The organism is Ramlibacter sp. MAHUQ-53, from assembly GCF_052600055.1.
Genome location: NZ_JBQWTS010000001.1, coordinates 712,400 through 754,271 on the forward strand (window position 1 = coordinate 712,400; position 41,872 = coordinate 754,271).

Consider the following 41,872-nt stretch of genomic DNA (forward strand, 5'->3'; position numbering starts at 1 on the left):
ACGGCCATCACGATGCGGCCGCCGAAGCGGTCGGTCCAGATGCCCAGGGGCAGGCGGATCAGGGAGCCGGTGAGCACCGGCGTGGCGGTCAGCAGGCCGAACTCGGTGGCGTTCAGGCCCAGCATCTTCTTGATCGGGATCCCGATCACGCCGAACATCATCCACACCATGAAGCACACGGTGAAGGCCCAGGTGCTCACGATGAGCACAGACCAGGCCTTGCGCTGCTTCGACAACTCAGTCGTCATGTCCATCTCCATCAGATGGGCATGAGTCTGGCCGGCGGATGAGTTACTGGGTATTCACCGGATGGGTATGCGGCGCCCGGCAGAAGGAGGATGGCGCGGGCCGCCCCCTCGTTCCTTGGTAGTAGGTCGCTTGACCTGGATCAAGCCAGGCCGCTGCTGGCGGCGAAGACCGCGATCTGGACCCGCGACGACAGGCCCAGCTTCCTGAAGATGTGCTGGATGTGGATCTTCACCGTGGTCTCGGCGATGTCGAGGTCGCGGGCGATCTGCTTGTTGCTCAGGCTGCGCGCCACCAGCAGGAAGATCTCGCGCTCGCGCGGCGAGAGCTTGTCCAGCACCTGGACCTTCCCGGCGCCGGCGGGGGCCGCCTCGGCCGCGGACGCCGCAGCGTCCGGCGCAGCCGCGGGCTGGCGCAAGGCCGCCACCAATTTGCCCATCATGTTCGGGCTGATCACCGACTGGCCGTTGAAGACCGAGACGATGGCATCGCACAGGTGGTCGGTCTCGGCGGTCTTGAGCAGGTAACCGTCGGCGCCGTTCTGCAGGGCGCGGGCGAGATCGTGCTCGTCCTCGCTCACCGTCAGCATCATGACCCGCAGGTCGGGGAAGGTCTGCTTCAGCGAGATGATCGCGTCCACGCCGTTGACGCCGGGCAGGTGGTTGTCCAGCAGCATCACGTCGGGGCACTCGGCATTCAGCAGGCGCCAGGCCTCGCTGACGTCGCCGGCCTGGCCGACCACCTCGAAGCGGTCGTCCTGGGACAGCAGCGCGGTCAGGCCGCGCCGGAACAGGGTGTGGTCGTCCACCACCATCAGTCGGATCGGGTCGCTCATGTCGTCGGGGAAATCTCGGCCGCCGCCGGCATGGCCGCCGTCGCGCTGCCCGGCAGGGGGGTGGAGGGCACGGCCAGGCTCACGCGGGTGCCCTCGCCCGGCCGGGAGTCGATGGCGACGGTGGCGCCGATGTGGGCGGCGCGCTCCTGCATGATCTTCAGGCCCACGTGCATCTGGGTGCGCTCGGCGGCGGCGTCGAAGCCGCGGCCGTCGTCGGCGACGACGAAGCGCCAGCGGTCGCCCTTGTGGATCTCGATGGTCACGCGCCGCGCCTGGGCATGCTTGCGCACGTTGGACAGCGCCTCCTGCAGCACGTGCAGCACCTGGATCTGCACGTCCTGCGCCAGCGGCAGGCCGTCGCCGCGCACCACGCGCTGCACCTCCAGGCCGGTCTGCTGGTGGAATTTCTGCAGGGTCTCCTGCACCGCGGCCTCGATGTCGTCGCCCTGCGCCCGGGTGCGGAAATGCACCAGCAGCTCGCGCACGTCGGCCATGCTCTCCTTGATCCCCTGGTCCAGCTCGTCCAGCGCGCTCGCGGTCTTGGCGGCATCGCCCCTGGCCATGGCGCCCTTGAGCAGCCCCACCTGGATCTTCAGGAAGGCCAGCGACTGCGCGATCGAGTCGTGCAGCCCCCGCGCCAGCAGGGCGCGCTCGCCGGAAATCGTGGCCTCCCGCTCCAGCGCGGCGACGCGCATGCCCTCGACCGCGCTGGCCAGGTGGCTGGCCAGCGCATCGACCAGCTCCATCTCCTCCACGGCCAGCCGGACCTCGCGGCGGTAGAACAGGTCGATCTCGCCCAGCACCTTGCTCTGCAAGCGGACCGGCACCGACACCAGGGTCTCGAAGCCGATCCGGGTGCAGTGCTGCAGCGGGGCGGCCTCGCTGTTGCGGATCGGGATCACGCGGGTGCGGCCCTCGGTGCGGGCGTTGCCGCAGGCGCAGACGCCGGCGCGCAGGCACTTCTCGTCCTCCTTCATGTCCAGCGGGAACTGGTCGGAGCCGAGCACCAGGAACTTGGACGGGTCGTCGCCGGCCCAGCGCAGGGCGACCGCGTCGGCCTTGAGCAGCTCGCGCACCTGGGCCGCGAAGCCCTGGGTCAGCTCGTGCAGGGTGCCGGCCTGGGACAGGAAGGCGCTGACCCGGTAGAGGGCCTCCAGCCGCTCCTTCTGCGCGGCGATGCGCTGGGTCTTGGCGGCGACCTGCCCTTCCAGGTCGCCGTAGAGCGACTGCAGGGTGGCGGCCATGCGGTTGAAGCCCTGGGCCACCTGGCCGAACTCGTCGTTGGAGGCCACCTCCACCCGCGCCGAGAACTCGGCCGACTCGAGCCGGCGCAGCGCGTCGCGCAGCTGCCCCAGCGGGTGGATGACGTAGTGGTAGCCGGTGTAGAGCATGATCACCGCGCCGCCGATGGCCAGGGCCATCATGACGAACTGGAACATGTTCAGGACGGCGGTGAGCGAGGCCAGCTGCTGCTCGATCGCCAGCACGAAGCGGTCGATCACGACGAGGAAGGATTCGGCCGAGCGCACCAGCCGGTCGGGCGCGACATCGCCCCGCTCGGCCAGCAGGGCCCGGTGCCCCGCCCAGGCGGCCTCCACCTCGGCATACCGGGCCCGGACCTGGGGATCCCAGGGCACGAACAGCGGCCGGGTGGCATCGCCCTGCCGCAGCAGGCGGATGCTGCCGTCGAACTCGCGCACCAGGGCCGGCACCTCGCCCTCGCGGGCCTGCACGGCACTGACCAGGCGCCACGTCTGCATGCGCATCCGGCCGGCCTCGTTCAGGGCCGCGGCCCCGCCGCTCAGCCGCCAGGTGACCCACAGCGTCAGGCCGATCGAGACCAGCGCCACGACGAGGAGCGCGGCGCCAATGCGCATGAGCTTGGCGGAGAGGGTGGCGGTCGTCCTCATCGATCTTCGGAATACGGATGCGGGGTCAGGGCGGCCGGCGCATCCACCGCAGCGGACGACCTCCGCCGCGGCCGCTACTGTAGCGTAGCGATCGACCAGGATGAATGGAAGGGGACGGCGCCGGCACGGAGGGACTCCGTGCCGCCAGGCCCGAAGCATGCCGCACCGTGCCGCGCGCGCACCACGGCCGCAGGCGCGACGGGTCGTCAGACCTGGAAGCGCTCGACCTCTCGCCGGGTGGAGTCGGCGATCTTGGCCAGCTCCGTCATGCTGCCGGCAATCTGCTCGGACGCGGCGGCGTTGCTGCGCGCGATGCCGTCGACGCTGCCGAGGTTGGAATTGATCTCCTCGACCGCCGCGCTCTGCTCCTCGAGCGCCGCAGATATCCGCTGGAGCATCTCGTCGGTCTGCCGCGAACCGTCCTCGATGAGGCGCATGTCGTCGCTCACGTTGCGCACGGCCACCACCGCCCGCCGGGTGTCGGCCACGGCCTGCTGGACCAGCGTGGCGATCTCCTGGGAGCTCTCGGCGCTGTTGACGGCGAGCTTGCCGACCTCGTCGGCCACGACCGCGAAGCCCTTGCCCTGCTCGCCGGCCCGCGCCGCCTCGATGGCGGCGTTCAGCGACAGCAGGTTGGTCTTGTTGGCGATCTTCTCGATCACCTCGGTGATCCGGGTGATCTTCTCGGAGTTGGCAGCAATGCTGTTGACGACCTCGACCATGTGGTCGATCTTGCCCATGCCTTCGCGGACGATGGACACCGAGGCCTTGGACTGCTGGCTGGCCACCTCGGTGTTGCGTGACACATCGGCGATGGAGGCCGCGGTCTGGCGCACCGCCGCGGCGACCTGCCCGACCGCATGGGTCTGGTTCATGACGCCTTCGGAGATCTGGGTGATGGCCCGGTTCGACTCCTGCGAGGCCGCGGCGACCTGGCGGGTGTTCTGGTGGATCACCTGCATGGCCTGGGCCATGGCATCGAGCGACCGGTTGATGTCGTCCTTGAGGACCCGCAGGTCGCCCTGGCCCTGGGCCGTCACCCGCAGGCCCAGCTCGCCGCCCGCCACGCCGGCCATCACGCGGCCGATGTCGCCGATCATCCCGCGCAGGGCCTGCATCGCCGCCACGGCCTGCTGGATCGCGCGCCGGTACTCGCCGCGCGCGTCCGCCTCGACCCGGGCGGCAAACTCGCCGTTCTGCAGCGCCTGCATCGCCTGGTTGAGGCTGGCGATCGTGGCCTGGATGGTGTCGGCCGAGGTGTTGACGGCGTCCTTGAGCGTGGCCAGGTCGCCGGCCAGCGGCGCCTGCACCCGGGCGCCGAACTCGCCCGCCGCCAGCGCGGTCGAGACCTGGCTGACTTCACGCACCGCGTTCTGCAGGGAATCGAGAAGTCCGTTGAGCGAACGGGCGGCGCTGGCCACCTCGTCGCCGCCCGGGGCATCGACCCGCAGGGAGAAGTCGGCGCGGCGCTCGATCTCGCCGATGCGCTGCTGCATGCGCTTGAGCGGCCGGGAGATGGCGCGCCCGGCCACGAACGCCAGGACCAGGCTCACGACCACGGCCGCGAGCAGGGCCGCCGCCTGCACGGATTGCAGGAACACCACGCGCTCGTTCAGGCGGGACTGGCCGCTGGTGAAGGCGATGCGGCTGGCGGTGGAAACCGCCTGCAGCGACTGGACCAGCTCGTCGTAGACCTTGTCGGCGTCCTGCATCATCATCGCGCCGAGGTTGGTGTCGGACGTCGCCGAGTCATAGGCGTCGCGCACGGCCTTGTCATAGGCCTCGACCTTGGGGCCGAGGCCGCGCACCGCCGCATCCGGCGCGGCGGCCAGCGAGCGGCCGACTTCCGCCAGCTCGTTCAGCTGGCGGGCCATCAGCTCCTCGGCCGACTCGCGGGCCTTGGCGCTCTTGAGATTGAGCAGCGCCAGGCTCCGGTAGGCCGCCGAATGCGTCGCGTTGACCGCGGCTTCGGTCTCCTGGGCGCCGCGCTCGCGCGCGACGGCGCCGGACAGCAGGTCCTGCAACCCCTGCTCCATGGAAATCATGTTGAGGTGGCTGAACAGGCCGAACGCCAGCAGCAGCACCGCCACGATGGCGGGCGCCACCATCAGCTTGGAAGCGATTCCCAAGCGGCTCAGCACAGGAAGCATGCGGGATCCGCCGCGCTTACTTGTAGATGCCGCCGCAGACGACGTGGCTGCCCACCTTCTCGCAGTACATCTGCTTGGGCTGGATGGTCTTGGTCAGCGGGTCGGTGAACTTGTAGTCCTGCCAGAACTTGCCTTTGGACGACGCGAGGCTCACGCGCTCCTTGACGAACTCCTTGCCGTCCGGGTCCTTGAGGTTCAGGAGGTCCTTGCCGACCTGCTTGGCGTTCTGGCCGTGCGCCAGGCACTTGCCGTTCATGTCGTAGACGACCAGGTACAGGTCCCGGTCGGCGAAGGTCTTGCTCGGGGCGGTCATCTCGACGAAGGCGGCATCGCCCTTGGCCTTGAGGGCGGCGACGCCCTTGGCCACCATGGCCTCGGCGTCGGCCTTGGTGGCGCGTTCGCCGGCGGCCCAGGCGCCGGTGGCGGCCACGCAGGAGGCCAGGAACAGGGCACGCAGCGCGGAATTCATGATTGTCTCCAGTTGTGAAATATTGATCCTGGAGAGTGTAAATGACCAAAATTGCGTTGATCTATCCATGAATTCCCGCGCTTGTTGACCTACTGCTTCACTCCGGCTTGAAGCCCGCGCCCTTGAGCAGGTCGGCGCTTTCCGTGATGTAGGCCGCCATGTACTTGCGGAAGTCCTCCACGCTCTCGACCACCGGCTCGATGCCCAGGGGCTCGAACGCGCCGGCCTTGGCCAGCTGGCTGACCGCGTCGTTGAAGGCCTTGTTCAGGAACTGCACCCGGTCCGCCGGGGTGGCCTTGGGGGCCCACACGCCGTACCAGGACTCGGTCACGAACTTCGGGTAGCCGCTTTCCACCGCGGTGGGGACGTTGGGCATGACCGAGCTGCGCTTGGCCGAGGTCACCATGATCGGCTTGACCTTGCCCGACTTGGCCATGGACTGCAGCGCCACGATCGCGTCGATCTGGATCTGCACATGGCCCCCCGCCACGTCGGTCAGCGCGGGGGCAGTGCCCTTGTAGACGGCGGTGGTGAGGTTCGTCAGGCCGCCCTGCTTGGCGAACATCAGCGTGCCCAGGTGGCTGGCGGCGCCCAGGGCCGGGAGGGCGGCTGTCCACTTGTCGGGGTTCTGCTTGGCGGCGGTGATCACCTCGTTCAGCCGGTTCTGCGGCAGGTTGGGCGAGATCACCATCAGCAGGGGCGCGTCGCCGACACGGGCCACCGCCGCGAAGTCCGTCAGCGGGTCGTAGGGCGGCGTGGCCATGACCTGGCGGGTCAGGGCCTGGGTGGAGGCCGAGAACAGCAGGGTCTGGCCGTCGGCCGCGGCGGTCTGGACGAACTTGCCGCCCACCGTGCCGTTGGCGCCGGGCTTGTTCTCCACGATCACGGAGACGTTGAGGTTGGTGCCCAGCTGCCGCGCGATCAGGCGCGCGGCGCTGTCCACGCCGCCGCCCGGGGCGAACGGCACGACCAGCCGCAGCGGGCTCTCCGGGAACTTGCCCTGCGCCAGGGCGCCGGTGCTGGCGCCCATGGCCAAAAGGGCCACTGTCAGGGCCCTGCGTGTGATGCGATTCATCGCTTGTCTCCTTGGTTGATCAGAGTCATCAGGCACGGTAGCCCTTGCGCCACGCGTTCGAGCCGCCCAGCAGTGGCGCCTCCGGCGCAGGGCCATGCAACTTGGCGTAGGACTCGATGGTCTTGGTCAGCCTCGCCAACAGCCATTCCGCGACCGCGTCCTCGGCCTCGTCGGCCTCCAGGCGGGCCAGGATGCCGCGCACGGCCTGCACCTGTTCGGACACCGGGCCGGGCGCGAGCAGGAAGGCCACCACGGCGGCCTGCCCCAGTCGCTCGCTCTCGGCCCAGAGGTAGTCGGCGATGTCACGCTCGAAGTCCTCGAGCGTGACGCTGATGCCGCTCATGGTGCAGGAACACCCCAGCGCGATGTGCTGCGCCGACAACCGGTGCCACAGCTCGGCCAGGTAGGCCGCCTGCTGCTGGTGGGGGGTGGTCGCCACGAGCATCCCCTCAGGCCTTCGCGCGCAGGGCCGCCGTCTCGGCCGCCTTGACCTGGCCGCGCTCGTCGAGCGCCACGCCATACAGCTTCTCCGCGGCCTCGCGGCTCACGTAGCCCTCGCGCACGTCCTCGGCCACCTTGTCCGCGTCGCGCTTGAAGGGGCTGCCGAAGCCGCCGCCGCCGCCCGAGAGCATCTTGTAGGCGTCGCCGCGCTCCAGGCGGACGTTGAAGATCTTGGCGTTGGGCAGGTCTTCCTTCCACTCGCCCTTGTGGCGGATGGCGATGCCGTTGCCCGCCGCCTCGCCGCCGCCTTCCAGGCCCCAGGGCTTGCAGTGCATGCGGTCGATGCGGGTGGTCACCGAGAACGGCGACAGCGCCTGCACCACCATCTCCGCGCCCAGGCCGCCGCGGAACTCGCCCGCGCCGCCGCTGTCCTCGCGGATGCGGTAGCTCTCCACCAGCACCGGGTACTTGGCCTCCAGCTGCTCGGTGGGGCTGTTGTGGGTGTCGCCGTCGTTGATGCACACCGTGACGGACACGCCGTCCTCGCGGCTCTTGGCGCCCCAGCCGCCACCCAGCGGGCCGATGCCCACGATGAACAGGCGGCCGTCCTCCGGCGAGATGCCGTGGATGTTGGGGAACACCAGGTCGGCGTGGTGGCCGGCGATGGAGCGGTCCGGAATGGCCGGGGCCAGCGCCTTGAAGATGGTGTCGATCACCGTCATCGGGAACGTCATCCACACCCGCATCGGGTAGGGGCGCTCGGCGCTGATCACGGTGCCCATGGGCATCACCACCTTCAGGGGGCGGAAGCTGCCGTCGTTCACCGGGTAGTCGGTGGGCGTGGTCAGGCACTTGTACGCCACCTGCGCGCAGGCGATGCCGGTGGTGAAGCCGGAGTTGTAGAAGCCCTTGACCTGGCGGCTCACGTCGGAGAGGTCGATCTCCATCTCGTCGCCCTTGACGGTCACCTTGACGCGGATCGGAATGCGCTTGCCGATCTCCAGGCCGTCGTCGTCCATGAAGGATTCGGCCTCGTAGACGCCGTCGGGGATCGACAGCGTGTTCTGCCGCGCCAGCGCCTCGGAGGCGTTCATGATCTCCTGGATGGAGGCCTGCACCGCGTCGTTGCCATAGCGCTGCACCAGCTCCAGGAAGCGGCGCTCGCCGGTGGTGATCGCGGTGATCTGCGCGCGCAGGTCGCCCAGGGCGCGCTCGGGCAGGCGCACGTTCATGGCGATGATGTCCACCAGGTCCTGGTTCACCTTGCCCGCGCTCTGGTACTTCACGATCGGGATCTGGATGCCCTCGGAGAAGATGTCGGTGGTGATCTGGCCCAGGCTGCCGCCCACGTCCAGCCAGTGCGCCATGCAGCAGGTGAAGCCGATCAGCTCGCCTTCATGGAACACCGGCATGGTGAACGTGAAGTGGTTCAGGTGGCTGCCGGTGGTGTAGGCGTCGTTGGTGACCAGGATGTCCCCGGGGTGGATGTTCTCGTACCCGAAGTGGCGGATCTTGGACTTGACGGTCTCGGACATGCCGCGGATGAACATCGGCAGGCCCAGGCCGATGGAGACGGTGTCGCCTTCCTTGGTGAACAGGCCCACGGTGAAGTCCAGCGCCTCATAGATGATGAGGTTGTAGGCCGTGCGCATCAGGTTGGTCTTCATCTCCTCGGTCACCGCGAACAGGCCGTTGCGGATGATCTCGACGATGACGGGGTCCACGGCCTGCGCCTGGGCCTGGAGTTGGGGGGTGGTGACGGTGTTCACGAGCGGTCGCTCCCGATGGAGATTTGCAGGTTGCCGAACTGGTCGACGTGGACGGTGTCGCCGGGTTGGACGACGGTGGTCGAGGCATGTTCCTCCACCAGGGCCGGGCCGAGGATCACGTTGCCGCTCTTGAGGCGGTCACGCTTGAACACCGGGGTGGAGACGTAGTCGCCGGCGCTGCGGAAGTAGACCGGCTTGTGGGCGCGCAGGGCAGCGTCGTCCGGGGCGGCGTGGCCCGAGGCGACCTCGTTGCGCGGCGGCTTGGCCATGCGGCCCATCACCGTGACGCGCAGGCTGACGATGTCGGCCGGCTCCTTGGGCGCGGAGGTGCCGTAGCGCACCTTGTGCACCTCGTCGAAGTGGGTCTTGATGCCGGAGCGGTCCTTGCGGTCGAAGTGCACCTGCGGCAGGTCCACCGTCACCGCATGCTCCTGGCCCACGTAGCGCATGTCGGCGGCGCGCTCGAAGACGATCTCCTCGGGGCGGATCTGCGAGGCGCTGATGGCGGCGCGGCCTTCATCCTCCATCTCCTGGTAGATGGCCTCGATCTCGTCGAACGACAGGCCTTCCAGGCGGCGGAACACCGAGCGCACGTAGTCGTAGCGCAGGTCGGAGAACAGCATGCCGTAGGCGGAGAAGTAGCCCGGCGCGTGCGGGATCAGCACCTTGCGGATGCCGATCTCGCGGGCGATGGCCGAGGCGTGCAGCGGGCCGGCGCCGCCGTAGACCACCATGGTGAAGCTGCCGGCATCCAGGCCGCGCTCGGTGGTCACGGCCTTCACCGCGTGCGACATCTGCGTCACCGCGATGCGCAGGATGCCGTCGGCGGCCTTCGTGGCGTCCAGGCCCAGGGGCGTGGCGACCTTGTCCTCCATGGCCTGGCGCGCGCGGTCCAGGTACAGGGGCATCTCGCCGCCCAGGAAGTTGTGTTCGTCCAGGCGGCCCAGGATCAGGTTGGCGTCGGTGACGGTGGGCTCGGTGCCGCCGCGGCCGTAGCAGACCGGGCCGGGCATGCTGCCCGCGGAGCGCGGGCCCACGCGCAGCGAGTGGCCCAGCTCCACGCGGGCGATCGAGCCGCCGCCGGTGCCGACCTCGAAGATGTCCATCATCGGGATCTGGATCGGCAGGGCCTTCTCGTAGCCGCCGATCAGGGCGCTGCCGGTGGTCAGGGGCCGGCCTTCGCTGATCACGCCGGCCTTGGCGGTGGTGCCGCCCATGTCGAAGGCGATGGAGTCGGGCAGGCCCAGCTGGGCGCAGATCGCCTGCGCGCCGATCACGCCGGCGGCGGGACCGGACTCCAGCATGCGCACGCAGTCGCGGCGGGCATGCTCCAGCGGGAACAGGCCGCCGGTGGACTGCACGGCGTAGAAGTCGCCCTTGAAGCCCTTCTCCTCCAGGTGCTCCTCCAGCTCGCCCAGGTAGGCGGAGACGCGCGGGCCCACGTAGGCGTTGGCCACGGCGGTGGAGACGCGCTCGAACTCGCGGTATTCCTGCGACAGCTCGTGCGAGGCGGTCACGAAGGCACCCGGGATCTCCTCCTGCAGGATGGCCTTGACGCGGCGCTCGTGGTCCGGGTTGCGGTAGGAGTGCAGCAGCAGCACCGCCACCGCCTCGATATGGTCCTCGCGCAGCTTGCGGGCCAGGGCGCGCACGCCTTCTTCATCCAGCGGCTTGTGCAGCGAGCCGTCGGCGCGCAGGCGCTCGCTCACCTCATGGCGCTGCGAGCGCGGCACCAGGGGCACGTGCTTGGAGAAGAACAGGTTGTAGGCGTCGGGGCGGTTGACGCGGCCGATCTCGTAGATGTCGCGGAAGCCCTCGGTGATCAGCAGCGCGGTGTTGGCGCCATTGCGCTCCAGCAGCGTGTTGATGGCGATGGTGGAGCCGTGCAGGAACAGGTAGCCGTTGGTGAGGTCCACGCCGGCGCCGTCGAGCGTGTTCTGGATGCCTTCGTGCAGGTGGCCGTGGGTGGACAGGGCCTTGCCGAAGGAGATCTCGCCGGTGGCCTCGTCGAAGCAGGCCATGTCGGTGAAGGTGCCGCCGATGTCGACGGCGATGCGCAGGGATTTCTTGGATGCGGTCATGGGTCGGTGCTCCTTCAGGCCTCGTCGACGACCGTGTTGCGCAGCGTGCCCAGGCCGGTGATCTCGACCTCGATCACGTCGCCGGCCTTCATGTAGACCGCGGGCTCGCGCTTGTCGCCCACGCCGCCGGGGGTGCCGGTGGCGATGATGTCGCCGGGGGACAGGGTGGTAAAGCCCGAGAGGTATTCAATGATCACGGGCAGGGTGAAGATCAGGTCGGACAGGCTGGCGCTCTGCATGACCTGGCCGTTCAGGCGGGTCTGCAGGTTCAGCGCGTTGACGTCGGGGATGGCCTGGCGCGTGGCCATGAACGGGCCCAGCGGGCCGGTGGCCGGGAAGTTCTTGCCCGGCGTCCACTGGTGGGTGTGGCGCTGCCAGTCGCGGGCGGTGCCGTCGTTGAAGCAGGCGTAGCCGGCGATGTGCTCGAAGGCGTCGGCCTGCGCGATGCGGCGGCCGCCCTTGCCGATGATCACGGCCAGCTCGCCCTCGAAGTCGAAGCGGTTCGTGGTGGACGGCTTGGGCAGCGGCGCTCCGTGGGCGCTGAGGCTGTCGGCGAAGCGGGTGAAGATGGCCGGGTACTCGCTGTCGGCGCGCTTCATCTCGGCGACGTGGGTCTTGTAGTTCAGGCCCACGCAGAACACCTTGCCCGGGTTGGCGATCACCGGCAGCAGGCGGGCCTCGGCCGCGGACACCACCTGGTTCGCCTGGCGGGCAGCCTGCTCCAGGGCCTCCAGCTGGCCGGCGGCGATGACGGACTTCAGGTCCGGGAAGCGGGCCTGGAAGTCGGCCGGCGCCTGCAGCCAGGCGGCCTCGTCCTGCCACACGCCGTAGCTGGCCTGGCCCTGTTTTTCAAAACTCACGAATCGCATGGCGTTCTCTCTTGGGGGGTTCGATGCGGCGGGAGTCTAGGGACGCACCGGCCATCTGCCTAGAATGCAATCCGAGATTTCAGCCATGCCTTTCATGGCATGGCTTGAAAGGACAAGGAAACGACATGCAGATCCAGGACTTCCGCCTGTTCCTCGAGGTGGCCGAGGCCGGCAGCTTCACCAAGGTCGCGGCCCAGCGGCAGACCGTGCAATCCCACATCAGCCGCCAGGTCGGCGACCTGGAGAAGCAGTGCGGCAGCCCCCTGTTCCGCCGCACCGGCCGGGGGGTGGTGCTGACCGAGTTCGGCCAGCACGTGGCGCAGCGGGTGCGCCAGTGGGTGAAGGAGAGCGACGAGCTCTTCGCGGACATCCGCCAGACCTCGCGCGTGCCCATGGGCGTGGTGCGCATGGGCATCCTGCCCTCGGCGGCGCATCCGCTGATGACGCAGGTCTTCAGGCGGCTGCACCGGGAGTACCCGCGCATCACGCTGGACATCCGCGAGGGCCAGGGCGGCGAGCTGGACGCCATGCTCGACGCGGGCAGCGTGGACATGGCCATCCTCTTTCGCTACGAGAAGCCTTCCACGCCGGACGAGACCCTGCTGGTCACCGCCAGCACCTACCTCGTGTCCAGCCCCGGCCTGTCGCTCACGCACGCGGACACGGTGGATTTCAAGCGGCTGGAGGGCCTGCCCCTGGTGCTGCCGCGCCGGCCGGGGCACTGGCGCGCCATCCTCGACGAGACGGCGCGCAGCAAGGGCTTCACGCTGCAGGCGGCGATCGAGGCGGATTCACTGACGATGCAGAAGGAGCTGATCGCCAGCCACAAGCACCTGTACGCCCTGCTCGGCCCCTTTTCCGTGAACCAGGAGCTGCGCCTGGGCCGGCTGCAGGCGGCCCGGGTGGTGGCGCCGGACCTCAGGCGCTACGTGACCCTCGCCCGCCCCCGGCAAGGGGCGCTGACCCAGGCCAGCCGCATCGTCGCGGGGCTGGTGATGGAAACCGTGCAGTCGTGGAAGGGGCAGCTCACGACGCCGGCGTGAGGGCCGTCCGCCGCTCCCGCCACGCCTGCACCTGCGCCGAGACGTCACTGGCCCGGCGCATCACCACCACGCGCTCCGGCAGCGCCCGGCGGTGCGCGGCGGCGGCCGATCCGCCCACCCACACCTCCACCCCCTCGGGCAATTGGTCCTGCAGCTGGCGCAGGCTGTCGACGAGGTCGCGCCGCGAGGCATGGGCGCTGAAGCTCAGGGCCAGCACGTCGACGCGCAGCTGCCGGGCCGCCAGCACGATGTCCGCGACCGGCGTCGACACGCCGAGCACGAAGCGCGCACAGGACTCCAGGGCGAAATGGCACTCCGCCATCAGCAGCCCCAGGCCGTGCTGCTCGCCCGGCGTCGTGGTGAGCAGCACGCGCGGCTGCCGCGCCAGGCCCTGGCCGCTGGCGTCCAGCGAGGCGATGGCCTCGCGCAGCACGGTCTGCAGGGTTTCGGTGAACAGGTGCTCCTGGTAGACCGACAGCTCGCCGCGCAGCCAGGCATCGCCGACCAGCACGCACAGCGGCGCGACCAGGTCCTCCACCGTCGGGCCCAGCCCGTGCCGGAGGATGTGCTGCTGCAGCGCCTGCCGCACCGCGTCGGTCCGGTCGGCCGCCAGCCAGCCGAGCCAGGGTGAAGCCAGGTCCTGCAGCAGGCCGGCGGCCGGCGCCACCGACGCCCGGGCCGCGCCAGCCCGCCCGGCCGGCCCGCCCAGGGCCACCAGCGCCTGGAGTTCGTCGAACGGCAGCGGCACCACCTTGCCCGGGCGGTGCCCGGCGTCCAGCAGGCGCTTGATCACCCGCAGCCGCCGCACCTGGTCCGGCGGGTAGGCCCGCTCCCCCAGCCCGTCCCGCGACGGCAGGGGAAAGCCGTAGCGCCGCTCCCACACCCGCAGCGTGTCCTTGCCCAGGCCGGTGTCGCGCTCCACGTCGGCGATCGACCAGGTGGCATCGCCGTCGTTCGGGCGGTCGGGTGGGGTGCCGGGCGGGGAGTCCATGGGGCGGTTTTGGGGTGTCGGGTGGGCGCAGTGGGGGGCTGATCGCCCTGCTTTGCGTCCGAATTTAACTCAGCCTACAATTGATTTGTCTAGGACAAACTCAAAGTCCGTAGGAATCTTCATGAAAGTCGCCATCGTCGGTTCCGGCATCTCGGGCCTGGCCGCAGCCCACCGGCTCCGCCCGCACGCCCACGTCACCCTGTTCGAGGCGGGGGACTATTTCGGCGGCCATACCCACACGGTCGACATCACCCTGCAGAACCGGCACGGCGCCCCGACCACCTTCGGCGTGGACACCGGCTTCCTGGTCTTCAACGAGCGCACCTACCCCCAGCTCATCGCCCTGTTCGCGGAGCTGGGCGTGGCGACCACGCCCTCGGACATGTCGTTCTCCGTCCAGGTGCCGGGCGTGCACGGCGGCCAGCCGCTGGAGTGGAGCGGCCACAGCCTGGCGACGGTGTTCGCGCAGAAGCGCAACCTGGCCAGCCCGCGCTTCCTCGGCATGCTGGCGGACCTGCTGCGCTTCAACCGGCTGTGCACCCGGATCGCGCAGGCGGGGGACGAGGCCGCCCTGGAGCAGCCCCTGGCCGACTTCCTCGACGCCCACCGCTTCGGCCCGGCCTTCCGGGACTGGTACTTCCTGCCGATGCTGGGCTGCATCTGGAGCTGCCCGACGGACCAGATGCTGCAGTTCCCGGTGGCGACCATGATCCGCTTCTGCCACAACCACGGCCTGCTGCAGGTGAACGACCGGCCGCAGTGGCACACCGTCACCGGCGGCGCCCGCCACTACGTGCGCCGGATCATTTCCCAGCTGATGGACGCCCGCCTGCGCACGCCCGTGCGCCAGGTGCGGCGCGACGCCGCCGGCGTGACGGTCCACACCGACCAGGGCAGCGAGCGCTTCGACCAGCTGGTGCTGGCCACCCACTCCGACCAGGCGCTGGCCCTGCTGGCCCAGCCCACCGCGGCCGAGGCCGAGGTGCTCGGCGCGATCCGCTACCAGCCGAACCGGGCGGTGCTGCACACCGACACCTCGGTCCTGCCCCGCCGCGAGGCCGCCTGGGCCGCCTGGAACTACGAGCGCGCCGCGGACCGCACGCAGGAGGCCGGCCGGGTCTGCCTCCATTACCTCCTCAACCGCCTGCAGCCCCTGCCCATCGCCCAGCCGGTGGTGGAGTCGCTGAACCCGGTGCGCCCGATCGATCCCGCCCGGGTGCTGGGCGAGTTCGAGTACAGCCACCCGGTGTTCGACGCCGCGGCGATCCGCGCGCAGCGGCGCGTGCCGCAGCTGCAGGGCATGAACCACACCTGGTTCTGCGGCGCCTGGACGGGCTACGGCTTCCACGAGGACGGGCTCAAGTCCGGCCTCGCCGTGGCCGCCGACCTGCTGGCCCATACCGCCGCTGCCCGCAAGGTGGCCGCATGAGCCAGGCGCCGGTCGCCCAGCTCGGCTTCGGCCAGGTGCGGCACACCCGGCTGCGCCCGCGGCGGCATGCGTTTGTCTACGACACTTTCTTCCTGATGCTGCCGATGCGCCGGCTCCAGGACCCGGCCGCCCTCGGCGGCCTGGCCGTCAACCGGCCGGCGCCCATCAGCTTCCACGACAGCGACCACGGCGACGGCCGCGGCCCGGCCGAGGGCGGCGCGCTGGCCTGGATGGAGGCGCTGCTCCGGCAGGAGGGCATCACCGACGCCGACGGCGAGGTCTGGCTCCACACCTACCCGCGCATGCTGGGCTACACCTTCAAGCCGGTGAGCTTCTGGTACTGCCACCGGGCCGACGGCAGCCTGCGCGCCATCGTGGCCGAGGTCAACAACACCTTCGGCGAGCGCCACTGCTACCTGCTGGACCGCCCCCGCTACGGCGCCGAGCTGGAGGCCGGCAAGTGCTTCCATGTCTCGCCGTTCTGCCGGGTGGAGGGCCGCTACCGCTTCCGCTTCCTGCGCACGCAGGGCGAGGCCGGCCCCCGCACCGTGGTGCGCGTGGACCATGACGACGGCGACGGCCCGCTCCTGAACACCAGCGTCAGCGGCACCCTGGAGCCGGTCACGCCCGCCGCCCTGCGGCGCGCGCTGTGGCGCTACCCGGCCATGACCCTGATGGTGATGGCCCGCATCCACTGGCAGGCGCTGCAGATCTGGCTGAAACGCACCGGATTCCACCGCAAGCCGCCCGCCCCCGAGGCGGCGGTGACCCGCCAGCCCCCTGTCCCCTGCCCCCGGACCCCGAGCGCATGAACACCCTCACCGCCGCCACGCCCACCGGCCTGACCCTGCCCGCCCGCACGCCCGCCGCGGCACGCACCGTGTTCCGCCTGCTGCAGCGGCTGCGCCACGGCTCGCTCACCCTCCACCTGCCCGACGGCGAGGTGTGCACGGTGGGCGACGGCCAGGGCCCGCATGCCACCCTGCACCTGAAGAACTGGAGCCCCTGCCGCGCCGCGCTGCGCTCGGGCGACATCGGCTTCGCCGAGAGCTACCTGGCCGGTGACTGGACCACCCCGCAGCTGCCCCAGCTGCTGGAGCTGCTGGCCCGCAACCGGCAGGCGCTGGACGACGTGATCCACGGCTCCTGGGCCGGCCGCCTGCTGTACCGGCTGCGCCACCTCCTGAACCGCAACACCCGCCGCAACAGCCGCAAGAACATCCACGCCCACTACGACCTGGGCAACGCGTTCTACCGGCTCTGGCTGGACGGGACCATGAACTACTCCTCCGCCCTGTTCGAGGGCGACCCGCAGCGCGACATGGCCGAGGCCCAGCACGCCAAGGTGCGGCGCGCGCTGCGCCTGGCCGGCGTGCAGCCGGGCGACCGCGTGCTGGAGATCGGCTGCGGCTGGGGCGCGCTGGCCGAGAAGGCGACGACGGAATTCGGCGCGCACCTGACCGGCGTCACCCTGTCCACCGAGCAGCTGGCCTGGGCGCAGGAGCGGCTGGCGGCGCTGGGCGTGGCCGAGCGCGCCGACCTGCGCCTGCAGGACTACCGCGACATCGCCGACGGCCCCTACGACGCGGTCTGCTCCATCGAGATGGTGGAGGCCGTCGGCCGCGAGTACTGGCCCACCTACTTCGGCAGCATCGCGCGCCTGCTCAAGCCGGGCGGCCGGGCCTGCATCCAGAGCATCGTGATCCAGGACCGGCTGTTCGGGCGCTACATCCGCGGCACCGACTTCATCCAGCAGTACATCTTCCCCGGCGGCTGCCTGCCCTGCCCGGCCGAGTTCCGCCGCGAGGCCGAAGCGGCCGGCCTGCAGGTCGTGGACGAACTGGCCTTCGGCGCCGACTACGCCGAGACCTGCCGCCGCTGGCGCGAGGACTTCCTGGCCCGGCGCGAGGAGGTGCTGGCGCTGGGCTTCGACGAGCGCTTCCTGCGCATCTGGGAGTTCTACCTGGCGTACTGCGAGGCCGGCTTCGCGGTGGGGGACATCGATGTGGTCCAGTACACGCTGGCGCGTTGACCGGGCGCTGCTGCTGGCCCTGGCGCTGTGGCTGTGCCTGGGCGCGCTGCCGCCCGCGGCGGCGAGCCCCGGCCCCCACCCCCAGCTGGCCGGCAGCCGCCTGCAGGGCGAGGCCACGCTGCGCTACTTCGGCCTGCGCGTCTACCACGCGCGCCTGTGGACCCGGCCCGGCTTCCAGGCCGACCAGCCCGAGGCCCAGCCGCTGGTGCTGGAGCTGGAGTACCTGCGGGACTTCGCCGGCAGCGCCATCGCCGGCCGCTCGCTGGACGAGATGCGCCGCGCCGGGCCCCTGCCGGAGCCCCTGGCCCGGCGCTGGCAGGCGGAGATGGCGCGCGTGTTCCCCGACGTGAAGGCGGGCGACCGGCTGGCCGGCCTGCACCTGCCCGGCGAGGGCGCGCGCTTCTGGCACAACGGCCGCCCCGTGGGGCAGGTCGACGACCCCGACTTCGGCCGCCGGTTCTTCGGCATCTGGCTGGCCCCCACCACCTCGCAGCCGGCGCTGCGCCTGGCGCTCCTGGGCCTGGGCGAGCGCGCCGGTCCCTGAGACGCCGAGCCCCACCAGGAAAACCCATGCGCACCACGAGCCCCGCCGAAGCCCCCAGCGCGCCGCGCCCGATGAGTCCCCTCGCACGCGCCCGCCGCCTGCTGCTCGCCCTCGCCGCCGCGGCGGGCCTGGCCGGCTGCGCCAACCCCGACATCGCCAGCTACGCCGGCGAGCGCCCCACCCTGGACCTGGCGCGCTACTTCAACGGCAAGGTCGTCGCGCACGGCATCTTCCAGGACCGCAGCGGCCAGGTGGTGCGGCGCTTCACCGTCGACATGGACTGCCGCTGGGAGGGCGACCAGGGCGTGCTCGACGAGCGCTTCACCTACTCGGACGGCACCACCGACCGCCGTGTCTGGCGCCTCACCCGGCATGCGGACGGCCGCTACACCGGCACCGCGGACGACGTGGTCGGCACCGCCAGCGGCCAGGCCTCGGGCAATGCGTTCTTCTGGACCTACGTGCTGCGCCTGCCAGTCGACGGCAAGGTCTACGAGGTGCGCTTCGAGGACTGGATGTTCCTGGTGGACGACCGCGTGATGCTCAATCGCGCCACCATGAGCAAGTTCGGCGTGCGCCTGGGCGAGGTCACGCTGTCCTTCAACAAGCCGCAGCCGTGAGCCTCAATCCGCCGATCCGCGACTGGCGCGGCCGCCGCGTCTGGCTGGTGGGCGCGTCCACCGGCATCGGCCGGGCCCTGGCCGAGCGCCTGCATGGCCTCGGGGCCACGGTGCTGGTCTCGGCCCGCAAGGCCGAGGCCCTGGACGCCTTCGTGCAGGCGCACCCGGGCAGCGTGGCCCTGCCCCTGGACGTGACGAACCGCCAGGCCGTGCGCCGCGCCGCCCAGGAGGCCCTGGCCGGCGGCCCGCTGGACCTGGTGTGCTACTGCGCGGGCCACTACCAGCCGATGCGCGCCACCGCGATGGACCTCGACGAGCTGATGCGCCACCAGGCGATCAACACCGCCGGCGCGCTGCACGTGCTCGACGCGGTCACGCCGGCGATGCTGGCCCGCGGCCAGGGCCACCTGGGCTTCATCAGCAGCGTGGCCGGCTTCCGCGGCCTGCCGCTGAGCCTGGCCTACGGGCCGACCAAGGCCGCCCTCATCAACCTGGCCGAGACGCTCTACCTCGACCTGCGCCCGCGGGGCCTGGGCGTGAGCCTCATCAACCCGGGCTTCGTCGACACGCCGCTGACCGCGGGCAATGCTTTCCCCATGCCGGCGCTGATCACCGCCGACCAGGCGGCGCAGGCCATCGTGGCCGGCTGGGAACGGGGCCGCTTCGAGATCCATTTCCCCCGGCGCTTCACCGGCGTGATGAAGCTGCTGCGGCTGCTGCCGTACCGCCTGTACTTCGCCGCCGTGCGGCGGGCCACCGGCCTGTGAATCCGGCGCCTGACACCATGGCCCTTCCCGACACCCCGGCGCCGCCTGCATCGCCTGCATCGCCTGCCGCGACGGCCATCGCCCCCGCGGTGGCGCAACTCGTGGACTTCTTCGAACGCCTCGCGCCCCACGACCTGCCGCGCCTTCACGCGCTCTACGCCCCCGGCGCGCGCTTCAAGGACCCGTTCAACGAGGTCGAGGGCCCGGCGGCCATCGAGGGCATCTTCCGCCACATGTTCGAGTCCCTCGAGGCGCCGCGCTTCCTCGTCACCGGCCAGGTGGTGCAGGGCGCGCAGTGCTTCCTGACCTGGGACTTCCATTTCCGCTTCCGCCGCTTCGACACCCGGTCGTGGCAGGTGGTGCGCGGCGCCAGCCACCTCGTGTTCGACGACCAGGGCCGCGTCACCCTGCACCGCGACTACTGGGACGCCGCCGAGGAGCTGTACGAGAAGCTGCCCGGTATCGGCGGCCTCATGCGCTGGCTCAAGCGGCGCGCCCGCACCTGACCGTGGACTACCGGGTCGTCTGGTTCAAGCGCGACCTGCGCGTGCAGGACCACCTGCCGCTGCACGAGGCCGCGCGCCTCGGGCCGGTGCTGTGCCTCTACATCGTCGAGCCGGGCCTCTGGGCGCAGCCGGACGCGGCGACGCAGCACTACCGCTTCATCGAGGAGTCGCTGGCCACGCTGGACCGCGCGCTGCGCGCCCTGGGCACGCGGCTGCACGTGGCGGTGGGGGAGGCGGTGGAGGTCCTCGACGCCCTGCACCGGCACGCGCCCTTCGCCGCGCTCCACGCGCACGAGGAAACCGGCAACGACTTCACCTACCGGCGCGACCTCGCCGTTGCCCGCTGGTGCCGCGAGCGCGGCGTGGGCTGGCACGAGCGGCCGCAGTTCGGCGTGGTGCGCGGCCTGCGAGACCGCGGACGCTGGCAACCCCGGTGGGAGGCCCACATGGCCGCCGCGCAGGCGCCGCTGCCCGCGGCCCTCGCCGCGCCGCAAGCGCGGGACCTGCCTGCCGCCGTGTTCCCCTGGGCCTCGCGCCCACTGCCCTCGCCCGCCGCGCTGGGCCTGGACCCGCACGACCCGCCGCAGCGCCAGCGCGGCGGCCGCCCGCAGGCCGAGCGCGTGCTGGAGGACTTCCTGCGGGATCGCAGCGCCCGCTACCGCGGCGGCATCTCCTCGCCCCTGAGCGCGCCGCAGGCCTGCTCGCGCCTGTCGCCCTACCTCGCCTACGGCTGCCTGGGAATGCGCGAGGTGGTGCAGGCCACCCGCGCCGCGATGCAGGACGCGCCCGCCGCGGCGCAGGCCCGCGGCCTGCAGGCCTTCCAGAGCCGGCTGTACTGGCACTGCCACTTCATCCAGAAGCTGGAGAGCGAGCCCGAACTGGAGTGGCGCAACCTGCACCGCGGCTACGACGGCCTGCGCGAGCCGCACTGGAACCCGGCGCACTTCGAGGCGCTGTCGCAGGGCCGCACCGGCTGGCCGATGGTGGACGCCTGCGTCGCCATGCTGCGGCACACCGGCTGGATCAACTTCCGCATGCGGGCGATGCTGGTCTCGGTGGCCGCCTACCCGCTGTGGCTGCACTGGCGCGAAGTGGGCCACTGGCTGGCCCGCGAGTTCCTCGACTACGAGCCCGGCATCCACTGGCCGCAGCTGCAGATGCAGTCGGGCACCACCGGCATCAACACCACGCGCGTCTACAACCCGGTCAAGCAGGCGCTCGACCACGACCCCCAGGGCCGCTTCGTGCGTCGCTGGGTGCCGGCGATGCGCCGCGTCCCGGACACCTGGCTGTTCGAGCCCTGGCGCATGCCGCCCGACGTGCAGGCGCGCTGCGGCGTGCGCGTGGGCGTCGACATCCCGCAGCCCCTCGTGGACCTCGAGCCGGCGCTGCGCGACGCCAAGGCCCGCCTGCACGCCGTGCGCCGCCAGCCCGAGGTGCGCGAGGCGAAGGCCGCCGTGGTGGAGCGGCACGGCTCGCGCCGCGGCATGCCGGGCGCCACGGCGCGTCCCCGCGGCCCGGCCCGGTCCGCCGCCTCCCCCTGCGCGTGCGCCGCGGCGGACCAGCTCTCCCTGGATTTCTGAGATGAAGATGCGAAGGAAGTCGGAGTTGCCGACCAAACGCTGCGCCTGCTGCGGCCTGGACTTCGCCTGGCGCCGCAAGTGGGCGCGGGACTGGGAGGCGGTGAAGTACTGCTCGGAGCGCTGCCGCCGCCAGGGCGCCGTGCCGGCCGGGGAGCCCCGGCGATGACCGTCCTTCGCCTCGTCCTGGGCGACCAGCTCGACCCGCTGCACCCCTGGTATGCCGAGGTGCGACCGGAGGTGGTCTATGTGCTGATGGAGGTGCGCAGCGAGACCGACTACGTGCGCCACCACGCGCAGAAGGTGCTGGGCATCTTCGCCGCGCTGCGCGCGTTCGCCGAACGGCTCAAGGCCGCGGGGCACCGCGTGCGGCACATCGCCATCGACCACCCGAGCAACCGCCAGAGCCTGACCGGCAACCTGGACGCGCTGGTCACGCACTACCGCGCCACCGCCGTCGATTACCAGGCCCCGGACGAATGGCGCGTGGACCGCGAGCTGGCCGAGTGGGCGCGCCGCTGCAGCGTGCCAGTGTCGATGGTGGACACCCATCACTTCTACACCGCGCGCGACACGGTGCAACGGCTGTTCGGGGACAAGCCCCACTGGCTGATGGAGACCTTCTACCGCCAGCAGCGCCGCCTGCACCGCGTGCTGCTGGAGCCCGACGGCCAGCCCGTGGGCGGCCGGTGGAACTACGACGCCGACAACCGCCGGCCCTGGCCCGGCACGCCCGCGCCGCCCGAGGACACGCGGCCCCGCCACGACCACGCGGCGCTGTGGCAGGCCATCGCCCGCGCCGGCGTGCAGACCGTGGGCGAGCCTCAGGCCCGCGACTTCCGCTGGCCGCTGGACCGGGCCGAGGCCCTGCAGCAGCTGGACCACTTCATCGCCCGCGGCCTGCCGCATTTCGGCGACTACCAGGACGCCCTCTCGCGGCGCCACTGGCACCTGTTCCACTCGCTGCTCTCGTTCGCCCTGAACACCAAGATGCTGAACCCGCGCGAGGTGGTGGGCCGCGCCGAGCAGGCCTGGCGGGAAGGCCAGGCGCCGCTGCATGCGGTGGAAGGCTTCATCCGTCAGGTGCTGGGGTGGCGCGAGTACGTGCGCGGCGTCTACTGGGCCCGCATGCCGGGCTACACCGAGGCGAACGGGCTGGGCCACGAGCGGCCGCTGCCGCCCTGGTTCTGGGACGGCCGCACCCGCATGGCCTGCGTGGCCGCTGCCATCGGCCAGTCGCTCGAACACGCCTACGCGCATCACATCCAGCGGCTCATGGTGGTCGGCAACTTCGCCCTGCTCGCGGGCCTCGCGCCGGCCGAGGTCCACCGCTGGTACCTGGGCATCTACATCGACGCCTTCGAGTGGGTGGAGGCGCCCAACACCCTGGGCATGAGCCAGTTCGCCGACGGCGGCCGGCTCGCGACCAAGCCCTACGTGAGCACCGCCGCCTACCTGGACCGCATGGGCGACCACTGCGCCGGCTGCCACTACGACCGCAAGGCCCGCACCGGCGAGCGCGCCTGCCCCTTCAACGCGCTGTACTGGGACTTCTTCGACCGGCACCGGGCGCGGCTCGCGGGCAACCACCGGCTCGCGATGGTGTACCGCCAGCTGGACCGCCTGGCCCCGGACGCCCTGCAGGCCCTGCGGGCCCAGGCCGCCGGCAGCCTGGCGCGGCTGGACTCCCTGTGACACAGGCCGCCCGCATTCCCGGGGCCTGCGATGCCTGCGGCGTCTCAGGCGATGGCGGCTGCGGCGGCCCGCCACCTTGAGCGATGATGGGAGCGCATCCACTGCGCCGACCTCCTCACCGCCCCTCACCATCCCTCAGCGATGCTCGCTGCCACCCGCATCCTCCTCTGGCGCCTGCTGGCGCTCGCCAGCCTGGCCCTGGGCGTGGTGGGTGTGTTCCTGCCGGTGCTGCCCACGGTGCCCTTCGTGCTGCTGGCGGCCTGGGCCGCTTCGCGGGGCTGGCCGGCGCTGGATGCCTGGCTGCTCGCGCACGCCCACTTCGGCCCCGCCATCCGCCAGTGGCGCGCGCACGGGGCGGTGCCGCGCCGGGCGAAATGGTTCGCCACGCTGGCGATGTCGGGCAGCGCACTGATGCTGCTGTTCGTGCCGGTGAACGGCTGGCTGCGGGCGGGCATCTGCGCAGTCATGGTGGCCGTGGGCTGCTGGCTGTGGCGCCGTCCGGAGCCGGCCCCGGACGACGCACCCCGCCCGGGCGGCGGGCGCGATTAGGGTGTGTCATCGGATTCCCCGGGCCCGCGACGCCGCCCGCAGCCATGCCCGCGGGGGTTTCTGCGGACCACGCGTTTCACGCCCGCTTCAGGACGCCCGCAAAGTAGGCAGACAACGCCTCGAACCCGTCCAGGGGCAGGACATGGGCCACGTACTGGTCGGGCCGCACCACGACCATGCATCCCCGGTCCCGGTCGATCCCGCGCATGGCGAAGATGTCGCCCACGCCCTTGTGGTCCACGCAGAAGACCTTCTCGTGGTCCTGCAGGCCCAGCTTGCCGGTCCTGGGCTTCAGGAGGGACGGCATCTTCTCGTAGGCGAGCTGGTCGAAGGTCTGCTGGAACACCGCGCGGAAGTCGATCACCGCGTCGATGTCTTCGCCCTTGCGCGTGTGCTGGACGACAGGCGAGTCGGGGTGGGTTTCCAGCCAGTCAGCCAGCCGGTGGATCGCGCTGCCCGGCTCGGAGCTGTCGGCCTTGCCCGCGAAGGCGTAGAGGCGCCAGCGCGCGTCCGCCTCGGCCACATGGCCCAGTTGCATCTGCTTGGCGTCCGATACGCGCACGACCGGTGCCGAGTGGAAGCGGCGACCGATCTCCAGGCCGCGCGCCAGCGCCTGGTGGGTTCCGGGGCCGATCAGGCGCGACGGGTCGTATTTCACGGCATTGCCGCCCGTGAACTCCAGGTTCGCCTTGAACTGGCGGATGATGCGCGGCTCCTCGGTGCCGTCCCGCTCGGCCTGCGTGGTCGGCGCCGACATGATCCGCGCCCACTGGTGGTCCGTCTCGACCAGTCGCTTGGCCTCGGTCAGTCGCTCGCTGGAATAGGTTCGCAGCAGGCTGGCGTCCGCCCGCCCCTGGAGGACGTGCACCAGCTTCCAGCCCAGGTTGAACGTGTCCTGCATCGAAACGTTCATCCCCTGGCCGGCCTTGGGCGAGTGGGTGTGGCAGGCGTCTCCCGCCGTGAACACGCGCGGGTTGCGGTCCTCGCCCTCCGGCACGTCATCGAACTTGTCGGTGATGCTGTGGCCGATGTCGTAGATGGACCACCAGACCACCTCCTTCACATCGATCGAGTACGGCTGGATGATGCGATTGGCCGCCGCGATCATGTCGTCCTGGGTGAACTTGCGGCTCGCCGCCCTTTCATCAGGGCGGAGCTTGTCCAGTTCGACATACATCCGGAACACGTAGCCGCCCTCTCGCGGGAGGATCAACACGTTCCCCTCGTTGGCGGAGGAGATCAGGCACTTCTGCCGGACGTCCGGGAAGTCCGTATTGGCCAGGATGTCCATCACGCCCCAGGCCTGGTTCGCGGCATCGCCGTGCAGTTTCCCGCCGATCGCCTTGCGCACGGCCGAATGCGCGCCGTCGCAGCCAACCACGTAGTTGGCCCGCACCGTCCGGGTCGCCCCCCAGTTCACGCCAGTGGCGTCCTTGAGCGTCACCGTGACCGGATGGTCCTCGGTCGTCGGGTCGATCGTCAGGCCCACGATTTCCCAGCCGTAGTCGGGTTCGAGGCGCGAAGGCGAGTTCTTCATGACCTCCAGGAAAAGCTCATGCAGCCGGGCCTGGTTGATCAGGATGTGCGGCATCTCCGAGCTGTCATCGGCCACGTCCTGCACCCGGCCGACCCGCCGGATGTGCGCCGGGTTCTTGGGATCCGGCATCCAGAAACTGGTCTGGTTGACCCAGTAGGTTTCGCGCTTGACCTTGTCGGCGAAGCCGAAGGCCTGGAACATTTCCATGGTGCGCGTGTTGATGCCGTCGGCCTTGCCCTTGATGATGTTGGTGGGCATGCGCTCGATGATCATCGTCTCGATCTCGGGGAACTGCGCCAGCTGCGCGGCCAGGCACAGGCCCGCGGGCCCGGTGCCGGCAATCAGTACATCCACCTTTTCAGGCAAGGGCTCATGGACGCCACGATTGCGCCGGTTCGGCGCCGCCTCCTTGACATCAGGGTTACCCCCGCGGAATCCGTTCTTGTAGAACTGCATCTCTCGTCTCCATCGGTTGAAAGAGCGCCGGACCGCCGGCACGCCGAAATAATAACTCTACTTATCATCCCTATCAAGATGATGTGTATGATTATCAATCGATCGGCATCACCCGTGCCAGACCAGTACCCATGAATCAAGAGGCGTGGACATGATGACACTCGACATGGCGGGGCACCTGATTCGCCGCCTTCACCAGCACTCCACCCAGGTCTTCGTGCAGCGCACCCAGGCCGCCGGCTACGACCTGACGCCGGTGCAATTCGCGGCGCTGGACGCGATCCACAACCACCCTTCCACCGACCAGGCGCGTGTCGCGGAGTTGATCGGCTACGACCGGGCCACGATCGGTGGCGTCATTGACCGGCTGGAGAAGAAGGGCTGGGTCGATCGAGTCGTCAGCGAGCGTGACCGGAGGGCGCGCGAGCTGTCCCTCACCGAGCTGGGCCAGCGCACGCTGTCGGACCTTCGACCCATCGTAGAGAGCCTGCAGGAGGACATCCTGCAGCCCCTGAACGAGGCCGATCGGGCGCGTTTCATCGACCTGGCGCGCCGGGTCATCCTGCCGTGAGAGGCGCATCTCGCCGCAGCCCACGCGAGACGAAAGCCGCCGATCCCGGAGGATGGGCACCAAGGAAAACGGCCCGCCGAAGCGGGCCGTTGTCTGATGTGGTGGAGCTGGCGGGAATTGAACCCGCGTCCGCAAGCCTTCTACGAGCAGTTCTACATGCTTAGCGTTCTGGTTTGGTTCTCGCCACCGGTGTCGCGCAGACGCACGCTACACCGGCCGCCAGTACCCTATTTTCTCGCCTCCACCCAAGGTACCCGGGCAAGGCCAGCCGATGTGAATGACGTCGCAGCTCAGGGCTTTCGCCCCTTGCCCCAGCCCATCGACGAACTGGTGCGACGCGGTTGCTTAACTTTTAATTAAGCGGCCATCGCGAACGAGCGATCGTTCGAGGCGGCACCGAACTGCTTGAAGTTGGCAGTTAGTTTTTTTCAGACGGTTTTACGAGGAACCTGAACCTCGGCATGCCCTGCTGCGTGTCCGCACCCACGTCGAAACCGGTGCAGCCCCAGGGTAGCTCGCATTTTAGGCCGCAATCGCCCGTTTCAAGAGGGCCAGCAGGGCCGAAGGTGAATCAATTTCCGCGTCGGCGCCCCAGGCCTGGGTGTCGGTGCGCGCGCCGAGGTAGCCGTAGGTGGCCGCCACCGTGGGCATGCCGGCGGCCCGGCCGGCCACGATGTCACGTTCATCGTCGCCCACGTACAGGCACCGGCCGGGGGCCAGCCCCAGCTGGCGGGCGGCCTCCAGCAGCGGCGCCGGGTGCGGCTTGGCGTGCGGCGTGCTGTCACCCCCCACCACCGCGCGGGCGGTGGCGAACAGCGGCATCTGGCGCGTCAGCGGCGCGGTGAAGCGCATCGACTTGTTGGTCACCACGCCCCAGGCCAGGCCGCGCCCGCCGAGCGCCTCGATCAGCTCCGGCACGCCGTCGAAGGCGCGCGTGAGCTCGGTCATGCGGCGCTCGTAGTTGCGGAAGAACTCCTCGCGCATCTCGGGGAAGTCGGGGTGGTCCGGCGACATGCCGAAGGCGATGCCGAGCATCCCGCGCGCGCCCGCGCCGGCCATGGGGCGGTAGCGGTCCAGGGGCAGTGAAGGCAGCCCGCGGTCGGTGCGCATGCGGTCGGCCGCGGCGCCGAGGTCGGGGGCGCTGTCGATCAAGGTGCCGTCCAGGTCGAACAGCACCGCCTGCACATCGAACATCACGGCTTGCGGGTGGCGAAAAGGTAATTGACGCTGGTGTCGCCCGACAGCCAGTAGCGCTTGGTCAGCGGGTTGTACTCCATGCCCCGGGTCTGCGCGATGTCCAGGCCGGCCTCGCGGCAGCAGCGCGCCAGCTCGCTCGGGCGGATGAACTTGTTCCACTCGTGGGTGCCGCGCGGCAGCATGTTCAGGATGTACTCCGCGCCGACGATGGCGAACAGGAAGCTCTTGGGGTTGCGGTTGATGGTGGAGAAGAACACCCAGCCGCCCGGCTTGACCAGCGTGGAACAGGCGCGCACGACCGAGCCGGGGTCAGGCACGTGCTCGAGCATCTCCATGCAGGTCACCACGTCGAAGCTGCCAGGGGCCTCGGCCGCAAGGGCCTCGACGGCCACCTCGCGGTAGGCGATGTTGGGCGTGCCGGCCTCCAGGGCATGCAGCTGCGCCACCTTCAGCGCCTTGGTGGACAGGTCGATGCCCTGCACCGTCGCGCCCTTGCGGGCCATCGAGTCGGCCAGGATGCCGCCGCCGCAGCCCACGTCCAGCACGCGCTGGCCGGCCAGCGGCACAAGCCCGTTGATCCACTCCAGGCGCAGCGGGTTGATCTGGTGCAGCGGGGCGAATTCGCTCTCGGGATCCCACCAGCGGTGGGCCAGCTCGGAAAACTTGGCCAGTTCGGCCGGATCGGCGTTCAGGGTGCTCATGGAAGATGGATTGTGCGACAGCGGCGCGGCCAAAGAAAAAGGCCCCGCGGAGCGGGGCCTTTCGTGGCAAGGACCGGGAGATTACCGGTTCGGGCGGGTGCCCACCACTTCGATTTCCACGCGGCGGTTCTTGGCGCGGCCTTCGGCGGTCTTGTTGTCGGCGACGGGCTGCTTCTCGCCCTTGCCTTCGGTATAGACGCGGTTCTTCTCGATGCCCTTGGAGACCAGGTAGGACTTCACGGCTTCGGCGCGCTTGACCGACAGCTTCTGGTTGTAGCCATCAGTGCCCACCGAGTCGGTGTGGCCGACGGCGATGATCACTTCCAGGTTCACACCCTTGACCTTGCCGACCAGGTCGTCGAGCTTGGCCTTGCCGTCGGCCTTCAGGACAGCCTTGTCGAAGTCGAAGAAGGCGTCGGCGGCGTAGGTCACCTTGGTGGCAGCGGGCGGCTGGGGAGCCGGGGCCGGGGCCGGGGCGGGCGCCGGGGCCGGGCGGGCCACGGGAGCCGGAGCCGGGGCTGCAGCGGGAGCCGGGGCCGGGGGCGGCGGGGGAACCAGGGCGCCGTCACAGCCACGGGCGGCGGTGGCGGGGGTCCAGTTGGCATCACGCCAGCACAGTTCGTTCGAGCCGTTCTTGATCACGATCTCGCCCGAGCCGTTGACCCAGTTGTCGACGCGGTTGCCGCCGTCGGCAGCGGTCACGCGGGTTTGCGCGCCCGCGGCAGTAGCCAGCGCAGCGGATGCAAACAAGAGCGCCACTTTGTTCAGTTTCTTCATGGTTCTCCTCTTAGGGGAATAAAGCCGCAGCCGCGCTGCGAAATAACTACGAATCAGGTGACCATCACCAAAAACGTCCGGATCATTGTGCCATAGGGCTTTACAAGGGCAACGCTGCGCCTGCCCCGCTACCGTAGGACAAGCCCCCGAGGCCGCCCCGCTGTTGCTGCGCCGCGACAGGGTGTGGCCAAGCCGTAGAATCCCGAGGTTGCGACCTTGCCGCCGCCCTCCATGACCCAATTCGCCAAAGAAACGCTCCCGATCAGCCTCGAAGAGGAGATGCGGCGCAGTTACCTCGATTACGCCATGAGCGTGATCGTCGGCCGGGCCCTGCCCGATGCCCGTGACGGCCTCAAGCCCGTGCACCGCCGCGTCCTGTACGCGATGCACGAGCTCAATAACGACTGGAACCGCCCTTACAAGAAGTCGGCGCGTATCGTCGGTGACGTGATCGGTAAATACCACCCGCACGGTGACCAGTCGGTCTACGACACCATCGTGCGGCTGGCGCAGGACTTCTCCATGCGCCACATGCTGGTGGACGGCCAGGGCAACTTCGGTTCGGTCGACGGCGACAGCGCCGCGGCGATGCGGTACACCGAAATCCGCCTGGACAAGATCGCCCACGAGATGCTGGCCGACATCGACAAGGAAACCGTCGACTTCGGCCCCAACTACGACGGCAGCGAGAAGGAGCCCCTGGTCCTGCCCTCGCGCCTGCCCAACCTGCTGGTCAACGGCTCGGGCGGCATCGCGGTGGGCATGGCCACCAACATCCCGCCCCACAACCTCAACGAGGTGGTGGACGCCTGCCTGCACCTGCTGAAGAACCCCGAGGCCTCCATCGACGAACTGATGGAGATCATCCCCGCGCCCGACTTCCCCACGGCCGGCATCATCTACGGCATCACCGGCGTGAAGGAGGCCTACCGCACGGGCCGCGGCAAGGTGGTCATGCGGGCCAAGTGCCACTTCGAGGAGATCGATCGCGGCCAGCGCACGGCCATCATCGTCGACGAGATCCCCTACCAGGTGAACAAGAAGACCCTGCAGGAACGCATGGCCGAGCTCGTTCACGAGAAGAAGCTCGAGGGCATCAGCCACATCCAGGACGAGTCCGACAAGTCGGGCATGCGCCTCGTGATCGAGCTCAAGCGCGGCGAAGTGCCCGAGGTCGTCCTGAACAACCTGTACAAGCAGACACAGCTGCAGGACACCTTCGGCATCAACATGGTGGCCCTGATCGACGGCCAGCCGAAGCTGTGCAACCTCAAGGACCTGGTCGAGGTCTTCCTGCAGCACCGCCGCGAGGTGGTCACGCGCAGGACGGTGTTCAACCTGCGCAAGGCCCGCGAGCGTGGCCACGTGCTGGAGGGCCTGGCGGTCGCCCTGGCCAACATCGACGAGTTCATCCGCATCATCCGCGAGTCCCCCACCCCGCCGGTGGCCAAGGCCGAACTGATGAACCGCCCCTGGGACAGCGGCCTGGTGCGCCAGATGCTCACGCGCGCCCGCGAGGACGGCAGCGTGGTCAACGCCGACGACTACCGCCCCGAGGGCCTGGACCGCGCCTACGGCATGCAGGGCGACGGGCTGTACAAGCTGTCCGAGACCCAGGCCCAGGAAATCCTGCAGATGCGCCTGCAGCGCCTGACCGGCCTGGAGCAGGACAAGATCGTCAACGAGTACAAGGACGTGATGGCCGAGATCGAGGACTTCCTCGACATCCTCGCCAAGCCCGAGCGCGTCTCGGTGATCATCGGCGAGGAGCTCTCCGCGCTGAAGCTGGAGTTCGGCCAGAGCAAGCTGGGCGCGCGCCGCAGCGAGGTCGAGCACAACGCCCAGGACCTCGCCACCGAGGACCTGATCACGCCCACCGACATGGTGGTCACGCTCTCGCACACCGGCTACATCAAGAGCCAGCCCCTGTCCGAGTACCGGGCCCAGAAGCGCGGCGGCCGCGGCAAGCAGGCCACCGCCACCAAGGAAGACGACTGGATCGACCAGCTGTTCATCGCGAACACGCACGACTGGATCCTGTGCTTCTCCAACCGCGGGCGCCTGTACTGGCTCAAGGTCTGGGAAGTGCCCGCCGGCTCGCGCGGCTCGCGCGGCCGCCCCATCGTCAACATGTTCCCGCTGGCCGAGGGCGAGAAGATCAACGTGGTGCTGCCCCTCACCGGCGAGTTCCGCAGCTTCCCCGCGGACCACTACGTGTTCATGTCCACCTCGATGGGCACGGTCAAGAAGACCGCGCTGAACGAATTCAGCAACCCGCGCAAGGCCGGCATCATCGCGGTCGACCTCGATGACGGCGACTTCCTCGTGGGCGCCGCCCTCACCGACGGCAAGCACGACGTGATGCTGTTCTCCGACGGCGGCAAGGCCGTGCGCTTCGACGAGAACGATGTGCGCCCCATGGGCCGCAACGCCCGCGGCGTGCGCGGCATGATGCTCGAGGAAGGCCAGTCCGTGATCGCCATGCTGGTCGCCGAGGACGAGCAGCAGAGCGTGCTCACCGCCACCGAGAACGGCTACGGCAAGCGCACGTCCATCACCGAGTACACCCGCCATGGCCGGGGCACCAAGGGCATGATCGCCATCCAGCAGAGCGAGCGCAACGGCAAGGTCGTCGCCGCCACGCTGGTGCATGCCGACGACGAGATCATGCTGATCACCGACAAGGGCGTCCTGGTGCGTACCCGCGTCTCCGAGATCCGCGAGCTTGGTCGCGCCACCCAGGGCGTCACCCTGATCGCGCTGGACGAAGGCGCCAAACTCAGCGGGCTGCAGCGCATCGTCGAGAACGACGCGCAGACGGGCCTCGATGCCGATGCCGGCGCCGAGGGCGACTCCGGCGAGTCCGCCTCCGGCGACGCCTGACCGGCGCCTGTTCACCCCGCCGCGCGACCCGCCAGCCGGGCGCGCGGCCTTCTTCGCTTTCGAGATGGCCAAAGACCTGAACCAACTGAGGACGGAAATCGACGCGGTGGACCGCCAGCTGCTCGCGTTGCTGAATGCGCGCGCCCAGCTCGCGCACGAAGTCGGCGAGATCAAGCGCGTGGAGCGCTCCCCGGTGTTCCGCCCCGAGCGCGAGGCCCAGGTCATCGCCGGCCTGCAGGCCGCCAACCCCGGCCCGCTGAAGGCCCCGCACATCGCCACCATCTGGCGCGAAGTCATGTCGGCCTGCCGCGCCCTGGAGGCGCCGCAGCGCGTGGCCTACCTCGGCCCGGCCGGCACGTTCAGCGAACAGGCGGCGGTGCAGTTCTTCGGCTCCAGCATCGAGCACGTGCGCTGCACCAACTTCGACGAGGTGTTCCATGCCGCCGCCGCCGGCAGCGCCGACTTCGGCGTGGTGCCCGTGGAGAACAGCACCGAGGGCGTGGTCACCCGCTCGCTCGACCTGCTGCTGCAGTCCCCCCTGCACATCGTGGGCGAAACCAGCCTGCTGGTGCGCCACCACCTGCTTCGCAAGCTGAACTCGCTCGAGGGCATCGAGGCCGTGCTGGCCCACCCCCAGGCCCTGGCGCAGTGCCAGGGCTGGCTGTCCAAGCACCTGCCCGACGTGGAGCGCCGCGCCGTCTCCAGCAACGCCGAGGGCGCGCGCCTGGCCGCCACCAACCCCGCCTGGGCCGCCATCGCGGGCGAGCGCGCGGGCAGCGAGTTCGGCCTGTTCCTGGCCGCCCAGGCGATCCAGGACGACGCCTTCAACCGCACCCGTTTCGCCGTGATCTGCCTGCCGCAGACGCTGGACGCGCCGCAGGCCTCCGGCAAGGACTGCGTGAGCCTGGTGGTCTCGGTGCCGAACCGCCCCGGCGCGGTCCATGACCTGCTGGTGCCGCTCAAGCAGCACGGAGTCTCCATGACCCGTTTCGAGTCGCGCCCGGCGCGCTCGGGCGGCCAGTGGGAGTACTTCTTCTTCATCGACCTGCAGGGCCATCCCTCGCAGCCCGCAGTGGCCGCCGCCCTGGCCGATCTGCGCCAGATGTGCGCCTACTACAAGGTCCTGGGCACCTACCCGGTCACCGACTGAGCGGAGCGGCGCCCGATGTTCCAACAGCTCGGCCTCATCGGCTGCGGCCTCATGGGCGGCTCGTTCGCCCTGGCCCTGCGCCAGGCGGGCCTCGTGCACCGCATCGTCGGTTACAGCAAGTCGGCGCAGAGCACCGCGCGCGCCCGTGAACTCGGCGTCATCGACGAGGCCGCGGCCAGCGCCGCCGACGCCGCCGCCGGCAGCGACCTGGTCCTCGTCGCCGTGCCCGTGGCGGCCACCGAGGCCACGCTCGCCGCCATCCGCGAATCCCTCGAGGCCGGCGCCCTGGTGATGGACGTCGGCTCCACCAAGCAGGACGTGGTCGAGGCCGCGCAGCGCGCCCTCGGCGACCGCCTCGGCGCCTTCGTCCCCTGCCACCCCATCACCGGCAAGGAGTCCGCCGGCGTGGACCATGCCGACGCCGGCCTGTACCAGGGCCGCCTCGTGGTCCTGACGCCGACGGCCGACACGCCCCCGGCCCAGGCCGCGCGGGCGCAGCAGGTCTGGGAGGCCGTCGGCGGGCGCGTTCGCCAGCTCGAGCCCCTGGCCCATGACACCACCTTCGCCGCGGTCAGCCACCTCCCCCACCTCCTGGCCTTCGCCTTCATCAACGGTATGAGCGGCCAACCCGATGGGCCCGACATGCTGGCCATGGGCGGCCCGGGCTTTCGCGACTTCACCCGCATCGCCGCCGGCGACCCGCAGGTCTGGCGCGACATCCTGCTGGCCAACCGCGCCCAGGTGCTGGCCCAGGCCCGCCTCTTCGAGCAGGGCCTGGCCGCCCTGGAGAAAACCATCGAGGCCGGCGACGCCGCCGGCCTGCAAGCCCTGATCCAGCAGGCCAGCGACACGCGTTCGCGCTGGCGCATGGGCCAGGACTGAGACCCGCACGAGCCCCCATGTTCGCCACCGAATTCCTCGACCTCCCGCCCCTGGACGGCGCCGCCGGCACCGTGGTCCTGCCCGGCTCCAAGAGCATCTCCAACCGGGTCCTGCTGCTCGCGGCCATGAGCGCCGGCACCACCGAGATCCACGACCTGCTGGACTCCGACGACACCCGTGTGATGCTCGCAGCCCTGGCCGAGCTGGGCTGCCGGCTCGAGTGGCGCGGCGCCGTGCTGCACCTCACCGGCCTGGGCGACGCCGCCCCCGCCTCGCCGGCCAAGCTGTTCCTCGGCAACGCCGGCACCGCCATGCGCCCCCTGGCGGCGGCCCTGGCCGTGCGCGGCGGCGAGTTCGAGCTCTCGGGCGTCAAGCGCATGCACGAGCGCCCCATCGGCGACCTCGTCGACGCCCTGCGTGAGCTCGGCTGCGTGATCGACTACCTGGGCAACGAGGGCTTCCCGCCCCTGCGCATCGGCCGCCCCGCGCTGAAGCTGGACCAGCCGATCCCGGTGCGCGGTGACGTCTCCAGCCAGTTCCTCACCGCGCTGCTGATGGCGCTGCCGCTGGTGGCCGACCGCGACATCGTGATCGCGGTGCAGGGCGAGCTGATCTCCAAGCCCTACATCGAGATCACGCTGAACATGCTGGCCCAGTTCGGCGTGGCGGTCCGCCGCGACGGCTGGGAGCGCTTCACCATCCCCGCGGGCAGCCGCCTGCGCTCGCCCGGCGTGGTCCATGTGGAGGCCGACGCCTCCTCGGCCAGCTACTTCGTCGGGCTGGGCGCGATCGCCGCGGCCGACGCGCCGGTGCGCATCGAGGGCCTGGGCCGCGCCTCCATCCAGGGCGACATCCGCTTCATGGAAGCGGCCGAGGCCATGGGGGCCGCGGTGCAGAGCGGCCCCAACTGGATCGAGGTGCGCCGCGGCGCCTGGCCGCTCAAGGCCATAGACCTGGACTGCAACCACATCCCCGACGCCGCCATGACGCTGGCCGTCATGGCTCTGTACGCCGACGGCACCACCACGCTGCGCAACATCGCCAGCTGGCGGGTCAAGGAGACCGACCGCATCGCCGCCATGGCCAACGAACTGCGCAAGCTCGGCGCGCAGGTGGAGGAAGGCGCGGACTACCTGCGCGTCACCCCGCCCGCGGCCTGGACGCCGGCGAGCATCCATACCTACGACGACCACCGCGTCGCCATGTGCTTCTCCCTCGCCGCGTTCAACCGTGCCGGCGTGCCGGTACGCATCGAGGACCCGAAGTGCGTGGCCAAGACCTTCCCGGACTACTTCGAGACCTTGTTCTCGGTGGCCCACGGCGTCCATGTGCCGGTGATCTGCGTCGACGGGCCCACTGCCTCCGGCAAGGGGACGCTGGCCTCGCAGGTCGCGGCCCGCCTTGGCTACCACTACCTCGACTCGGGCGCCCTCTACCGCATCACCGGCCTGGCCGCCCTGCGCGCCGGCCTGGCGCTGGACGCCGCCCACGAGCACTCCATCGCCCACCTCGCCGAGCGGCTGCCGGTGCGCTTCGAGGCGGACAAGGTCCTGCTGGCCGGCGAGGACATCGCCGAGGCGATCCGCACCGAGGAGGCCGGCATGAACGCCTCCCGGGTCTCCGCCCTGCCCGCCGTGCGCACCGCCCTGGTGGCCCTGCAGCAGTCCTTCCGCCGGCTGCCCGGCCTGGTGGCCGACGGCCGCGACATGGGCACCGTCATCTTCCCCGACGCGCCGCTGAAGGTGTACCTCACCGCCAGCGCCGCCAAGCGCGCGGAACGCCGCCATAACCAATTGATTTCAAAGGGAATTGCGGCTACACTCGACACTCTTCGCGCGGACCTGGAGGCGCGTGACCTGAGGGACTCTTCCCGCACGGTCGCCCCCCTGAAGCCCGCGCAAGACGCCCTGCTGCTCGACAACTCCGAGCAATCGATCGATGAATCGGTTGCCCGTGTTCTCGACTGGTGGAGCGACAGGCAACCCTTCGGGCGCGCCTGACCCCGGGCCCACGGCGCTCCTGCCGCGCGACAGCGCATCGGCGACGTGGATCTAAAACCCAACCGCGGCCCCTGGCCGCACGAAGCCGTCCCAGCCTTAGAAACATCTGCAATGGTGCCGATGGAAACCTGCGCGACGTGCAAGGAAATCTAATGTCCGAATCTTTTGCCGCCCTGTTTGAAGAATCGCTGCAGCGCTCCGAAATGCGCGCCGGCGAGGTGATCACCGCCGAAGTCGTTCGCATCGAGCACAACTTCGTCGTCGTGAACGCTGGCCTCAAGTCCGAAGCCTACGTGCCGATCGACGAGTTCAAGAACGACAAGGGCGAGATCGAAGTCCAGGTCGGCGACTTCATCTCCGTGGCCATCGACGCCATCGAGAACGGCTACGGCGACACCATCCTGTCGCGCGACAAGGCCAAGCGCCTGGCGTCCTGGATGGCCCTGGAAAAGGCCCTGGAGTCCGGCGAATTCGTCACCGGCACCACCTCCGGCAAGGTCAAGGGCGGCCTCACGGTCCTGGTCAACGGCATCCGCGCCTTCCTGCCCGGTTCGCTGATCGACACCCGTCCCATCAAGGACCTGACCCCCTACGAGAACAAGACCCTCGAGTTCAAGGTCATCAAGCTGGACCGCAAGCGCAACAACGTCGTGCTGTCGCGTCGTGCCGTGGTCGAAGCCTCCATGGGCGAAGAGCGCGCCAAGCTGATGGAAACCCTGAAGGAAGGCTCCATCGTCCGCGGCGTCGTCAAGAACATCACCGAGTACGGTGCGTTCGTTGACCTGGGCGGCATCGACGGCCTGCTGCACATCACCGACATGGCCTGGCGCCGTGTCCGCCACCCGAGCGAAGTCGTTCAGGCCGGCCAGGAAATCACCGCCAAGATCCTCAAGTTCGACACCGAGAAGAACCGCGTGTCCCTGGGCCTGAAGCAGATGGGCGACGACCCCTGGATGGGCGTTTCTCGCCGCTACCCGCAGGGCACCCGCATGTTCGGCAAGGTCACCAACATCGCCGACTACGGCGCGTTCGTGGAACTCGAGCCCGGCATCGAAGGCCTGGTGCACGTCTCCGAGATGGACTGGACCAACAAGAACGTGGCTCCCTCCAAGATCGTCTCCCTGGGCGACGAAGTGGAAGTCATGGTCCTCGAGATCGACGAAGACAAGCGCCGCATCTCCCTGGGCATGAAGCAGTGCAAGGCCAACCCCTGGCAGGAATTCGCTCAGAACACCAAGCGCGGCGACCGCGTCAAGGGCCCTATCAAGTCGATCACCGACTTCGGCGTGTTCGTCGGCCTGGCTGCCGGCATCGACGGCCTGGTGCACCTGTCCGACCTGTCCTGGAACGAGCCGGGTGAAGCCGCCGTGCGCAACTACAAGAAGGGCCAGGAAGTCGAAGCCATCGTGCTGGCCGTCGACGTGGACCGCGAGCGCATCTCCCTGGGCATCAAGCAGCTGGACCAGGACCCCTTCACCACCTTCGTGACGGTGAACGACAAGGGCGCCGTGGTCACCGGCAAGGTCAAGACCGTCGACCCCAAGGGCGCCGAGATCGACCTGGGCAACGACATCGTCGGCTACCTGCGCGCCTCGGAAATCTCCCGCGACCGCGTGGAAGATGCCCGCAACGTGCTGAAGGAAGGCGACGAAGTCTCCGCCGTGGTGGTGAACGTGGATCGCAAGACCCGCAACATCCAGCTGTCCGTCAAGGCCAAGGACATGGCCGACGAGCAGGGCGCCATGGCCAGCCTGAGCCAGCAAGCTGCCCGCGAGAACGCCGGCACCACCAGCCTGGGCGCCCTGCTGCGCGCCAAGCTCGAGAAGTAATCACTTCCCGTCCGGTGAACCGGGGGCGGCGCGAGCCGCCCCCTTTTTCCTTGCCCCATGACCCGATCCGATCTCGTTGAAGAACTGGCCGCCCGCTTCGGGCAGCTGACGCACCGTGATGCCGAGTACGCCGTCAAGACCATCCTTGACGCGATGGGCGAGGCGCTGGTGCGAGGCCACCGCATCGAGATCCGCGGCTTCGGCAGCTTCTCGATCAACCGCCGCCCGCCACGCCTGGGACGCAACCCGCGTTCCGGCGAGAGCGTGCAGATTCCGGAAAAGCGTGTCCCCCACTTCAAGCCGGGCAAGGCCCTGCGCGAGGCCGTGGACCGCCGCACCGCCGAGATCAAGGCTGGCGGCTAGCGCGCCGCTAGAATCAGGACTCCACCGAGGAGCCTGATGAAATACCTCGTGTGGCTGCTCAAGGCAGCCATTTTTTTTACCCTGTTCGCTTTCGCGCTGAACAACCAGCACGAAGCCACCGTGAACTTCTTCTTCGGCAGGCAATGGAGCGCGCCGCTGGTGCTGGTGGTGCTGTCGGCCTTCACGCTGGGCGTGGCCGTCGGCGCGCTGGGCATGGTGCCTCGCTGGTGGAAGCACCGGGCCCATGCGCGCCGCGCGCAGGCGCCCACCGCCGCCGCGGCAGATGCCGGCAACTCCCTGGGACCGAATGGAATCTGATTACAGCTGGCTGCTCTGGGCCTTCCCCCTCGCCTTCGCGCTGGGCTGGCTCGCCTCCCGACTGGACCTGCGCCAGCTCCGCATCCACAACCGCCAGGCGCAGGCCCCCAAGGCGTACTTCCGCGGCCTGAACTTCCTCCTCAACGAGCAGCAGGACCAGGCCATCGATGCCTTCATCGAGGCCGTGCGCAACGACCCCGACACCTCCGAGCTGCACTTCGCGCTGGGCAACCTGTTCCGCCGCCGCGGCGAGTACGAGCGCGCGGTGCGCGTGCACGAGCACCTGCTGTCGCGGGCGGACCTGAGCCGTGTCGACCGGCACCGCGCCCAGCACGCCCTGGCCCTGGACTACCTCAAGGCCGGCCTGCTCGATCGCGCCGAAGATGCCCTGCGCAAGCTCGAAGGCACGGCGCATGAGGAGCAGGCCCTGCTGGCGCTGCTCGCCATCTACGAGCGCACCCGTGACTGGAGCCAGGCCGGCGAGATCGCCGGCAAGCTCACGCAGCGGGGCTACGGTGACTACAGCGGACGCCTGGCCCATTACCTCTGCGAGCAGGCGGCCACCGCAGCCGAGGGTCAGGCCGAGCCGCTGGTGCGCAAGGCCCAGGCCATTGCGCCCGACGCCGCCCGACCCGCCATCGAGCTCGCCGCTCTCCAGCGCCGCGCCGGCCAGCACCGCGAGGCCTTCGAGACGCTCGCTACCCTGGCCGGCTCCGCGCCCCGAGCCATCGGGCTGGTCGCTCGCCCACTGGCTGAAAGCGCGATCGCCGCCTCGCAGCAGGCCCGCGCGGTGAAGATCCTGCAGGCGTCCCACGAGGCGTCACCGTCGCTCGACGTTCTGGACGCCCTGGTGCTACTTGAATCGGACCTAGCAGCCGCCCGCGCATGGTACGTGCGGCACCTCGAGCGCGAGCCGTCGCTGGTCGCAGCCGCCAAGTGGGTGGCCGGCGAGAAGCTCGAGCACGACGAATTCCATCCCCAGGTCCAGCGCGCACTGGACCACGCCGCCAAGCCGCTCACACGTTACCGCTGCGCGGCCTGCGGCTTCGAGGCCAATCGCCATTTCTGGCAATGCCCCGGCTGCCAGGCCTGGGACAGCTACCCCGCGCGCCGCGTGGAAGAACTATGAACATCTCCAAGGAACAACTCGCGCAGGCGCGCGTGCTCGTGGTCGGCGACGCCATGCTCGATCGCTACTGGCATGGCGCCGTCGAGCGCATCTCCCCCGAGGCGCCGGTCCCCGTCGTCAAGGTGAACAAGGAAGAAGAGCGCATGGGCGGCGCTGCGAACGTAGCCTACAACGTCGTCTGCCTGGGCGCCCAGGCCAGTTTCCTCGGCGTCGTCGGCGACGACGAACCCGGCCACCGCATGGAGCGCCTGCTCGAAGGCAGCGGCATCGAGGCCCATCTCAGACGCAACCCGGGTCTCATGACCACGGTGAAGCTGCGCGTCATCGGCCGCCACCAGCAGTTGCTGCGCCTCGATTTCGAGAACGAGCCGGACCATGAGGCACTGGCACTGCAGAACGAGACCTTCACCCAGATCGTCCCCCAGCACCAGGCGGTGCTGTTCTCCGACTATGGCAAGGGGGGGCTCGCCCACATCCCGACCATGATCCGGGCCGCGCGCAGCGGCGGCAAGCCGGTACTGATCGACCCCAAGGGTTCGGACTACACCCGCTATGCCGGCGCCACCGTGATCACGCCCAACCGCGCCGAGATGCAGCAGGTGGTGGGTGCGTGGAGCGATGCCGCCAGCCTGGCGGTCAAGGCCCAGAACCTGCGTGAGCAACTCCAGCTCGATGCCGTCCTGGTCACCCTGAGCGAGGAAGGCATGACCCTTTTCGACGCGCAGGGCCAGTCGCATGTCGAAGCCAATGCCCGTGAGGTCTTCGATGTCACCGGCGCCGGCGACACCGTCATCGCCACCCTGGCCGCCCTGGTGGCCGCCGGCCTGCCGCTGCGCGAGGCCATGCCCCTGGCCAACAAGGCCGGCGGCATCGTCGTCGGCAAGTTCGGCACGGCCACCGTCTCCTACGAGGAACTCTTCGCATGACCCGCATCGTGGTGACCGGCGCCGCCGGGTTCATTGGCAGCAACCTCGTCAAGGGCCTGAATGCCCGCGGCATCGACGACATCATCGTCGTCGACGACCTGACCCAGGGCGACAAGTTCCGCAACCTGGCCGACCTCCAGATCGCCGACTATGTCGACGCCGGTGACTTCTACAAGGCCTTTGCCGCGGGCCATTACGGCCACGTCGAGGCGGTCTTCCATGAGGGCGCGTGCAGCGACACGATGGAGACCAACGGCAAGTACATGATGGACAACAACTACACGCTCTCGTGCGGCCTGTTCCGCACCTGCCAGGAGCGTGGCGTTCGCCTCCTCTATGCGTCGTCCGCGGCCACCTACGGTGGCTCGGAGACCTTCCGCGAGTCTCCCGAGTTCGAGAAGCCGCTCAACGTCTACGGCTGGAGCAAGCTGCTGTTCGACCAGCGCATGCGCCGCGAGCTCGGCACGCGGTTCGAGCGCGCGCAGCACCAGGTGGCGGGCTTCCGCTACTTCAACGTCTACGGCCCGCGTGAGCAGCACAAGGGCCGCATGGCGAGCGTGGCGTTCCACCAGTTCCACCAGTTCAAGGCGGACGGCAAGGTACGGCTGTTCGGCGAGTACGGCGGCTACGCGCCCGGCCAGCAGTCCCGCGACTTCATCTATGTCGACGATGTCGTCGCGGTCAACCTCTGGTTCCTCGACAACCCGGGCAAGAGCGGGATCTTCAACCTGGGTTCCGGCCGCGCGCAGCCCTTCAACGACGTGGCCACCTCGGTCGCCTCGTCCCTGGGGGGGAAACCGGTCTCCACGGCCGAGGCCGCTGCTGCAGGCCTCATCGAGTACATCCCCTTCCCCGACGCGCTGCGTGGCAAATACCAGTGCTTCACCCAGGCGGACCTGACGAGCCTGCGCGCTGCAGGCTGCGACCATGCATTCGTGGATGTGCAGACAGGCGTCTCCCGCTACATGACCTGGCTGAAATCGCAGGGTTGATACCCAGCAATAGTCAACCAAAGCATTCAACCTCCGTTGAACCAAGGCCTGTCCATTCGGACGGGCCTTTTTTGTGTCACACGTTCAAGGAGGAACCATGTTCAAGAAGATCCTGGCCTGCGTCGCCCTGCTCGGCGCCCTTTCCGCGGCCTTTGCAGCAGTAGACATCAACAAGGCGACTGAAGCCGAACTGGATGGCATCAAGGGCGTCGGCCCCGCCACCTCCAGCCAGATCCTGGCGGAGCGCAAGAAGTCCGAATTCAAGAACTGGGAGGACCTGATGGGCCGGGTGAAGGGCATCGGTCCGGCCCGCGCAGCCAAGCTTTCCGCAGAGGGGATGACGGTCAGCGGCGCGTCCTACAAGCCGATGGTGACGGCTGTCGAACCCAAGGGCGAGAAGAAGAAGCCCTCGAATTAATGAATTCCTGATTGGAAAACAAAAACCCCCTGTATCTTTCGACACAGGGGGTATTTGCTGCTGTAAGAGCCTGACGATGTCCTACTTTCACACGGGAATCCGCACTATCATCGGCGCAGAGGCGTTTCACTGTCCTGTTCGG

The 41,872-nt window shown here is 69.6% G+C and carries 39 protein-coding genes and 1 other RNA gene (1 of these 40 only partly in view); 24 read left to right on the forward strand and 16 right to left on the reverse strand.

The window, feature by feature from the left end:
- The 10 genes from ACT80S_RS03210 to ACT80S_RS03255 form a co-directional block, all read right to left on the reverse strand.
- Positions 1-248 carry the 5' end (the start) of an MFS transporter gene (locus ACT80S_RS03210; RefSeq protein ID WP_377412497.1) on the reverse strand. Its footprint begins 1,000 nt before the window's first position, so 248 of the gene's 1,248 nt are visible here — the first part of the coding sequence; it begins with the start codon at positions 246-248; its stop codon lies beyond the left edge, outside the window.
- 140 nt (positions 249-388) lie between these two features.
- Positions 389-1,081: a response regulator gene (locus ACT80S_RS03215; RefSeq protein ID WP_377412499.1), complete on the reverse strand. Its 693-nt coding sequence runs from the start codon at positions 1,079-1,081 to the stop codon at positions 389-391.
- The gene (locus ACT80S_RS03220) at positions 1,078-2,991 is read right to left on the reverse strand and encodes a type IV pili methyl-accepting chemotaxis transducer N-terminal domain-containing protein (RefSeq protein WP_377412502.1); all 1,914 of its coding nucleotides are present in this window, start codon (positions 2,989-2,991) and stop codon (positions 1,078-1,080) included. Before ACT80S_RS03220 ends, ACT80S_RS03215 begins: the two co-directional genes overlap by 4 nt.
- A gap of 206 nt (positions 2,992-3,197) precedes the next feature.
- Positions 3,198-5,120: a methyl-accepting chemotaxis protein gene (locus ACT80S_RS03225; RefSeq protein ID WP_377412505.1), complete on the reverse strand. Its 1,923-nt coding sequence runs from the start codon at positions 5,118-5,120 to the stop codon at positions 3,198-3,200.
- A 37-nt stretch (positions 5,121-5,157) separates the two neighbouring features.
- Positions 5,158-5,610: a cache domain-containing protein gene (locus ACT80S_RS03230; protein ID WP_377412508.1), complete on the reverse strand. Its 453-nt coding sequence runs from the start codon at positions 5,608-5,610 to the stop codon at positions 5,158-5,160.
- Between the two features lie 97 nt (positions 5,611-5,707).
- Positions 5,708-6,685 (reverse strand): Bug family tripartite tricarboxylate transporter substrate binding protein, encoded by a 978-nt coding sequence (locus ACT80S_RS03235; RefSeq protein ID WP_377412510.1) that lies wholly within the window; start codon positions 6,683-6,685, stop codon positions 5,708-5,710.
- A 28-nt stretch (positions 6,686-6,713) separates the two neighbouring features.
- The gene (locus ACT80S_RS03240) at positions 6,714-7,124 is read right to left on the reverse strand and encodes a hypothetical protein (protein WP_377412513.1); all 411 of its coding nucleotides are present in this window, start codon (positions 7,122-7,124) and stop codon (positions 6,714-6,716) included.
- A gap of 10 nt (positions 7,125-7,134) precedes the next feature.
- Positions 7,135-8,895 (reverse strand): hydantoinase B/oxoprolinase family protein, encoded by a 1,761-nt coding sequence (locus ACT80S_RS03245; protein ID WP_377412516.1) that lies wholly within the window; start codon positions 8,893-8,895, stop codon positions 7,135-7,137.
- A complete protein-coding gene (locus ACT80S_RS03250) occupies positions 8,892-10,976 on the reverse strand; it encodes a hydantoinase/oxoprolinase family protein (protein WP_377412519.1) in 2,085 nt (694 codons plus the stop codon). The genes ACT80S_RS03245 and ACT80S_RS03250 overlap by 4 nt, the downstream gene beginning before the upstream one ends.
- Before the next feature lie 14 nt (positions 10,977-10,990).
- Positions 10,991-11,845 carry a fumarylacetoacetate hydrolase family protein gene (locus ACT80S_RS03255; RefSeq protein ID WP_377412521.1) on the reverse strand — a complete coding sequence of 285 codons (855 nt, stop codon included), beginning with the start codon at positions 11,843-11,845 and terminating at the stop codon, positions 10,991-10,993.
- A gap of 125 nt (positions 11,846-11,970) precedes the next feature.
- Here ACT80S_RS03255 and ACT80S_RS03260 point away from each other — a divergent pair, with 125 nt between their 5' ends.
- The gene (locus ACT80S_RS03260; protein ID WP_377412524.1) at positions 11,971-12,888 is read left to right on the forward strand and encodes a LysR family transcriptional regulator; all 918 of its coding nucleotides are present in this window, start codon (positions 11,971-11,973) and stop codon (positions 12,886-12,888) included.
- Here the strand turns inward: ACT80S_RS03260 and ACT80S_RS03265 are convergent.
- Positions 12,872-13,879, reverse strand: coding sequence for a MerR family transcriptional regulator (locus tag ACT80S_RS03265; RefSeq protein ID WP_377412526.1), 1,008 nt, complete (start codon positions 13,877-13,879; stop codon positions 12,872-12,874). The two genes, ACT80S_RS03260 and ACT80S_RS03265, sit on opposite strands and share 17 nt — an antisense overlap.
- 121 nt (positions 13,880-14,000) lie before the next feature.
- Here ACT80S_RS03265 and ACT80S_RS03270 point away from each other — a divergent pair, with 121 nt between their 5' ends.
- The 11 genes from ACT80S_RS03270 to ACT80S_RS03320 all read left to right on the forward strand — a co-directional run bounded on the left by ACT80S_RS03270 (position 14,001) and on the right by ACT80S_RS03320 (position 23,601).
- Entirely contained in the window at positions 14,001-15,308 is a 1,308-nt protein-coding gene (locus ACT80S_RS03270; RefSeq protein WP_377412528.1) for an NAD(P)/FAD-dependent oxidoreductase, read from the forward strand.
- Positions 15,305-16,120 (forward strand): DUF1365 domain-containing protein, encoded by an 816-nt coding sequence (locus tag ACT80S_RS03275; protein ID WP_377412530.1) that lies wholly within the window; start codon positions 15,305-15,307, stop codon positions 16,118-16,120. Before ACT80S_RS03270 ends, ACT80S_RS03275 begins: the two co-directional genes overlap by 4 nt.
- The gene (locus tag ACT80S_RS03280) at positions 16,117-17,340 is read left to right on the forward strand and encodes a class I SAM-dependent methyltransferase (protein WP_377412533.1); all 1,224 of its coding nucleotides are present in this window, start codon (positions 16,117-16,119) and stop codon (positions 17,338-17,340) included. Before ACT80S_RS03275 ends, ACT80S_RS03280 begins: the two co-directional genes overlap by 4 nt.
- Positions 17,312-17,884, forward strand: coding sequence for a chalcone isomerase family protein (locus tag ACT80S_RS03285; protein WP_377412534.1), 573 nt, complete (start codon positions 17,312-17,314; stop codon positions 17,882-17,884). The genes ACT80S_RS03280 and ACT80S_RS03285 overlap by 29 nt, the downstream gene beginning before the upstream one ends.
- A gap of 71 nt (positions 17,885-17,955) precedes the next feature.
- Complete coding sequence (locus ACT80S_RS03290; RefSeq protein WP_377412639.1) at positions 17,956-18,504, forward strand: DUF3833 domain-containing protein; 549 nt, start codon at positions 17,956-17,958, stop codon at positions 18,502-18,504.
- Positions 18,501-19,271: an SDR family NAD(P)-dependent oxidoreductase gene (locus tag ACT80S_RS03295; protein ID WP_377412537.1), complete on the forward strand. Its 771-nt coding sequence runs from the start codon at positions 18,501-18,503 to the stop codon at positions 19,269-19,271. Before ACT80S_RS03290 ends, ACT80S_RS03295 begins: the two co-directional genes overlap by 4 nt.
- 17 nt (positions 19,272-19,288) lie before the next feature.
- Positions 19,289-19,777 (forward strand): nuclear transport factor 2 family protein, encoded by a 489-nt coding sequence (locus ACT80S_RS03300; RefSeq protein WP_377412540.1) that lies wholly within the window; start codon positions 19,289-19,291, stop codon positions 19,775-19,777.
- Between the two features lie 2 nt (positions 19,778-19,779).
- Positions 19,780-21,360 (forward strand): cryptochrome/deoxyribodipyrimidine photo-lyase family protein, encoded by a 1,581-nt coding sequence (locus tag ACT80S_RS03305; RefSeq protein WP_377412543.1) that lies wholly within the window; start codon positions 19,780-19,782, stop codon positions 21,358-21,360.
- Positions 21,361-21,385: 25 nt separating this feature from the next.
- Positions 21,386-21,526, forward strand: coding sequence for a DUF2256 domain-containing protein (locus ACT80S_RS03310; RefSeq protein WP_377412545.1), 141 nt, complete (start codon positions 21,386-21,388; stop codon positions 21,524-21,526).
- The gene (locus tag ACT80S_RS03315) at positions 21,523-23,052 is read left to right on the forward strand and encodes a cryptochrome/photolyase family protein (RefSeq protein ID WP_377412547.1); all 1,530 of its coding nucleotides are present in this window, start codon (positions 21,523-21,525) and stop codon (positions 23,050-23,052) included. The genes ACT80S_RS03310 and ACT80S_RS03315 overlap by 4 nt, the downstream gene beginning before the upstream one ends.
- 141 nt (positions 23,053-23,193) lie before the next feature.
- Positions 23,194-23,601 carry a YbaN family protein gene (locus ACT80S_RS03320; protein WP_377412549.1) on the forward strand — a complete coding sequence of 136 codons (408 nt, stop codon included), beginning with the start codon at positions 23,194-23,196 and terminating at the stop codon, positions 23,599-23,601.
- A gap of 76 nt (positions 23,602-23,677) precedes the next feature.
- Here the strand turns inward: ACT80S_RS03320 and ACT80S_RS03325 are convergent, their stop codons facing one another.
- Entirely contained in the window at positions 23,678-25,594 is a 1,917-nt protein-coding gene (locus ACT80S_RS03325; protein ID WP_377412551.1) for an FAD-dependent monooxygenase, read from the reverse strand.
- 151 nt (positions 25,595-25,745) lie between these two features.
- Between ACT80S_RS03325 and ACT80S_RS03330 the strand changes: the two genes are divergently transcribed.
- Positions 25,746-26,165 (forward strand): MarR family winged helix-turn-helix transcriptional regulator, encoded by a 420-nt coding sequence (locus ACT80S_RS03330; protein ID WP_377412553.1) that lies wholly within the window; start codon positions 25,746-25,748, stop codon positions 26,163-26,165.
- Positions 26,166-26,264: 99 nt separating this feature from the next.
- Here the strand turns inward: ACT80S_RS03330 and ssrA are convergent.
- The 4 genes from ssrA to ompA form a co-directional block, all read right to left on the reverse strand.
- Positions 26,265-26,672: a transfer-messenger RNA gene (gene ssrA / locus ACT80S_RS03335) on the reverse strand.
- 15 nt (positions 26,673-26,687) lie between these two features.
- Positions 26,688-27,359 (reverse strand): phosphoglycolate phosphatase, encoded by a 672-nt coding sequence (gene gph, locus ACT80S_RS03340; protein ID WP_377412555.1) that lies wholly within the window; start codon positions 27,357-27,359, stop codon positions 26,688-26,690.
- Positions 27,359-28,063, reverse strand: coding sequence for a bifunctional 2-polyprenyl-6-hydroxyphenol methylase/3-demethylubiquinol 3-O-methyltransferase UbiG (ubiG, locus tag ACT80S_RS03345; protein WP_377412557.1), 705 nt, complete (start codon positions 28,061-28,063; stop codon positions 27,359-27,361). Before ubiG ends, gph begins: the two co-directional genes overlap by 1 nt.
- A gap of 81 nt (positions 28,064-28,144) precedes the next feature.
- Positions 28,145-28,840: an outer membrane protein OmpA gene (gene ompA, locus ACT80S_RS03350; RefSeq protein WP_377412559.1), complete on the reverse strand. Its 696-nt coding sequence runs from the start codon at positions 28,838-28,840 to the stop codon at positions 28,145-28,147.
- A gap of 231 nt (positions 28,841-29,071) precedes the next feature.
- On the opposite strand from ompA, the gene gyrA reads away from it, so the two are divergent.
- The 11 genes from gyrA to ACT80S_RS03405 all read left to right on the forward strand — a co-directional run bounded on the left by gyrA (position 29,072) and on the right by ACT80S_RS03405 (position 41,730).
- A complete protein-coding gene (gene gyrA / locus ACT80S_RS03355; protein ID WP_377412561.1) occupies positions 29,072-31,723 on the forward strand; it encodes a DNA gyrase subunit A in 2,652 nt (883 codons plus the stop codon).
- Between the two features lie 64 nt (positions 31,724-31,787).
- Positions 31,788-32,873 (forward strand): prephenate dehydratase, encoded by a 1,086-nt coding sequence (pheA, locus tag ACT80S_RS03360; protein ID WP_377412563.1) that lies wholly within the window; start codon positions 31,788-31,790, stop codon positions 32,871-32,873.
- Positions 32,874-32,888: 15 nt separating this feature from the next.
- Positions 32,889-33,755: a prephenate dehydrogenase gene (locus tag ACT80S_RS03365; protein ID WP_377412565.1), complete on the forward strand. Its 867-nt coding sequence runs from the start codon at positions 32,889-32,891 to the stop codon at positions 33,753-33,755.
- Positions 33,756-33,772: 17 nt separating this feature from the next.
- A complete protein-coding gene (locus ACT80S_RS03370; protein WP_377412567.1) occupies positions 33,773-35,755 on the forward strand; it encodes a bifunctional 3-phosphoshikimate 1-carboxyvinyltransferase/cytidylate kinase in 1,983 nt (660 codons plus the stop codon).
- 152 nt (positions 35,756-35,907) lie between these two features.
- Positions 35,908-37,584, forward strand: coding sequence for a 30S ribosomal protein S1 (gene rpsA / locus ACT80S_RS03375; RefSeq protein ID WP_377412569.1), 1,677 nt, complete (start codon positions 35,908-35,910; stop codon positions 37,582-37,584).
- 57 nt (positions 37,585-37,641) lie between these two features.
- The gene (locus ACT80S_RS03380; RefSeq protein ID WP_377412571.1) at positions 37,642-37,947 is read left to right on the forward strand and encodes an integration host factor subunit beta; all 306 of its coding nucleotides are present in this window, start codon (positions 37,642-37,644) and stop codon (positions 37,945-37,947) included.
- Between the two features lie 36 nt (positions 37,948-37,983).
- The gene (locus ACT80S_RS03385; protein ID WP_377412574.1) at positions 37,984-38,265 is read left to right on the forward strand and encodes a LapA family protein; all 282 of its coding nucleotides are present in this window, start codon (positions 37,984-37,986) and stop codon (positions 38,263-38,265) included.
- Positions 38,255-39,394, forward strand: coding sequence for a lipopolysaccharide assembly protein LapB (gene lapB / locus ACT80S_RS03390; RefSeq protein ID WP_377412576.1), 1,140 nt, complete (start codon positions 38,255-38,257; stop codon positions 39,392-39,394). Before ACT80S_RS03385 ends, lapB begins: the two co-directional genes overlap by 11 nt.
- A complete protein-coding gene (gene rfaE1, locus ACT80S_RS03395; RefSeq protein ID WP_377412577.1) occupies positions 39,391-40,320 on the forward strand; it encodes a D-glycero-beta-D-manno-heptose-7-phosphate kinase in 930 nt (309 codons plus the stop codon). The genes lapB and rfaE1 overlap by 4 nt, the downstream gene beginning before the upstream one ends.
- On the forward strand, positions 40,317-41,312 hold the full coding sequence (rfaD, locus tag ACT80S_RS03400; protein ID WP_377412579.1) for an ADP-glyceromanno-heptose 6-epimerase: 996 nt from the start codon (positions 40,317-40,319) through the stop codon (positions 41,310-41,312). The genes rfaE1 and rfaD overlap by 4 nt, the downstream gene beginning before the upstream one ends.
- Positions 41,313-41,409: 97 nt before the next feature.
- Entirely contained in the window at positions 41,410-41,730 is a 321-nt protein-coding gene (locus ACT80S_RS03405; RefSeq protein WP_377412581.1) for a ComEA family DNA-binding protein, read from the forward strand.
- The last annotated feature ends 142 nt before the right edge of the window (positions 41,731-41,872 follow it).

Excerpts from the sequence above, each read along its gene's own strand:
- ACT80S_RS03215 (WP_377412499.1), bottom strand. The coding sequence starts at position 1,081 with ATGAGCGACCCGATCCGACTGATGGTGGTGGACGACCACACCCTGTTC.
- ACT80S_RS03220 (WP_377412502.1), bottom strand. The coding sequence starts at position 2,991 with ATGAGGACGACCGCCACCCTCTCCGCCAAGCTCATGCGCATTGGCGCC.
- ACT80S_RS03230 (WP_377412508.1), bottom strand. The coding sequence starts at position 5,610 with ATGAATTCCGCGCTGCGTGCCCTGTTCCTGGCCTCCTGCGTGGCCGCC.
- ACT80S_RS03235 (WP_377412510.1), bottom strand. The coding sequence starts at position 6,685 with ATGAATCGCATCACACGCAGGGCCCTGACAGTGGCCCTTTTGGCCATG.
- ACT80S_RS03250 (WP_377412519.1), bottom strand. The coding sequence starts at position 10,976 with ATGACCGCATCCAAGAAATCCCTGCGCATCGCCGTCGACATCGGCGGC.
- ACT80S_RS03255 (WP_377412521.1), bottom strand. The coding sequence starts at position 11,845 with ATGCGATTCGTGAGTTTTGAAAAACAGGGCCAGGCCAGCTACGGCGTG.
- ACT80S_RS03260 (WP_377412524.1), top strand. The coding sequence starts at position 11,971 with ATGCAGATCCAGGACTTCCGCCTGTTCCTCGAGGTGGCCGAGGCCGGC.
- ACT80S_RS03265 (WP_377412526.1), bottom strand. The coding sequence starts at position 13,879 with ATGGACTCCCCGCCCGGCACCCCACCCGACCGCCCGAACGACGGCGAT.
- ACT80S_RS03270 (WP_377412528.1), top strand. The coding sequence starts at position 14,001 with ATGAAAGTCGCCATCGTCGGTTCCGGCATCTCGGGCCTGGCCGCAGCC.
- ACT80S_RS03275 (WP_377412530.1), top strand. The coding sequence starts at position 15,305 with ATGAGCCAGGCGCCGGTCGCCCAGCTCGGCTTCGGCCAGGTGCGGCAC.
- ACT80S_RS03280 (WP_377412533.1), top strand. The coding sequence starts at position 16,117 with ATGAACACCCTCACCGCCGCCACGCCCACCGGCCTGACCCTGCCCGCC.
- ACT80S_RS03285 (WP_377412534.1), top strand. The coding sequence starts at position 17,312 with ATGTGGTCCAGTACACGCTGGCGCGTTGACCGGGCGCTGCTGCTGGCC.
- ACT80S_RS03290 (WP_377412639.1), top strand. The coding sequence starts at position 17,956 with ATGAGTCCCCTCGCACGCGCCCGCCGCCTGCTGCTCGCCCTCGCCGCC.
- ACT80S_RS03300 (WP_377412540.1), top strand. The coding sequence starts at position 19,289 with ATGGCCCTTCCCGACACCCCGGCGCCGCCTGCATCGCCTGCATCGCCT.
- ACT80S_RS03315 (WP_377412547.1), top strand. The coding sequence starts at position 21,523 with ATGACCGTCCTTCGCCTCGTCCTGGGCGACCAGCTCGACCCGCTGCAC.
- ACT80S_RS03320 (WP_377412549.1), top strand. The coding sequence starts at position 23,194 with ATGCTCGCTGCCACCCGCATCCTCCTCTGGCGCCTGCTGGCGCTCGCC.
- ACT80S_RS03325 (WP_377412551.1), bottom strand. The coding sequence starts at position 25,594 with ATGCAGTTCTACAAGAACGGATTCCGCGGGGGTAACCCTGATGTCAAG.
- ACT80S_RS03330 (WP_377412553.1), top strand. The coding sequence starts at position 25,746 with ATGATGACACTCGACATGGCGGGGCACCTGATTCGCCGCCTTCACCAG.
- gph (WP_377412555.1), bottom strand. The coding sequence starts at position 27,359 with ATGTTCGATGTGCAGGCGGTGCTGTTCGACCTGGACGGCACCTTGATC.
- ubiG (WP_377412557.1), bottom strand. The coding sequence starts at position 28,063 with ATGAGCACCCTGAACGCCGATCCGGCCGAACTGGCCAAGTTTTCCGAG.
- ompA (WP_377412559.1), bottom strand. The coding sequence starts at position 28,840 with ATGAAGAAACTGAACAAAGTGGCGCTCTTGTTTGCATCCGCTGCGCTG.
- gyrA (WP_377412561.1), top strand. The coding sequence starts at position 29,072 with ATGACCCAATTCGCCAAAGAAACGCTCCCGATCAGCCTCGAAGAGGAG.
- pheA (WP_377412563.1), top strand. The coding sequence starts at position 31,788 with ATGGCCAAAGACCTGAACCAACTGAGGACGGAAATCGACGCGGTGGAC.
- ACT80S_RS03365 (WP_377412565.1), top strand. The coding sequence starts at position 32,889 with ATGTTCCAACAGCTCGGCCTCATCGGCTGCGGCCTCATGGGCGGCTCG.
- ACT80S_RS03370 (WP_377412567.1), top strand. The coding sequence starts at position 33,773 with ATGTTCGCCACCGAATTCCTCGACCTCCCGCCCCTGGACGGCGCCGCC.
- rpsA (WP_377412569.1), top strand. The coding sequence starts at position 35,908 with ATGTCCGAATCTTTTGCCGCCCTGTTTGAAGAATCGCTGCAGCGCTCC.
- ACT80S_RS03380 (WP_377412571.1), top strand. The coding sequence starts at position 37,642 with ATGACCCGATCCGATCTCGTTGAAGAACTGGCCGCCCGCTTCGGGCAG.
- ACT80S_RS03385 (WP_377412574.1), top strand. The coding sequence starts at position 37,984 with ATGAAATACCTCGTGTGGCTGCTCAAGGCAGCCATTTTTTTTACCCTG.
- lapB (WP_377412576.1), top strand. The coding sequence starts at position 38,255 with ATGGAATCTGATTACAGCTGGCTGCTCTGGGCCTTCCCCCTCGCCTTC.
- rfaE1 (WP_377412577.1), top strand. The coding sequence starts at position 39,391 with ATGAACATCTCCAAGGAACAACTCGCGCAGGCGCGCGTGCTCGTGGTC.
- rfaD (WP_377412579.1), top strand. The coding sequence starts at position 40,317 with ATGACCCGCATCGTGGTGACCGGCGCCGCCGGGTTCATTGGCAGCAAC.
- ACT80S_RS03405 (WP_377412581.1), top strand. The coding sequence starts at position 41,410 with ATGTTCAAGAAGATCCTGGCCTGCGTCGCCCTGCTCGGCGCCCTTTCC.